Below are 57,671 nucleotides of genomic sequence, written 5' to 3' on the forward strand. Positions count from 1 at the left end.
TGTGGGACCATATTTTCCAAACTTACAAATTCCAGCTGTCCTCGATTTTCTGCGTTCTTTACCAGCATTTTTATCCCCCCACACCATTATACCGCATTCCCTTTCCTTATACGAGAAAAAGACCACCGATAGGTGGCCTTTTTCGACAGGCTGAGACCGCACAAAACAATGTGCGGTCTGTTTTTTAAACGATTCAGCCTTCCGAATTCTCTGTGCGGGGCAGAAAGCGCACTGCTACCAACCAGTGGAACAGAGCGGCAAACACCAGCCTGAAGGCGACACCCAGCACGGTATCCACAATGCGCAGCACCACCGCGCCCTGAATGCCATAGATTCCGGCGCCCAGCATCAGGGCGCCAAAGCAGTTCATGGCCGTTTTGTACCGGTAATCGGTGCAGAAGCCCAGACACAGCCCGCCCAGCAGAGAATGGAGCCCGGCGGGTGTAATGGAGTAAATCAGGAAAAAGGCCAGCGAGCCGGCCACTGCCCCCACGATGCGCTGGAAGAAACGGGGGGCTCCGTTGTCGGAATAGGGATATTCCGACAGCAACGAAGCACAGGCAAAGCCCATCCACATGAACCGCTCCACCCCGAACACCTGCCCGGCGGTGAGCACCAGCGCCACGCCAAGGGCCATGCGCAGCTGCCACAGATGCACGATGTTGGCCAGATCGAACCGACGCACCACATGGTGGAACCGCACGGCTTTGTGCTGATGCCGGTGCTTGCCGAACAGGATGGCGCCACAGATCAGATAGCCAACCAGCGTCAGAAGCGTCCGCCGGGCCAGCGCCTCGCCCACCACCGGATTGCCGGTCAGATACACATAGGCAAAGCTGTACAGCCCACCGTTGCCCAGCTCCGGCCGCTGTGTGGTCATATAAAGCAGAACGAAAAAGGCTACGGCGTGCATCGGGATCAGCAATGGCGCGGGAACCACCGCCGCCGCACTGGGCACCGCCACCAGAATGGCCAGTGCCAGCGCCAGTGTGATCAGAGAGTCGCCGATACAGTATTCAAAATTCACAAATCGGATGCCCAGCATGATGCAGAACAGCGCCACCGCCATGGGAGTGTTGTCGGAGCCGAACAGGCCGGACAACAGGCTGATGAACACGATGGCAAAGGCCACGATCAGCACCGAGCGCACGGCCATCGCCGTCCAGTACCAGGCTTTTTCCCGCCGGGTGGTGCAGGCAGCGATTTTGCGTTTCAGAATCGTCGGGTCCAGCTGCAAAGCGTCATAAAACTTCATGGTCAACGTTCTTTTCTTCCCCTTCCTCAATGTGGGCCGCCAGCCGGCCGGTGTATTCCAGAAACGCCTCGAAATCCGGCCCGGCGCTGCGCCACAGATCATAAAAGGGCTGCAAAATGCTCTCGTAGCTCTGCTTCAGTTCGGCAAGGCCTTTGTCGGTCAGATACAGCCGGTAGCTGCGCTCGTCTTCCGGCTGGCGCTCCTTGCGGATGCACTCCTTCTCCGAAAGGCTTTTCAGGCAGCGGCTCACCGCTTCCTTTTTCATGCCGCTGCTCTGGCTGAGCATCACCGGGGTATTCTGCTCCGGCCGCAGATACAGCAAAGCCAGAAGCTCACATTCGCTGGTGGTCAGCACAGAACGGCGCGGCGGCAGCAGAGCGCGCATGATTTTTTGCAGCTGCTGCTGGCGGCGGGCCATATCGGTCCATTCGAGTTCCATGGAATTCCCCTTTCTCATATAGTTAACGGTGTTAATTATATGGCGCGGATTCCTGTTTGTCAAGAACGGAGACAAAGAAAAAGGGATCCTCCGAAGAAGATCCCTTTGACGAGTTGCGTTTTGCCTGCGGTACGGGCGTAGCTTGCTGCCGGTGTGCGTTCTGCTGCCCCGAACAATCAGCCCTGGTTTCCGTAAACATCATCGGTAAAACGGATGTAGTCCGGCACACCGTTCCAGTAATCCTCCTGACGGATCAGGGCATACTCGGCAACGGCCATCTGGTTTTCATAGGCCTGCCCGTTTTGTGTGAAGTCCTGATAGGTGACCATTTTGTCCTGGAGCTTCACGAGGAAGTAGTCCTGCCAGATGCGGTAAATGGTGACCGGTCGGTCCCCATCCATCAAAAGTTTCTGGTGCCATTGCCCGGTGGCGCTGTTCCAATAATAGGTGACGCTGCTTTCCCCTTTGGTGAAAAAGAACTCCAGATAAGGCTCAGGAGCAGGAAAGCCCGCCTGCACCGAGTCAAATTCCAGCTCCGGCGGCGCAATTTCGTCCAAAAGCAGCGTGCTTTCCCTGCTGGAAGGATCAAACTGGTACAACGCATTTTCGCTGGATTCAATGTAGTAAATGGCATCGTCCCGGTAAAATACATACTGTTCCGCCGTGTCAAAAGAAGCCAGGGGAACAATCGCTTTCTTTGCGGGATCGAGCGTGTATAGCTCCCTGACAAGCGTTCCGTTTTCTCCGATTTTAGAGGAGGAAAGAACCAGTTTGTCCCCGAAAGAATTCACAAGAGAAGCGTTCTGAAGGTTCAGACCGGTCTCAGAAAGATCCATCAAAGTGGTGATTCTGCGGGACGAGAAGTCCGCGCGAACAAGCTCCGGGTGTAAGGATGTGTCCTTATCCACCGAATCCACCAGCAAAACAAGAGCGTCGCCATCCGCGAACACTCCGCTTGCGCTGTTTATCACCCGGTCGAACGAAAGCTCCAGGGCGATTCGGTCGCTCCCGTTCGGATTTAAGCGATAGATGCAGGATTTTGCATCCTGCTCAGAGGCTTTTTGCAGCAAAAGGCTGCCTTTTTTCAAAACATAAACATACTCATCGTCTGCAAAAACCGTGGCACCACCGACCGCGGTGGGAATGTAGCTGGTGTCATCCTCGCTCTGGTGGTCGCTGCCCACGTCACTGGAAAGATAGACGCGGTGCCGGGAAGGAAAATCCGTGTATACAATGTTTTGCGCAGCCGAAAGAACATTCTTGGTGTAAACCAGATCATAAAATCCATCCTCCACCTGTGCTCTGCCCCCGTAGAAGATCCCGTCCGCAGAGGAGACCAGACGATATCTGGTTTGCGTGTTCTGCACTTCTTCGGCTGTGGAAGAGGCAGGAACAGAGACGGTGGAATGTGAATTTACAGCGTCGCTGCTTTCCACCGGCGAACAGGCGGTAAACAATGCGGCAGCTGCGGCCAGAAGGATCATCTTTTTCGCGGTGACATGGTTTTTCATGGCGGTTGCTCCTTCTCTTGCTGTGCTGATCTTATGTTACTATCTTACAATCTTTTTTCACATTCTTCAATGCAGTATGCGCTTTTTGGCTGCTATCTAGCAAAGAAGGGACATATTGCTGCAAAAGGTACAGGAAGAAAAGGGGATTGGGCTTTGAGTTGACGAAAAGCCTCGTTTCTTTTATAATATCTCTATTCGATATATAAGGAGGGCGCTATGGAATTTCTCATTCTGGGGTTGCTGATGCTTTCGCCCATGACCGGCTATGAGCTGCAGCAGTTCATCAAACAGAATCTGGCCCTGATCTGTTCCCACAGCGCAGGCAGTGTGCAGACCGCACTGGCCAAGCTGGAGCGGGAGGGCCGCATCACCGCTGCCGAGAGCTCCGAGGGACGGCGGCGCAAACGGATTTTTTCCATCACCGAAGCGGGCCGTGCTGCCTTCTCAGATTGGGTGGCCCAGCCGATGCAGGCCGACCGGGTGAAAAACATGGAGCTGGCCCGGTTGTTTTTTCTGGGGCTGGCCGACCCGGCCCAGCGGGCGGCCGCCATCCGGGACTATGTCCGCCAGATGGAGGAAGCCGAAGCCACGCTGCGGGCCATCCGCGCCCGGTTCGACGCCATCCGGCAGGGAGAGGTGCCCGGCGGGCGGGACTGGGATTCCATTTTCCGCTTTCAGGGATATACCATCGATTACGGCATTGCCGCCGCCCGCTTCGAGCGGGACTGGTATGCCCGACTGCTTTGTGAATTGGAGGAAAAGGAATGAAAATACTTGTTTTGAATGCAAGCCCCAAGGGCAAAAACTCCGCCACAGTCCATACGGCGCTGTATCTGCAGGCCCTGCACCCGGAGCATGACTTCAGCTTTCTGCCTGTGGGTCAGCGGATCAGGGCTTATGAAAAGGATTTTTCGCCGGTGCGCGCCGCTCTGGAGCAGGCAGAGCTGGTGCTGTTCTGCTATCCGGTTTATACCTTCATTGCGCCCTATCAGCTGCACCGGCTGATCGAGCTGATCAAGGCGGACGGGGTGGACCTGACCGGCAAATTCGCCAGCCAGATCACCACCTCCAAGCACTTTTATGATGTGACCGCCCACCGCTATGTGGAGGAGAACTGCTGCGACCTGGGCATGAAGGTGATCCGCGGGCTTTCGGCGGATATGGAGGATCTTCTCTGCGAGCAGGGCCAGAAAGATGCCCGTAACTTTTTTGATCAGCTCATGTTCTCCTGCCAGCACGGGCCCTTTGTTCTGCCGCCGGTAAAGGCTCCGGCCCGCCGGAAAACGGTTTATCAGCCGGTGCTGCCCGCCGCGGAAAAGGACCGGAAAAAAGATGTGGTCATCGTGACCAACTGCGCTGCGGACGACGAAAATCTGGCAAACATGATTGCGGATTTCCGCGCCGCGCTGCCCTGCGAAAGCCGGGTGGTGAATCTGCGCCAGTTCCCCTTCGACGGCGGGTGCCTTGGCTGTTTTGGCTGCGCCATCACCGGAAAATGCGTGTATAATGATGGTTTCGACGAATTTCTGCGCAGCACCATCCAGACCGCGGACGGGTTTGTGTACGCTTTTACCATTGCGGATCACTACACCCAGTCCAGCTTCAAGTGCTTTGACGACCGGCAGTTCTGCAACGGCCACCGCACCGTGACCCACGGCACGCCCATTGCCTATCTGGTCAGCGGTGATTATCGCTATGAGCCCAACCTGCGCATGATTCTGGAGGGCCGGGCCGAGGTAGGCGGCAACTATCTGTGCGGTGTGGCCACCGACGAGGGCGACGCTGCATGCGAGATCCGGCAGCTGGCGGAGAATCTGACCTTTGCCATGGACAAAAAGCTCACCCGCCCGGCCAACTTCTACGGAGTGGGCGGCATGAAGATTTTCCGGGATCTGATTTATGTGATGCAGGGCCTGATGAAGGCGGACCATAAATTTTATAAGCAGCAGGGCATTTACGACTTCCCCCAAAAGCAGAAAAAACGCATTTTGCAGATGAAGCTGGTGGGGGCGATGCTGGCGGTGCCCTCCATCCAGAAGCAGGCGAAGGGGAAAATGACGGAAGCAATTGTGGGGCCCTATCGCAAGGTGATTGAGCAGGCTCAGGGAGGAAACAGGCAATGACGTTTACAAAAATTGACCGCAACGCATGGCCGCGGGAGGAATATTTCAACCACTATTTCAGTCAGGTGCCCTGTACTTACAGCGGGGTGTTCAAGCTGGACATCACCCGGCTGCGGCAAAGCGGGCAGAAACTCTATCCGGCCATGTTGTATTATCTGTCCACGGTGGTGAACCGTCATCAGGAATTCCGCATGGCGCTGGACGAGGCAGGGGAGCCGGGCTATTACGATGTGGTTCACCCTTGTTACACCATCTTCCATAAGGATACCGAAACCTTTTCCAATTTGTGGACGGCCTATACCCCGGATTTTGATGCCTTCTGCGCCGCGTACGAGCGGGATATGGCGACGTATGGAAACAACCCGGGCATGATGGCCCGGCCGGATACCCCGGCCAACACCTTTCCGGTGTCCATGATTCCCTGGGCCAGCTTTGAGGGGTTTAATCTGAACCTGCAAAATGGCTACGACTACCTGCCGCCCATCTTCACCATGGGGCGCTTTTATGAGGAAAACGGCCGGGTACTGCTGCCGCTGGCGGTGCAGGTGCACCACGCGGTATGCGACGGCTTTCATCTGTGCCGTCTGGTGAACGAGCTGCAGGATCTTTTAAACGGGTGATCGGCTATGGAACGTGTGATCGTGATCGGCTGCCCCGGCGCGGGCAAGAGCACCTTTGCCCGGGCGCTGCATCAGGCGACCGACCTGCCGCTTTTCTATCTGGATCAGATCTGGCACCGGCCGGACAAAAGCACCCTGTCGGAAGAGGAATTTGACGCGATCCTGACGGACGTTGTAAGCCAGCCCCGCTGGATCATCGACGGCAATTACCTGCGCACCATGGAAATGCGGCTGAAACGGTGCGATACGGTGTTCCTGCTGGATTATCCGCTGGAGCTATGTCTGGAAGGGGCGGCGGCCCGCATCGGTGCGGCCCGGGAGGATATGCCCTGGGTCGAAACCGAGTTTGACCCGGAGTTCCGGCAATGGATTGAGGATTTCCCCAGGGATCAGCTGCCCCGGGTGTATGAGCTGCTGGATTCTTTCCGGCAACAGGCGGACTGTATTGTCTTTCGTTCCCGGCAGCAGGCGGATGACTGGCTGCGGGAATGGAAGAAGAAAAGGGAAAACGAAAACAATCCTGCATAAGTTCAGGTGGTGGAGCGATACACTGCCGGAGGAGTCTGCCGGGAATGGTGCGGCGCTGCACCAGAGCAGCAAAGAATTTTCAGGATACAACACAAAGGACCGGCTCGCCCCGTTAAGGGGCGGCCGGTCCTTTGTCGCAAAATGCAGATTGGAGGATGTTATGAAATAAGAGGAAAAATCGAAAAAGAGAATGCCTTACTCCTCGTCGTGGCCATGACCGTGATCATGGCTGTGACAGCCGCCGCAGCAGCCGTTGCAGGAGGGGATGTCGTCGGTGGGCAGGCCGTTGCGGGTGCGGTAGTCGGCAATGGCCGCCTGCACCGCTTCCTCGGCCAGCACCGAACAGTGGATCTTGTGCGGGGGCAGGCCATCCAGCGCCTCGGTGACTGCCTTGTTGGTCAGCTTCAACGCCTCGTCCACCGGTTTGCCCTTGATCATCTCGGTGGCCATGCTGCTGGAAGCAATGGCGCTGCCGCAGCCGAAGGTGTTGAATTTCACGTCGGTGATGATGTCGTTGTCGATCTTCAGGTAGATCTTCATGATGTCGCCACATTTGGCGTTGCCCACCTCGCCCACGCCGTCGGCGTCGTCGATGGTGCCCAGATTACGGGGATTGAGAAAATGGTCCATGACCTTATCACTGTATAACATAGTTCTTGATTCCTTTCTGAAGATCGTTCCAAACGGGGGAGATCGAACGCAGGTAGGCCACCACATCGGTCACGGCCTGAATGATGTGCTCCATCTCCTCGGGGGTATTTTCATGGCTCAGGGTCAGGCGCAGCGAGCCGTGGGCCACCTCGTGGGGCAGACCAATGGCCAGCAGCACATGGCTGGGATCCAGCGAACCGGAGGTGCAGGCGGAACCGGAGGAAGCACCCACACCCTTCTGATCCAGCAGAAGCAGCAGCGATTCGCCCTCGATGCCCTCAAAGCAGAAGCTGGCGCAGCCGGGCAGCCGGTGTTCCCGGTCGCCGGTGAGGGTGGAGTGGGGAATGGCGGAAAGCCCCTCGATCAGCTGATCACGCAGGGCGGAGACCTTCGCGGTGTTGGAATCCATTTCCCGCACCGCATCCTGTAAGGCGGCGGCCATGCCGGCGATGGCGGGCAGATCCTCGGTGCCGGCCCGCTTGCCCCGCTCCTGTGCGCCGCCCTCAATCAGGCTGGTCAGCGCCACACCCTTGCGGGCATACAGAGCGCCCACGCCTTTGGGGCCGTGGAACTTGTGGGCGGAGAGGCTGAGCATGTCGATGTTGTCCGCCTGCACGTCGATGGGCAGATGACCCACCGCCTGCACCGCGTCGGTGTGGAAGAGTACGCCCTGCTCCCGGCAGATGGCGCCGATGGCCCGGATGGGCTGGATGGTGCCGATCTCGTTGTTGGCGTACATCACACTTACCAGAACCGTGTCCGGTCGAATGGCGGCCTTTACGTCCTCGGGGCGGACGATGCCGTTTTCGTAAACGTCCAGATAGGTCACCTCAAAGCCCTGTTTTTCCAGCTTCTTCAGGGTGTGCAGCACCGCGTGATGCTCAAATTTGGTGGAGATGATATGCTTTTTGCCCTTGCGCTGGCCAATGGCTGCTGCGGAGAGCAGAGCCTGATTGTCGGCCTCGCTGCCGCCGCCGGTGAAAATGATTTCCCGGGGCTCGCAGTTCAGAATCTTTGCGATGGTCTGGCGGCTTTCGGCCAGCTGCACCGCGGCCAGCTGGCCGGGAGTGTGCAGGCTGGAGGGGTTTGCGTAATTGTTTTCGATCACGCCGAGCATGACCTCGGCGGCATGGCGGCTCATCTTCGTAGTGGCCGCATTATCGGCATAGATATAGCCCATTTGTATTCCTCCTGAATCAAACTGCCGGATGCCCGGCAGGAAACGCTGTGGCAGGGTGGGAAGTTAATTCCCATCGTTGCAATAGGATAATAACACGCAAAACCCGGAAAGTCAATAGGAAAATAAAAAAATTGCACAGCCGGAAAAGGCTGTGCAGGTGCTCCGCAGAGGTTCAAACAGGGGGCAGCGTGCCGTCCAGCATATCCTGAAGGGTCACGCTTTGCAGAAAGTTTTCCACCAGGTGATCCAGCCGCTGCCACAGGGGCAGGGTGGCACACTGGTTGGCCCGGGGGCAGTCACCATCGGAGCATTCCCGGCAGTTCACCGGGGCAAGCCCGCCCTCTGCGGCCTTCAGAATCTCGCCCACAGTGTATTCCGAGGGAGCATTGGCCAGCCGGTAGCCGCCGGCCTTGCCGCGCCGGCTTTCCAGAAAACCGGCCTTGTTCAACAGCGCTACAATGGCTTCCAGATACTTCATCGAGATGCCCTGCCGTTCGGCCACGCCGCCCAGAGCAACGTATTCTTCCGGCGGGTTTTGCGCCAGATCCATCATAACGCGCAGAGCATAGCGCCCTTTGGTGGAGATCATCATAAACACAACACCTCATCACAGTTCCCGTGCGGCCCGTCCGCAGGCCGCGCACACACTTCAACATGGATATTGTCTGATATTTCCCCACAAAAATCAAGGGGTTACAAACAAAACGGTGATTCGTATGAATTGCGCTGCCGCTACGGATAAAATTTGTGCAAATATCTCAGGAAAACGGCGCATCTGCTGCATGCAAAAGCAAGTTTATGCAGTGAGTGCCATCGAACCGGCGCAGCAGCGCCGGGCAAAAAATTTTTTGCTGCCGTCTTGTACGGGGCACATGGCGGGTGTATACTGTACAGGTAAACCGACCGACCGGTCGGTCGGATTTCGGTCGCTGTGTATTTTTACACGGCATCTTCATTTTACACAATTCCCAAGGAGAATGCAGCTATGTCCAAATATTGCGTGAAAAAGCCGTTCACCGTGGTGGTGGCGGTGATCATGGTGATTGTGCTGGGCGTGATCAGCTTCACCAGCATGACCACGGATCTTCTGCCCGCCATGGAACTGCCCTATGTGATGGTGGTTACCAGCTACCCGGGCGCCAGCCCGGAGCGTGTGGAGGCGGCGGTGACTGCGCCGCTGGAGGCGGGGCTGGGTACTGTGAGCGGTGTGAAAAACGTGACCAGCACTTCCAGCGAGAATGTGAGCATGGTGGCTCTGGAATTTGAGCAGGACACCAATATGGACAGCGCCATGGTGGCTCTGTCCACTGCGCTGGATCAGATCAAGGGCGCTTTGCCGGATACGGCGCAGAACCCCATGCTGATGCAGCTTTCGCCGGACATGCTGCCGGTGATGATCGCCAGTGTGGACATGGAAGGCATGGACATCTACGATCTTACCGAGTTTGTGGATTCGGACGTGATCCCCGGTTTTGAACGGCTGGATGGTGTGGCCAGTGTGAGCGGCACCGGTATGGTGGAGCAGACTCTGCAGGTGACCCTGAGCCAGGAAAAGATCGATGAGGTAAACACCCGGGTGCTGGCCAGCGTGGACGATAAGCTGGCAGATGCCAAGCAGGAGCTGGATGACGCCCGCAGGAAGGTGGAGGACGGCCGGGCCGAGCTGGAAAGCGGCAAGACTGCGCTGGAGGACAAGCAGGCCGAGACCGCCGACCAGCTGGCAGAGGGCAGCGCTCAGCTGGATTCCGCCATCGCCCAGGCGCAGGCTCTGGCCAGCCAGGAGGCGGCGCTTACCGCCAGCAAAACTGCGCTGGAGACGGAGAAAAAGGGATACGAGGACGGCGCGAAGCAGATTGCGGACGGCCTTGCCCAGATGGATGCGGGCCTTGCTCAGATGGACGACGGCATTGCCCGAATCGATGCCGCGGTGGCAGGCATTGACCAGATGCTGGCCATGGGCCTGCCGGAGGATACCGCGCTGAGCGATCTGATGGCCATGCTGCCCACGCAGGAATTGAAGGACGCGGTGCAGGCGCTGATGGATCAGGGCATGACCACGCTGGCGGATCTGACGGCCGGCAGGGAGCAGATGGTTGCCCAGAAGGATCAGCTGACCACTCAGCGGGCCGAGCTGGCCGCCCAGCGGGATGCGCTGGCTGCCCAGCAGACCCAGCTGCAGCAGAAGATGGATGAGCGTCTGCCTCAGATTGAGACCGAGCTGGCCAATCTGGAAACCGAGCTGATGGCGGCCAAAATGATGAAGGAGGCCGCCCAGGAAGGGTTGGAAAAGGCGCAGGAGGCCTATAAACAGCTGGAAAGCGGCAAACTCAGCGCAGCGGCAGGCTTCGGCAGCGGTCAGGCTCAGCTGGCGGCAGCGGAGCAGTCGCTGACTCAGGCTGAGGAGCAGATGGAGCAGGCCCAGGAGCAGTTTGAGGATGCCCGCCAGCAGGCCATGGAGCAGGCGGATCTTTCCACTCTGCTCACCAAGGACATGGTAAGCAGTCTGGTTATGGCGCAGAACTTCTCCATGCCTGCGGGCTATATTAAGGAAGGGGATGACTCCTATATCCTGCGGGTGGGCGACGCCTTCTCGGATCAGGAGAGTGTGGAGAACGCCCTGTTGATGCACATCGACGGTGTGGGCGACATTCGCCTGAAGGATGTGGCGGATATTGCCATGACCGACAACAGCGCCGAGAGCTATGCCCGGGTGAACGGAAACAGTGCAGTGGTGCTGACCATCCAGAAGGGCTCCACCGCCTCCACCAGCGAGGTGTCCAAGGAGGCCAACCGGGCCATTGAACAGCTGCAGGAGAAATATCCCGGCCTGCGCATCACCCCGCTGATGGATCAGGGCGATTACATTCAGATGACGGTGAGCAGCGTGTTGTCCAACCTGGCGTGGGGCGGTGTGCTGGCGGTCATCGTGCTGGCCATCTTCCTGAAGGACTTCAAGCCCACACTGGTGGTGGCACTGAGTATTCCCATCAGCCTGATGTTCGCGGTGGTGCTTATGTATTTCTCCGGCGTCACCCTGAACATGATCTCTCTCAGCGGTCTGGCACTGGGCGTGGGTATGCTGGTGGATAACTCCATCGTGGTGATCGAAAACATCTATCGCATGCGCAGCGAAGGCACTCCGGCCGCAAAGGCAGCGGTGCGGGGCGCCAGGGAGGTGGCGGGCGCCATCGCGGCTTCCACCCTTACCACCATCTGCGTGTTCCTGCCCATCGTGTTTACCGAGGGCATTACCCGCCAGCTGTTTACCGATATGGGCCTGACCATCGCCTATTCGCTGGTGGCCAGCCTGCTGGTGGCCCTTACGCTGGTGCCTGCCCTCAGCAGCACGCTGCTCAAAACCGCCAGCGAAAAGCGCCACCCCTGGTTCGAGAGCATGGTAAACGGCTATGCCCGTGCGCTGCGGTTCTGTCTGCGTCACAAGGCGCTGCCGCTTGGCCTGGCAGCTGTGCTGCTGGGTGTGGCAGTGTGGCAGACCGCCCGCATGGGTATGGAGTTCATGCCCACCATGGGCGGCAATCAGGTAAGCGCCACCCTGACCCTGCCGCAGGGTACCAAACGGCAGGATGCCTGTGAAATGGCCGATCAGGCCATGGAAACCATGCTTCAGGTTCCCGGTGTGGAGACCGTGGGCGCCATGGACGGAGGCAGCACCGCAAGCATGCTGGGAATGGGCGGTTCCAGCTCCAGCACGGTGGAGAGCATGAGCTTCTACCTGCTGCTCAGCGAGGAGGCCGCGAAGGACAGCCAGGCTCTGGCGGACCAGATGGCCAGAGATGTGCAGGAGCAGCTGCCCGGCTGTGAGCTGGCGGTATCCACCTCCAACATGGACATGTCGGTTCTGGGCGGCAGCGGCATGGAGATCGTGATTCAGGGCCGTGATCTGGACACCCTGCAGGCCATCAGTCAGGATATGATGGACCTGCTGGGCCAGGTGGAAGGCTTTACCGAAATCAGCAACGGGCAGGAGGACGGCGCACCTCAGATCCGGGTGACCGTGGACAAGGACAAGGCCATGCAGTACGGCCTGACCGTGGCTCAGATTTACAGTGATCTGTCCGCTGCGCTCACCACCGAGACCACTTCCACCACCCTCACCGTGGGGCAGGATGACTACGATGTGGTGATTGTGGACGAACGGGATGCCCTGACCAGAGAAAATCTGCTGGATTATCCCTTCACCGTACAGGTGCAGGGAGAGAACGGCGAGACCGAGGAGGAGACGCACACTCTGGGCGAATTTGCCACGGTGCAGACCGATGCCAGCCTTTCCTCCATCAGCCGAGACAACCAGCAGCGGTATATGACCGTGACCGCGGCGACCGAAGAGGGCTACAACACCACCCTGCTCAGCCGCCAGGTGGAGCAGCTGCTGGCGGATTATCAGGCCCCGGAGGGCTATACCATCCAGATCAGCGGTGAGGTGGAGACCATCCAGAACGCCATGGTGGATCTGGTGAAGATGATCGCACTGGCGCTGGTATTTATCTATCTGATCATGGTGGCCCAGTTCCAGAGCCTGCTCAGCCCCTTCATTGTTATGTTCACCATTCCGCTGGCCTTCACCGGCGGCCTGCTGGCGCTGTGGATCAGTGGGCAGCAGCTTTCGGTGATCTCGATGCTGGGCTTTTTGATTCTGGCAGGCGTGGTGGTAAACAACGGCATCGTGTTTGTGGACTACGCCAACCAGCTGCGGCTGGCCGGCATGGAAAAGCGGGACGCACTGGTGCTCACCGGCCGTCGGCGCATTCGTCCCATTCTGATGACGGCCCTCACCACCATTCTGGCCATGAGCACCATGGTGTTCTCGCAGGATCTGGGGGCGGAAATGAGCCGCGCCATGGCCATTGTGACCATTGGCGGTCTGGCCTATGCCACCCTGCTTACTCTGTTTGTGGTTCCGGTGCTGTATGATATGCTGTTCCGCAAGGAGCTGAAAAAGGTAGACCTTGGGGAGGATGACGATGAGTGAACAGACGAAGGAAAAGATCTTTCAGGGCGTTTTGAGTCTGGCGCAGCAGGGCGTGCCGCTGTATGAGGTGAAGGTGCAGGCCATCGCCACCGCTGCGGGTCTGGGCAAGGGAACGCTGTATGAATATTTTTCCTCCAAGGAGGAGATACTGGCAGCGACCATGCTCTGGTGCATGGAGCGGGAGCTGGGTGCGCTTGAGGAGCAGCTGGATGCGGGAACATCCTTTGAAAGCAAGCTGGAAAACGCACAAACCTTTGTGGTGAAGATGCTGCTGGAACGGGGCAGCAGCTACCGGGTGATTGCCGCCGCACTCACCGCGCCGCGGGGAAGCAGCGAGCTGCCCCAGCAGGCCCGCCGCCCGCTGGAGCAGTGCAAACAGCGTCTGCTCGGGCTGATTCAGTGCATGATCGATACCGGCCGCGGCGAGGGCAGAATCGGGCCCTCCTGCAGCGACGAATACTGTCATTATGTGATGAAGGCAGCGATGCTCAGTGTCTGTGCGGTCCAGAGCTGCGAGGGAGAAGCGGGTCTGAATCGAAGCGCGGCACATGTGCGGGACATGATCTGCAAGGCGCTGGCCTGACGGCTGTGCAGGACATCGAAAAACGGACGGATTTTCCGCCTGTTTCCGGCGGTCTTGCGTGTAGCAATTTGAAACAAAGGGCGGCAATACGATTGACAACAGGGGAAGAGAGCTCGTATCATGATAAGCGGTTCGTGTCGTTTTGGCACAGTTTTGTTCCGTTTTGTGGAGAATTTAAAGTGAAAGAGGAAAGCGTATGTTAGTCAATGTTGTGATCCTGCTGGTGGGCTTTGCCCTGCTGGTCAAAGGCGCAGATGCCTTTGTGGACGGCTCTTCCGGCATCGCCCGCCTGCTGCGGGTACCCTCGGTGGTGATCGGTCTGACCATTGTGGCCATGGGCACCAGCCTGCCGGAGGCGTCGGTAAGCATCACTGCCGGTCTGGCCGGCAGCAACGGCCTGAGCCTGGGCAACGTAATCGGTTCCAACCTGTTCAACCTGCTGGTGGTGGCCGGCGGCTGTGCGCTGATTCTGGCCTTCGGCATTGAGCGGCAGCTGATCGTGCGGGACTTCCCGGTCTGCGTGGGTGCGTCTGCGCTGCTGGTGCTCTTTTTGCTGGACGGTGTGCTCCAGCGTTGGGAGGGCCTTGTGCTGTTGGCCTGCATGGTGCTGTACATGATCTGGACCGTGCGTGCAGCCATGAACGAGCGCACCGAAGAGGACGCGGAGGACAAGCCCTCGGTGGCCAAATGTATCCTGTTTGTGGTGGTGGGCATTGTGGCCATCATCTGGGGCGGTGACCTGGTGGTGGACAGCGCCAGCGCCATTGCAGCGGCTCTGGGCCTGAGCGAGACCCTGATCGGTTTGACCATTGTGGCGGTGGGCACCAGCCTGCCGGAGCTGGCCACCAGCATCGTGGCCGCCCGCAAGGGCGAAAGCGGCCTGGCCCTGGGCAACGCCATCGGCTCCAGCACCTTCAACATCCTGTTCATTCTGGGCGCGTCCAGCGCGCTGACTCCCATTGAAAGCTCTGCCGAAGTATTTTCCGACGCGGTGGTGCTGCTGGTGGTCACCGCGATCATGTGCCTGTGGTGCTGGCTGAAGGGCCGGATGAGCCGGCTCATGGGCGGCGTGGGTATTCTGGTTTATGTGGGCTACATTGTCTATGTGGTTCTGCGCTGAGAAAGGATAAAATCAGACGAAAAGGCACGGCGGGCCGAAGCAGGGCTGCCGTGTCTTTTTTGTTTCCGGCGGGCCGTGAAACGGGGCAATGCCGGGTACACTTGCCAAATCCGGGGGGATTCCATTATAATAAGCAATAAAATAACAAGTGCAGAACCCAATATACTTGCGGAAATCAAAATGGAAAGGACGGCACAAGGATGATGATCAGCGTTGCGATCGTGGAGGATGAGGCGGCCTATGCAGAGCAGCTGCGGGAGTTTCTGGTGCGCTATTCCCAGGAGAGCGGGCACGAATTTGAAATCAGCATCTTTTCCGATGGGGATGAGATCGTGGAAGGCTACAAGGCCCAGTACGATCTGATTCTTCTGGATGTGGAAATGAAATTTATGGACGGCATGACCGCCGCCGAGGAGATTCGCCGGGTGGATCCGGAGGTGGTGATCATCTTCATCACCAACATGGCGCAGTATGCCATTCGGGGCTACGCGGTGGATGCCATGGACTATGTGCTCAAGCCGGTGAGCTATTTTGCCTTTTCCCAGCGTTTGAGCCGGGCCATCCAGCGGATGAAAAAACGGGCCCGTCGTTATATGACCATCTCTATCAAGGGCGGCGCCCAGAAGCTGGACATTGACAAAATCTATTATGTGGAGAGCCAGGGTCACAACCTGATCTTCCACACCGAGCAGGGTGACCATGTGACCAGCGGTACCATGAAGGATGTGGAGGAAAAGCTGGAATCGCTGAACTTCTTCCGCTGCAACAAGGGCTACCTTGTGAATCTGGAGCATGTGGACGGCGTACAGGGCGGCTGTGCCATTGTGGGCGGCAAGGAGCTGCTGATCAGCCGCGGCCGAAAAAATGATTTCATGGAAGCACTGGCCAATTATGTGGGCGAGGTGATCAAGTGAACATGCCGTTTCCCGACATACCCCGCCTTTATACCGCCATTGCCGAATGGCTGGCCTGTATGGTCTATATTGCCCAGCTGCCCCTGCGCATCCGGGGCTGGAAGCTGGCGGGGGTAAGCGTAGGCATGCTGGTGGTTCAGTGTGTGTTCCTTTTGGTCACCGGTGATGCGCCGCTGTTTTTGTGGATTCCCTGTATGATTGCGGCAATCGGTTTGATGCTGGTATTGTTCTGCGTCTGCTGCAACCTGCCGGTGCTGGATGCCTGTTATCACTGTATGCGTGCGTTTCTGCTGGCGGAATTTGCTGCGGCGCTGGAGTGGCAGCTGTATTTTTATACCCTGTTCCGGCTGGGCTGGTACAGCAAGCTCTGGGATGTGCTGTGCCTGATTGTGATCTACTCTGCGGTGTTCAGTTTTATTTATCTGCTGGAGTATCGCCGCAGGGATTCCAACCGATATTTTAAAGTTACGCTGCGGGAGACAGGCAGCGCGGTTGCGATTGGTCTTGCTGTTTTCCTTATGAGCAATCTGAGCTATGCGTACAGCAACACGCCCTTCAGTAGCGGGTTTGTGACCGATATCTTCAATACCCGCACACTGGTGGATCTGGGTGGTCTGGCCATTTTGTATGCCTATCATGTGCAGCGGGGCGAGCTTCACATGCGCTACGAGCTGGATTCCATCCAGAACGTGCTGCAGAATCAGTATGCCCAGTACCGCCAGTTCCGCGAGAGCATCGATGTGATCAACCGCAAGTATCACGATCTGAAGCATCAGATTGCGGCGCTGCGAGCCGAGAGCGATCCGGATCGTCGGGCCGCCTGGCTGGATGAGATGGAAGAGGACATTAAAACCTACGAAGCGCAGAACAAAACCGGAAACCCGGTGCTGGACACCGTGCTCACCAGCAAAAGCCTTTACTGCCAGAAGCACGGCATCACCCTCACCTGTGTGGCGGACGGTACCCGCCTGGGCTTTATGAGCGTGATGGACATCTGTACCATCTTCGGCAATGCGCTGGACAATGCCATCGAGTGTGAGCTGCGCATCGCCGACAAATCCAAGCGGCTGATTCATGTGACGGTGGCGGTGCAGAAGGGCTTTTTGCTTCTGCGGTTCGAAAATTACTATGAGGGAACGCTGGAGTTTGAGGGTGGCCTGCCCGTAACCACCAAAAAGGACAAGGCATACCATGGCTTCGGCATCAAGAGCATCCGTTATACCGCGGCGAAATACGGCGGCAGTGTAACGGTGAAAGCAAAAGACAACTGGTTCGAGATGAAGGTGCTGTTTCCGCTGCCCAAAAACGGAGCGGAGGACACCGAACAAACCAGTCAATAATGACAGGAAAGCCCGCGCATTTTTCACAGTTCAGTGGAAATGCGCGGGCTGTTTTTGTGGGAAGCAACAAAAAATGAAATGATTTTGTAACTTGCCAAGAGCTCTTGGTGAATCTGCTGAAAATTCGCGGGAATGTTTTGTGCGGAATGAATAAATTGAATTTCCATTCATGCGCAAAAGATGCGATTTGTGAAGATGCTATGAAATATGAAATAAAAATGTGTTAAAATGCAGGCAGAAAAACGGGGGAGACCGGAAACAAGGTCTGTCTTGTAAAACATCTGGCGGTGCGGCGGGCCGCTGCGGGGCAGATAGGGAATGTTCCGTAACCGGCGCATCGGAAAGGAAGGTGGCTGCGCGCACAGTGAAAAGCCTCTTGCGGAGGCGAGTACGCAAGCATTTACATTTTTAAGGAGGAAACGAAATGCTGTCTATCAATATTGAAGACGTCATCAAAGTTCTCAATTCCATGAAGCCTCAGCTGATTGGCTTTGGTGTCGTTCTGGTGCTGGCGATCGTTGCCATGATCGCCTGCATGAAATTGCCGAAGGCAAAGAAATACATGATCCGTTGCCAGGCCGGTCTGGCCATCCTGCTGGCCCTGGTAATTACTGTTAACCTGATCTGCTTTGGCCCCATGAACACCATGATCTCTCTGGCCACCGGCAGCGGCTCCATCAGTGAGGAGACCAGCGCCGAAGCCACCGATCTGGTTGAGGACATTGCGGACGAGGGCATCGTTCTGCTGAAGAACGAGGGCAGCACCCTGCCCCTGACCGCCGGCAACCTGAACGTGTTTGGCTGGGCTTCCACCAATCCCGTTTACGGCGGTACCGGTTCCGGCGCTCTGAACGACGCCTACCACACCGTTACCCTGCTGGAAGGCCTGGAGAACGCCGGCTTCACCCTGAACACCGAGCTGAGCGATTTCTACACCGCTTACCGTGCAGACCGTCCCACCATTGCCATGGGCACTCAGGACTGGACTCTGCCCGAGCCTCCGGCTTCCACCTACACCGATGAGATGATGGCCAACGCCAAGGCCTTCTCCGACACCGCTCTGGTTGTGATCGGCCGTTCCGGCGGTGAGGGCGCTGACCTGCCCACCGATATGGCCGCTGTGATCGACGGCAGCTGGCAGGATGGCACCACCTCCTACGCCGGCAGCTACACCAACAACTCCACCGAGTATGCCGACTTTGAGCAGGGCCAGCACTATCTGGAACTGAGCAAGACCGAGCGCGACATGCTGGATCTGGTTTGCTCCAACTTCGAGAACGTAATCGTGGTTTACAACGGCGCCAACACCATGGAGCTGGGCTTCGTGGATGAGTATGCTCAGATCAAGAGCGTGCTGTGGTGCCCCGGCACCGGTCAGTCCGGCTTCAACGCTCTGGGCAGCATCCTGGCCGGCACCGTGAACCCCTCCGGTAAGACCGCCGACACCTTCGTGTACGATCTGACCGCTACTCCCACCTGGAACAACTTCCACGCATTCAGCTACACCAACGCCGACGAGTTCGCCGCCGCTGGCTTCATGATCAAGTCCACCACTCCTCGTTTCATCAACTACAACGAGAGCATCTACGTGGGCTACCGCTTCTACGAGACTGCCGCCGCTGAGGGCGTGATCGACTACGCCACCACCGTGCAGTATCCCTTCGGCTACGGCCTGAGCTACACCAGCTTCAGCCAGACCATGAGCGACCTGACCGTGGACGGTGAGGGCAACATCAGCCTGGATGTAACCGTGACCAACACCGGCAGCGTGGCCGGCAAGGATGTGGTTGAGGTTTACTACAATCCTCCCTACACCAATGGCGGCATTGAGAAATCCACCGCCAACCTGATCGCTTTCGACAAGACCGAGATGCTGGAGCCCGGCGCTTCCGAGACCATCACCATCACCTTCAAGGCTGAGGATATGGCTTCCTACGACGCCGACGTGAACAAGGCTTATGTGCTGGAGGCTGGCGATTACATCATCAGCATCAACAGCGATTCTCACACTGTGATCGATTCCCGTACTTACAACGTACCCTCTACCATCGTTTACGGTGAGGGCAATGCCCGCAGCACCGATGCGACCGTTGCCACCAACCAGTTCGACTTCGCTGACGGCGGCGTGACCTACCTGTCCCGTGCGGACGGCTTCGCCAACTACGCCGAGGCTACCGCTGCTCCCGCCAGCTACGAGATGAGCGATGAGCTGAAGGCTTCCTTCATCAACAACGGCAACTACGATCCCAACGAGTACAACAATGCCGACGACGTGATGCCCACCACCGGTGCCTCCAATGGCCTGCAGCTGGTTGACATGCGCGGCGTTGACTACGACGACGCTCAGTGGGATACCTTCCTGGATCAGCTGACCATCAATGATATGGACACCCTGATCGCTCTGGGCGGCTACCAGACCGCTGCGGTTCCCAGCATCGGCAAGGTTCAGACCTATGACTGCGACGGCCCCGCTTCCATCAACAACAACTTCACCGGCGTGGGCAGTGTAGGCTTCCCCAGCGCTGTGATGATCGCTTCCACCTGGAACCAGGATCTGGCCAGCGAGTTCGGCCGCAGCATCGGCAAGATGGCTGACGAGATGAACACCACCGGCTGGTACGCTCCTGCCATGAACAATCATCGTTCCGCTTTCGCCGGCCGTAACTTCGAGTACTACTCTGAGGACGGCGTGCTGAGCGGCAAGATGGCTGCCAAGGCCATCCAGGGCGCCGAGGAGTTCGGCGTGTACGCTTACATGAAGCACTTCGCGCTGAACGACCAGGAAGCCAACCGCTGCGATATGCTGTGCACCTGGGCTGACGAGCAGTCCATCCGTGAGATCTACCTGAAGCCCTTCGAGATTTCTGTGAAGGAAGGCGGCTGCGACGCTGTTATGTCCTCCTTCAACTACATCGGCCACAAGTGGGCCGGCGCCTGCGACGAGCTGCTGAACAAGGTTCTGCGCGACGAATGGGGCTTTGTGGGCATGGTTCTGACCGACTACTTCGGCGTATACGGCTACATGGATGCTGATCAGGCGATCCGCAACGGCACCGACTTCTGCCTGGTGAACTACGATACCGCCACCAACCATGTGACCGATACCACCAGCGCCACCGGCGTTCAGGCCATGCGTCAGGCTTCCAAGAACATCCTGTACACCGTGGTGAACAGCCGCGCTTATGCGGAAGAGAACCTGAACATGGGCATGCCCACCTGGCAGATTGTTGCCATCGCTGCCGACGTGGTTCTGGCCGCTGTGCTGATCGTTCTGGAAGTGCGCACCATCAAGGGCTACGGCCGCCGCAAGGCTGCTGTGCAGGTGGAAGGCAAGGAAGAGGCGTAACAACCTCGGCTCCCTGCGCGCAACCGGTAACTGAATCGACCTGAAAATCGGGGCTCCCGTGTGAAGCTCACGCGGGGGCCCCGACCCCTGGGCCGGCTCCCAGAGGAGGGGTTGGAAAAGCCCTTTTGTGGGAACCGGCCAATGGATCAACACGCCCAAGGGGGGCGTAAATAGCAAAGGAGTTATGAGCCCATGAAGTATAAGGAATTGATCGATCAGATGACTCTGGAGGAGAAGTGCAGCCTGCTGTCCGGCCGTGACGTGTGGACCACCCGCCCCATTGAGCGCCTGGGCATCCCCAGCATTTTCCTGTCCGACGGGCCCACCGGTGTTCGGAAGCAGATGGGCGCGGGCGATCACCTGGGCCTGAATGCCAGCGTGCCCGCCACCTGCCTGCCTACCGCTGCCACCATGGCCAACAGCTGGAATCCCGAGCTGAGCCAGCAGGTGGGCCGCCTGGTGGGCGAGGAAGCTGCCAGCCTGGACGTGAACGTGCTGCTGGGCCCCGGCCTGAACATCAAACGCAGCCCGCTGTGCGGCCGTAACTTCGAGTATTTTTCGGAAGATCCCTATCTGTCCGGCAAGATGGCAGCTGCCTTTGTGCGCGGCGTGCAGGAAAACGGCATTTCCGCCTGCCCCAAGCATTTTGCCGCCAACAGCCAGGAGCTGCGCCGCATGGCCAACGACAGCGTGATGGACGAGCGAACCTTCCGCGAGATCTACCTCACCGGCTTTGAAATTGCCGTGAAGGAAGGTCAGCCCAAGACCATCATGAGCGCCTACAACAAGATCAACGGCGTTTATGCCAACGAGAGCAAGCACCTCTTGCAGGATGTTCTGGTGGATGACTGGGGCTATCAGGGTGCAGTGGTCACCGACTGGGGCGGCTCCAACGACCATGTGGAGGGCGTCCGTGTGGGCAGCCATCTGGAAATGCCCGGCACCGGCGGCGACAGCGACCGGGAGCTGGTGGCAGCGGTCAAGGAAGGCCGTCTGAGCATGGATCTGCTGGATCAGCGTGTGGATGAATTCCTGCGTCTGGTGTTCTCCACCATCAACGCGCCTGCCGCCGGCAAGGAGTTCGACAAGGAAGGCCATCATCAGCTGGCTGCCCATGCCGCTGAGGAAACGGTTGTGCTGCTTAAGAACGAGGACGACATCCTGCCTCTGGCCGAGGGCACCAAGGTGGCTGTGATCGGCGAATTCGCCCAGAAGCCCCGTTATCAGGGCGCCGGTTCCAGCCTGGTGAACCCCACCAAGCTGGATACCGCCAATGAACTGCTGGCAGGCATGCCGCTGCAGTCCGTGGGCTATGCGCAGGGCTATCAGCGCAACAACAAGCACGACGACGCCCTGAAGATGGAGGCCGTTGAACTGGCCAAGAAGGCCGACGTGGTTCTGCTGTATGTGGGCCTGCCCGAGATCAGCGAGACTGAGGGCCTGGACCGGGATCACATGCGGATGCCGGAAAATCAGGTGGAGCTGCTGGAAGCTGTTGCCGAGGTGAATCCCAATCTGGTGGTGGTTCTGGCCGCGGGCAGCCCGGTGGAGATGCCCTGGCTGGATCGCTGCAAGGCTCTGGTTCACGGCTATCTGGGCGGCCAGGCCGGTGCAGGTGCCGTACTTCGGGTGATCACCGGTCAGGTGAACCCCAGCGCCAAGCTGGCCGAGAGCTACCCCATGACCTGTGAGGAGAATCCCTCCAGCCCCTACTACCCGGGTCTGGAGCGTACCAGTGAATACCGCGAGGGCCTGTATGTGGGCTACCGCTATTACGAGACCGCCGGCGTGCCGGTGCGTTTCCCCTTCGGCTTCGGCCTTTCCTACACCACCTTCGCTTACAGTGACCTGAAGGTGAGCGAGAAGGAGGTAACCTTCACCCTGACCAATACCGGCAAGCGGGACGGCGCCGAGGTGGCTCAGCTGTATGTGGGCTGCAAGGACGGCAAGGTGTTCCGCCCGGCCAAGGAGCTGAAGGGCTTCGCCAAGGTGTTCCTGAAGGCAGGCGAAAGCAAGACCGTTACCATCGAGCTGGACGACAAGGCCTTCCGTTACTTTGACGTCAAGACCGATTCCTGGCAGGTGGAGGGCGGTGTTTACCAGCTGATGGTGGGCGCCAGCGTGGCCGACATCCGTCTGGAGGGTGAGGTCACCGTGCAGGGTACCGGCGCTGCCTGCCCCTACGATTCCGCTCAGCTGGAATGCTACTACACCGGCAAGATCACGCAGGTGTCCGACGCTCAGTTCGAGGCTCTGCTGGGCCATCCCATTCCCGAATCCGGCTGGGATGCCAGCGGCCTGCTGGGCATGAACGATGCCATCTGCCAGATGTATTACGCCAAGAATCCGCTGGCCCGTCTGGTCTACAAGATCCTGACCAGCCTGAAAGACAAGAGCATCGCCAAGGGTGAGCCGGATCTGAACATCCTGTTCATCTACAACATGCCCTTCCGCGGCATTGCCAAGATGACCGGCGGCGCGGTGACCATGGATATGGCCCGCTGCATGGTGACCATGGTGAACGGCCACTTCTTCAAGGGTCTGGGCGGTCTGATCAAGGCGTTTTTCGCCGGCCGCAAGGCACAGAAGTAAAAGAAAAGCAGAACCAGTGTGTGACGCCTGATAAATCATGAGGGGGATAAGCATAAAATGAATTTCTGGAATAATTTTGCCGCCAAGCATCCGGCGGCTGCCAAGTGGGTTCGCGAGGGCGGCCTGTTCGTGATCGTAAGCAATCTGATCACCGTGTTCAAGTACCTGATGCTGCAGTTCCTGCCCGCGGCGTTTGCGGGTCTGGGCGATGCCAGCTTCGGCTGGCCCGGCATTCCGCTGACCCTGTTTGGCGAAACCTTTGAGTGGAACATTCTGGGCTACGACCAGGCGCACGGCGGCCTTGCCTACTTCTGCGCCTACATGGTTGCCATGGTGATCGGCGAGTGCATCAACTTCCCCATCCAGCGCAACTTCGTGTTCCGTTCTCACGGCAAGCTGGGCCCGCAGATTGCCTGGTATCTGGTGGCCTTCTGCATCATCACCTGCATCGTGAACTCCATCAACTGCATCTGGGTGGCTGTGGCCGGTCTGCTGGTGCCTGATTTCATCTACAACATCGGCACTACCGTTCTGAACGGCGGTATCTCCATGGTGGTGTTCTTCTTTGTGAACAAGATCATCTTCCCCTCTTCGGAAGGTGAAGCCAAAAAGGCTGCCTGATTGTTCATAGCGACCTGTAATGGAAAAGTGACCTGCTCTGCGCTTTGCGCGGGGCAGGTCATTTGCTTGTAGCCGCCTGCTTTCCCGGCAGGCGGCGCGCTGCCCCAGCGGGGCAACAGGGAAGAAAAGCCGGGAATAAATGGGGAGAAACTGCAAAAAATAAGCAGTGCATTTTCGGCTTTTTATTGACATGGAACCGCTGGGATGGTAGAATTTTAAAGTGAATAAAGACGTTCACAAAGCGCTGCGAAAGCAGATTGTGGGCGTCTTTGTTTGTGTGAAAGGCTCGTCTGGCCGCGCAGCTGCAAGCGGCCAGGCTTTGGGGCAATCAGCCAAAGAACAAAGGAGCAAGGGATTTATGTTAACTGCTATCACCGGAATCAACTGGGGCGACGAGGGCAAGGGCCGCATGGTGGACCTGCTCAGTCAGGAATACAACATCGTGGTGCGCTATCAGGGCGGCAACAACGCCGGCCACACCGTGGTGACCCCCGAAGGAAAGTTCGTGCTGAATCTGCTACCCAGCGGCATTCTGCGGCCGGACGTGGTGTGCGTTATGGGCAACGGCATGGTCATCGACCCCGCCCATCTGGAGAAGGAGATCGCCGCGCTGCGTGAAAAGGGTATCCAGATCGATCCCAGCCATCTGAAAATCAGCGACCGGGCCACCATCTGCATGCCTTACCATGTGGCGGAGGACGGCCTGGAAGAGGATCGCCTGTCCAAGAGCGGCAACCAGTTCGGCTCCACCCGCCGGGGCATCGCCTACTCTTATGGCGACAAATACATGAAAAAGACCCTGCGCATGGGCGACCTGCTCAATCTGGATCAGTCCGTGAAGGATCGTCTGGCCACCATCGTGGAGTGGAAGAACCTGACCATGGAAAAAGTTTACGGCCAGAAGCCCATTGATCTGGAAGAGATGTGGGCCTGGTGCCAGAAGTACGCCGAGCTGTTCCAGGACTACATCTGCGACGCGGGCGCCTTCCTGGACAAGGCGGACCGCGAGGGCAAGAAGATCCTGTTCGAGGCTCAGCTGGGTGCGCTGCGTGATATTGATTTCGGCATCTATCCCTTCACCAGCTCTTCCAACGTGATCGGCAGCTACGCACCCATTGGTGCGGGCATTCCCGGCCACAAGCTGCACAAGAGCATCGGTATTATGAAGGCCTACTCCAGCTGCGTGGGCGAGGGCCCCTTCACCGCCGAGCTGGCCATGACCGAAGAGGAAAAGAACGCCCTGCGTGAGGCGGGCCATGAGTTCGGCGCGGCCACCGGCCGTCCCCGCCGCGTGGGCCCCTTCGACGTGGTGGCAAGCCGCTACGGCGTATTCTGCCAGGGTGCGGACGAGCTGGCCCTGACCCTGCTGGATGTTCTGGACTACATGGAAGAGATTCCTGTGGTGGACAAGTATCTGGTAAACGGTGAAGAGGTGGACCGCTTCCCCATGGGCGAGGCGCTGGACAATGCCAAGCCGGTTGTGAAGTTCCTGCCCGGCTGGCACTGCGACATCACCGGCTGCCGCACCTGGGAGAGCCTGCCCCAGGCGGCCAAGGATTATGTGGAGTATCTGGAAAAGGCCGTTGGCTGCAAGATCAAGTATGTTTCCGTGGGCGCTGCCCGCGATGCGTACCTGGTGCGTGAGTAATTGTTTTAAAATGCGCCGGCCCGGTAATCATTACCGGGCCGGTTCATCTGTTTCAAGGGGGTAAAAGTAACACTATGGGAGAGTATCTGGATAAGGGTCTGCACGAGGAATGCGGTGTGTTTGGCGTTTACCGCCAGAGCGACGCGGCGCATCTGACCTATTTTGGCCTGCATGCGCTGCAGCACCGTGGCCAGGAGGGCGCGGGTATTGCAGTGGCGGATGGCAAAACCGTTCGCTGCCGCAAGGGCAAGGGCCTGCTGAGCGATGTGTTCGGCCGCAATGATCTGGACGGGATGACCGGCAAGAATGCCATCGGTCATGTGCGCTACGGCACTGCCGGCGGCGGCGAGGTGGAAAACGTGCAGCCCATCGTATCCCGCCTGGCCAATGGCGGTGCGCTGGCGGTGGCCCACAATGGCCAGATTGCCAACGCTGCCGAGCTGCGCAAGGAACTGGAGGACAAGGGCAGCATCTTCTGGGGCTCGTCGGACAGCGAGATTATTCTGCATCTGCTGCAGGGAACCAAGGGACCGCTCATCGAGAAGATCAAGCAGGCCTGCAACCGGCTGGACGGCGCGTTTGCCTTCCTGATCCTCACCGAAAAGAATCTTTACGCAGTGCGGGACAAGAACGGCCTGCGGCCGCTGTCGCTGGCCAAGCAGGGCGATGGCTGGTGTGTTTCCAGCGAGAGCTGTGCCTTCGACATTGTGGGCGCGCATCTGGTGCGGGACGTGCGCCCCGGCGAGATCGTGAAGATCTCTGCCGCCGGGCTGGAAAGCTGCTTCTACACCGAGGAGACCAGCTGCAACCTGTGTGCCATGGAATACATCTATTTCTCCCGCCCGGATTCCGTGCTGGAGGGGCAGAATGTGCACGGTGTGCGCCGTGAGTGCGGCCGTCTGCTGGCCCAGGAGGATCTGGACAGCTTTTTCAAGGCCGATATCGTGGTGGGCGTGCCGGATTCCTCCCTGTCCGCTGCGGCGGGTTACAGCGAGGCCATCGGCCTGCCCAACGAGATGGGCCTGATCAAGAACCGCTATGTGGGCCGTACCTTCATCCAGCCCACCCAGGCCCAGCGCGATCTGGGTGTGCGGCTCAAGCTGTCTGCCAACGTGCCGGTGGTACGGGGCAAGCGGGTGGTTCTGGTGGACGACTCCATCGTGCGCGGAACCACCTCCAAGCGGATCGTGGCCCTGCTGCGTCAGGCCGGCGCCACCGAGGTGCACCTGCGCATCGCCGCTCCCGCCATCAAGTATCCCTGCTTCTACGGCGTGGATATGTCCACCCGGGCCGAGCTGGCCAGCGCCAGCCTGGAGCCGGATGTTCTGGCCAAGGTGCTGGGGGCGGATTCCCTGCGCTTTTTGAGCGTGGATGACCTGAAGCAGGCCTGCGGCTGCCAGGGCCTGTGCACCGCCTGCTTTGACGGCAGCTATGTGACCCCGCTGTACAGCAACAAGGTCTGAGAAAAATATCACAGGCACAAAGCCTGAACCATTGCAAAACAGGGCTTTTTCCTCTGGAATGAAGGGGGAAAAGCCCTGTTTTTTTATAAAAATGCAGAAAAGACCTGAAAAATTGCACAGAAAACAGAAACGCTGATTGTTCGGTTTGCATGAAAAGTTTTCAAAAACTTGTTTTAAAATTATCATTTATTGCCCAAGGTACTTTGTTGTGGTAAAATCAAACCAGAAAATAAAAGTATTACTTTTGCGGAGGATGGTATGAGCAGATTGGAAATGCCGACCCCTAGCAGGTCGCAATTGGTGATCGAACAGTTGTACAAGGAATTGGAACGCCGTATTGAGGCCAGCCCTCCGGGGCTTTGCCCGGTGGATATCACCCGTGCGTTCCTGGAGCTGTGCCACGCGCAAACCTGCGGCAAATGTGCACCCTGCCGCATCGGCCTGCTGCAGCTGAAGCATCTGATTACGGATGTGCTGAACGGCAAGGCCACCATGGAAACCCTGACCCTGATGGAGAATACGGCCCTTTCCATCATGGAATCCGCCGACTGTGCCATCGGCCATGAGGCAGCCCGCATGGTCTATCAGAGCCTGATCGGCTGCCGCGACGACTACGAGCAGCACATCCGGGTGGGGCGTTGTACCTGTACTTACAGCCAGCCGGTGCCCTGTGTCACCCTGTGCCCGGCCCATGTGGATATTCCCGGCTACATCGCGCTGGTGCGGGAAGGCCGCCATGCGGATGCAATCCGCCTGATCCGGAAAGATAACCCGTTCCCCACCACCTGTGGCTTTATCTGCGAGCACCCCTGCGAAGCCCGCTGCCGCCGCAACATGGTGGACGATGCCATCAACATCCGCGGCCTGAAGCGGGTCGCGGCCGACCGGGCGGGTCATGTGCCCCCGCCGAAGAACGCCCCCTCCACCGGCAAGACCGTGGCGGTTGTGGGCGGCGGCCCCGGCGGTCTGTCCGCTGCCTACTATCTGCAGCTGATGGGCCATCAGGTCACCGTGTTCGAGATGCTGCCCCAGCTGGGCGGCATGCTGCGCTACGGCATTCCCAACTATCGCCTGCCCAAGGACCGGCTGGACGACGACATCCAGGCCATTCTGGAAACCGGAGTACAGGTGGAATACGGCAAGCGGATCGGCCGGGATATCACCATTGAAGAGCTGCGCAAAAACTACGATGCCGTGCTGGTAAGCATCGGCGCCAGCACCGACAAGAAGCTGGGCATGGAGCACGAGGACGCCCCCGGCGTTGTCTCTGCGGTGGAGTTCCTGCGCACCGTGGGCCAGGGCGAGCCCATGGATCTGAACGGTCAGGAAGTGGCCGTTGTGGGCGGCGGCAACGTGTCCATGGATGCTGTGCGCACCGCCGTGCGCCTGGGCGCAAAGAAGGTGAGCATCGTCTACCGCCGCCGTGTGGCGGATATGACCGCCCTGCCTGCCGAGATTGAGGGCGCCATGGCCGAAGGTGTGGAAATCCGCACTCTGCAGGCACCCGCCCGCATCGAAACCGACGAAAACGGCCATGTGAAGGGCCTGTGGACCACTCCTCAGATGATCAGCGCCATCCGCGACGGCCGTGCCAGCGTGAAGGCCAGTGGGGAAGAGGAGCAGTTTATTCCCTGCACCACCCTGATTGTTGCGGTGGGTCAGAGCATCGAGACCAAACACTTCCAGGAAGCCGGCCTGCCGGTGGAACGGGGCAAGATCCTCACCGAAAATTCCGGTGGCTTCTCCGATATTCCCGGCGTATTTGCCGGCGGCGACTGCGCCACCGGCCCCGCCACCGTGATCAAGGCCATTGCGGCGGCCAAGGTTGTGGCGGCCAACATCGACGAATACCTGGGCTACAACCACAAGATTACCTGTGATGTGGAGATTCCCGAGCCCGATCTGGCGGACAAGAGCCCCTGTGGTCGTGTGGAGCTGACCGAGCGTCAGGCCTGCGAGCGCATCCGCGATTTTGAGGGCGTGGAAAACTGCATGACCGACAAGGAAGCCTGCCAGGAGGCCGGGCGCTGCCTGCGATGCGATCACTTCGGCTTCGGCCTGTTCAAAGGAGGAAGAGAAAAGGTATGGTAAACCTGACGATTGACGGGCTGGCCATCCGCGCGCCCAAGGGCACGACCATCATGGAGGCGGCCGCGCAGAATAACATTGCAATCCCCAAGCTGTGCTTTTTGAAGGAAATCAACGAGATCGCAGCCTGCCGCGTATGCGTGGTGGAGCTGGAAGGCAAGGAGCGGCTGATTACCGCCTGCAACAACGTGGTGGAAGAGGGCATGGTCATCTACACCAACAGCCCCAAGGTGCGGCGCGACCGGCGCAACACCGTGCAGCTGATCCTCTCCCAGCATGACTGCAAGTGCGCCACCTGCTTCCGCAACGGCAACTGCGCGCTGCAGAACATTGCCAGCGATCTGAACATTCACGAGCTGCCCTTTGAGGAGCGGCTGGAACGCCAGCCCTGGGATCAGAATTTCCCCCTGATCCGGGATTCTGCCAAGTGCATCAAGTGCATGCGCTGCGTGCAGATCTGCGATAAGGTTCAGAGCCTGAACATCTGGGATCTGGAGGGCACCGGTTCCCGTTCCACCATTAACGTTACCGGCCACCGCACCATCGGCGAAGCGGACTGCTCGCTGTGCGGCCAGTGCATCACCCACTGCCCGGTGGGCGCGCTGCACGAGCGGGATGACACGGAGCAGGTCTGGCAGGCCATCGCCGACCCGAAAAAGGTCGTGGTGGCACAGGTTGCCCCCGCGGTTCGCGCTGCCTGGGGCGAGCAGCTGGGCCTTGCCCGGGAAGAAGCCACCGTGGGTAAGATCATGGACAGCCTCAAGCGGATGGGTGTGGACTATGTGTTCGACACCACCTTCTCCGCCGACCTGACCATCATGGAAGAGGGCACCGAGTTCCTGGGCCGCTTCACCCGCGGCGAAACAAAAGAAAAGCCCATGTTCACCTCCTGCTGCCCGGGCTGGATTCGGTTCATCAAGTCCCAGTATCCCCATCTGGTGCCGCAGCTGTCTACCGCGAAGAGCCCCCAGCAGATGTTCGGCGCAGTGATGAAATCCTACTTTGCACAGGCCATCGGCCGCTCCCCGGAGGACATCTACACCCTGTCCATCATGCCCTGCGTGGCCAAGAAGGGCGAGCGGAACATGGAACTGTTCGACGGCGAGTACGCGGGCCACGATGTGGACGCAGTGCTCACCACCCGTGAGCTGGTGCGCATGATGCGTTCGGCCCACATCCGGCCGGATACGCTGGTCGACCGCCCCTGCGACGATCTGATGCAGGCCGGCAGCGGCGCGGGCGTGATCTTCGGCGCCACCGGCGGCGTAATGGAAGCCGCCCTGCGTACCGCCTACTATGTGGTGATGGGCGAGAACCCGCCCGCAGATGCTTTCAAGCAGGTGCGCAGTCAGGGTCAGGGCACCGGCGTGACCACCGCCGAGTTCCATCTGGGCGACGCCGTGGTGCGCACTGCCGTGGTAAGCGGTCTGGGCAATACCCGCCGCCTGCTGGAGCAGATCGAAAAGGGCGAAGTGGCCTACGACTTTGTGGAAGTCATGGCCTGTCCCGGCGGCTGTGTGGGCGGCGGCGGCCAGCCCATCCACGACGGCGAAGAGCTTGCCTTTGAACGGGGCAAGAACCTCTACGCGCTGGACAGCAGCGCCGCCCTGCGCTTCTCTCACGAGAACCCGGATGTGCAGCGGCTGTATGCCGAGTATCTGGGCGAGCCCATGAGCCATCGGGCCCATCAGCTGCTCCATACCGACCACAATGCCTGGACGATGCCCCGCAAACAACGTTAACAGCCATTCCAACCTCCAATAAAAGCAGCACCCGCCCCCGGAAATTCCGGAGGCGGGTGCTGCTTTTTCGTGTTTTTTTATGGAATGAGGAAGGGCAGAGAACCCGACTTACAGGCCCCGCTCCTTCTTCCAGGCCAGGAATTCCTCGAAGCTGCCGGTGCGGTCCAGGCAGCCCTCCTGACCCAGGGGAATCTCGATGATCCGGTTGGCAATCTCGTCGATGAACTGATGGTCATGGGAGGAGAAGAGCAGATTGCCCTTGAAGGAGGCCAGACCGTTGGACAGCGCCTGAATGCTTTCCAGATCCAGATGGTTGGTGGGCTGGTCCAGTACCAGAACGTTGGAGTGGGCCATCATCATGCGGGAGAGCATGCAGCGTACCTTTTCGCCGCCGCTCAGCACCGACGCGGGCTTGTAAACCTCGTCGCCGGAGAAGAGCATCCGGCCCAGGAAACCGCGCAGGAAGGTCTCGGTGGGGTCCGGGCTGTACTGGCGCAGCCACTCGATCAGGTTGCCCTCAAAGCCGTCGAAGAAGGCGGAGTTGTCCTGCGGGAAGTAGCTCTGGCTGGTGGAAACACCCCACTTGAAGCTGCCGGCGTCCGGCTCCATCTCGCCCATCAGGATCTTGAACAGGGCAGTCATGCCCACCTCATTGTCGCCCACCAGAGCGATCTTGTCGTTCTTGTTCATGGTGAAGGTCACGTTGTCCAGCACCTTCACACCGTCCACGGTCTTGGTCAGGCCCTGCACGAACAGGATGTCCTTGCCGGCCTCCCGCTCCGGGTCGAAGCCCACGAAGGGATACCGGCGGGAGGAAGCGGGCATCTCCTCCAGCTGGATGGAGTCCAGAATCTTTTTGCGGCTGGTGGCCTGCTTGGACTTGGACTTGTTGGCGGAGAAGCGCTGGATGAAGGACTGCAGCTCCTTGATCTTCTCTTCCTTTTTCTTGTTCTGGTTGCGGATCAGCTGCTGCATCAGCTGGCTGGACTCGTACCAGAAGTCGTAGTTGCCGGCGTACATCTGCACCTTGTTGTAGTCGATGTCCACGGTGTGGGTGCACACGGCGTTCAGAAAGTGGCGGTCGTGGCTGACTACGATGATGGTGCCGTAGTAGTCCATCAGGAACTCTTCCAGCCAGTCGATAGATTCAATGTCCAGGCCGTTGGTGGGCTCGTCCAGCAGGATGATGGAGGGCTGGCCGAACAGAGCCTGTGCCAGCAGCACCTTCACCTTCTGGCGGCCGTCCAGCGCGTCCATCTGGGCGTAGTGCAGGTCGGTGGGCAGGCCCAGACCGCTGAGCAGCTGGTTGACCTCGGTCTCGGCATCCCAGCCGCCCATTTCGGCAAATTCCGCCTCCAGCTCACCGGCGCGCTCGCCGTCCGCCTCGGAGAAATCCTCCTTGGCATACAGCTCGTCCTTTTCCTTCATGATGTCGTACAGGCGGCGGTTGCCCATGATGACGGTCTCCATCACCGAGAACTCGTCGTACTTATAGTGGTCCTGCTCCAGCACGCTCATCCGGTCGTCCGGCCCGATGGACACGCTGCCGCTGGTGGGCTCGATCACACCGGAGATGATCTTCAGCAGGGTGGACTTGCCGGCGCCGTTGGCGCCGATGATGCCGTAGCAGTTGCCCGGCACAAAATTCAGGTTCACGTTCTTATACAGGTAGTTGCCCTGAAACTGCAGGCTCACGTCATTTACAGAAAGCATAAAAACCTCGCTCGTTTTATTCTTTTATCAGAAGTGTGGCCGATGCACAGGCGGTTCAGTCCGCCTGCTTTACCAGCTCGATCACACATTCACAGTGTTTGGTGCGGGGGAAAAGATCCACGGGCTGGGCCCGCAGGGGTTTGTAGCCCCGGTCGGCCAGATACCGGCAGTCCCGGGCGGCGGTGGCCGGGTTGCAGCTCACCATCACGATGCGCCGGGGCCCCATGGCAATCACCGCGTTCAGGGTCGCCTCATCGCAGCCCTTGCGGGGCGGATCCAGGCAGACCACATCCGGACGCAGGCCCTCGTTTGCCAGCTTCGCGGCAGCCTTGCCCGCGTCGGCACAGAAGAACCGGGCATTCTGTGCGCCCATGGCCGCGGCGTTGAGCTCGGCGCTCTCCACCGCTTCGGGAATGATCTCCACGCCGATCAGCTCCCTGCAGTCTGCCGCCATGGAAAGGCCGATGGTGCCCATGCCGCAGTAAAGATCCAGCAGGGTGTCGCCGGGCTGCAGCTGGGCGAACTGCCGGGCCACGCCGTACAGCTGCTCGGCAGCAGGGGTGTTCACCTGATAGAAGGACAGCGGCCCCAGCCGTACCGGTACGCCGCACAGGGTATCCTCAATGTATCCGGGCCCGTACAGGGAAATGTTCTCCAGCCCGGTGATCACGTTGGTTTTCTGCCGGTTCACGTTCAGCACGATGCTGCGGATGGCGGGGAACTGTTCGATCAGTGCCGCGCACAGCTCCTGTGCATGGGGCAGCTTGCGGCCGTTGACCACAAGGCAGACCAGAATCTCGCCGCTGTGCCAGCCCTTGCGCAAAAAGATGTGGCGCACAAGGCCGGTGTGCGTTTCCTCCTGATAGGGGGCGATGCCATGGGTCTCCATGAATTCGCACACAAAGGCGGCAATCTGATTCAGTTCCTCCGGCTGCAGCTTGCAGTCGGCACAGGGCACAATACGGTGGGTGCGGCCCGCGTAAAAGCCGGCGATCACATGACCGTTCGCATCCAGCCCCACCGGGAACTGCACCTTGTTGCGGTATCGCTCCTCCAGAGGCGAGGGCAGAATGGGCAACACCGGAGTATCCAGCCCGCCGATGCGCCGGAAGGCATCCTCCACAAAGCTCTGCTTTGCCCGGGCCTCGGTTTCGTAGTCCAGATGGCGGAAGCAGCAGCCTCCGCAGGGCTTGCACACCGGGCAGTCCGGCTCGATGTGGGCGGGGGAAGGCTGCAGCATTTCCTCCACGATGCCAAAGGCATACCGGCCCATGTCCTTTACGATACGGGCGTTCAGCACGTCGCCGGGGGCGGTGGCGGGCACGAACACCGCCTTGCCCTCGTAATGGGCCACACCGCTGCCATCGCTGGAAAGGCTTTCGATGGTCAGAGGGATGATGGAATTCTTGTGAATGGGCACAAAAACGCTCCTTTTTATTGGTTTTCTTCAAGGGTGGTGACCAGGCCGAAGGGAATGAAGAACCGGCCGGATTCATCGGGCTGCAGTTCCAGACCCTGGCCTGCAAACTCCTTGTCCAGAGAGTTCAGGGCCAGCTGGCCTGCTACCCGGGTAATTTCGTCAATGTCATAGTAGGAGGCGGCGATGGCGATTCCCTCGTCCACCAGCGCCTGCGCCAGCTCCGGGTTTTCGGCTACGGCGGCAATGCGCACCGGTGCATCCCCGTCCAGCCAGCCCAGCTGCCCGGCCAGATCATGCAGAAAACGTGAGTCGTCGGCGGTGGTGCACAAAAACAGCTCCGGCTTTTGCTGGCCTGCCAGCCCCTCGGCGGTAAAGGGCAGGGGATCGTCGTTCTCGTCCAGGTATTCCAGCAGGTTGGAATATACCCCGTAATGCTCGCATTCCTGCAGAGCATAGTAGCTCAGCGCCTGATGATAGGGGCCGATGTCGCTCAGATACAGGCTGTATTGCAGCACCAGATCCCCGTTTGCGTCCGGAATGGCACCGCTGCGGAAGCCCATGGCCATCTCTTCGCCCAGCAGCTCGCCGCCCAGTGCCGGGCTGCTGCCCACATACCACAGCTTGTCGTAGTCCTCCATCTCCTGCACCTGAGGGCTGCGGCCCACCACAACCAGCGGAATGCCATGGCTGCGGGCAAGGCGCAGCAGCGCCGGATCCAGAATATCCTCGTCCTCACTTACAATCAAAACCTGCGCGCCCTGTTCGATCAGCTCCCGGGCGGCGGGTTCGTAGTCGGCGGATTCATCGGCCAGCAAAAAACGGACGCCGTTTTCCGAAAAATAATCCTCCAGTGCGTCCAGATCCACATAAGGAAGCTCCTTGGGCGAGTGCAGATAGCCGATGGTGGGCTGGGGGTCAAAATAGCCCACGCTGAACAGATACAGCACGGCGCACAGGCCCAGAGCCGCACAGACGGCAAACAGCTTGGCAAGAATAAGCGCGATTCGTTTCATTGGCAGTTCTCCAGAAAGGGGTCAGGTTTTTTCGATGCTGCTCAGATAGCGGCTGGGGGGCACGCCCTTGGTCTTTTTAAAGACCCGGGAGAAGTAGAACTGATCAAAAAAGCCCACGGACACGGCGATCTCCGCAATGGAGAGCTTGGAATCCCGCAGCAGGTTGCAGGCCTCGCCGATGCGGTAGTTGGTCAGATAGTCGATGGGGCTCTGGCCCACATTGCTCATGAACACCCGGTACAGATGGCTGCGGCTCACGCCCACCGCCTTGGCAATGTCGTCGATGCTGATGTCGTGAGAATAGTTGAACTGGATGTACTTGATGGCTCCGTGCACATACTGGGAGCTGGTGTTGCTCACCCGGGGATCGCATTCGTGGGCCTGCTTCATCAGGCTGGACAAAAACAGATACAGATGCCCCACCATGGCCGCTTCGTGATGGGATTCCGGGCCGCGGCAGTCGTAGATGGAACGCAGGGCCTGCTTCAAGGGTTGCGCTTCCCCGCAGTGATACACCGGCGACTGGTCGGTAAAGGGGGTCTGCTGCACCAGCTTGTTGGCGAAAGCGCCGTTGAACCCCACCCAGTAATATTCCCAGGGGTCGTTGGCGTCGGCGCAGTAGCTCACCAGCTGGTTGGGCTTCACCAGAAACAGATCGCCCGGGCCCAGCGTGAAGCTGCGCCCGTTCACCGTGTACTGGCCGTGGCCGCTCACCACCAGATGGATGAGATAATGATCCCGCACACCGGGCCCCCAGGCGTGGGAAGGCGCGCAGGACTGCAGCCCACAGTTAAAAATGGAAAGCTCCACATTATCTGTATAGTGCTGCTTAAAGGATTGTTTATAGGTTTCTGCCATATCAAAGATACCTCCGCAAGGGGATCAAAAAAGAAAAGGCGGCAAGCCGGGCGGCGCATGGCAAAAGGCAAGGCGCGGCCGGTGGGCCGGCATTGGGCAAGTGTTTTGCCGGCGGGCTTCCGCATCAATACCCAGTATAACAGAAAATTCAACAAAAGTCCATAAAAAATGCCGCACCCCTGAAAAACAGGGGCACGGCATGATAGAATGGTGCAAAAAAGGGGATCAGCCCACCGGCAGAACCTCAACAATCTTAAGCACAACGCTGGCCTCGCTCACAGATTCATTGGCCTCCTGCAGCTGAGCCAGAACCTCGGCGTCCTCCTCCAGCTCCAGCTTGACCACAGCGCCGGAGTGGCGGCCGGCCTTCTCCTCGGCGGTGGGATCGGCGATGTCGTAGCTCATGATGGCGGTCTTTTCCCGCAGCACGTTGGCCTTGGTGGCATTGTCGGCCCAGTTGAAGAAGATGTGGCTGTCGTCGGCCACACCGGGCACGAAGATGGCAATGTTGGGGGTGCCGTCCGCATTCACGGTGGACACATTGCACAGGCCCTTGAACTGGCCAATGGCCTCCAGCAGGGCGGCCTGGTCCAGGTTGGTGTACAGGCCGGTGGTGGCGCTGGCGGTGGCGGCGGCGTCAGCGGAAACGGCAGTTTCGCTGGCAGCCTCGCTGGAAGCAGCCGGAGCGGAAGCGGCTTCACTGGAAGCGGCTTCGCTGGAGGCAGTGCTGGCGGAAGTGGAGGCGGTGGTTGCAGCGGAGCTGCTGCTCTGGCCGCAGGCGCAGAGGTTGAATACCAGAGTCAGGGTGAGCAGTGCAATGGCAAGTTTTTTCATAATGATACAGAAATCTCCTTTTTAATCCGGAAAATGGAATCACAGGCTGTTGGCAGCGTCATAGGCGGTGCGGATGGCGTTGGAAATGTCCGCAGCACGCTCGCCGCAGTCGCCCACGGCAATTACGGGGATGCCGGCGGCCTTCAGGGGCTCGGCGTCAAAGGCCACGGGGCGGGCGCCCACGGCCAGAACCACATAGTCGCAGGGAATGGTCACGGTGTTGCCGTCCTTATCCTCGCACAGAATGTGATCCAGCGCAATCTGGCTGACCTTGTGGTTCACATACTGCTCCACGCCATAGCGGGCGTAGTTCTCCATCAGGGTGGGCAGGATGGTGTTGCTCTCGCCATTGGCGATCTTGTCCATCATCTCCACAACGCTTACCTTGCAGCCCCGCTCGGCCAGATATTCAGCGGTCTCGCAGCCAACCATGCCGCCGCCGATCACGGCAACCTTGCCGTAAACCTGCTGGGCACCGGCCAGCACCTGCCAGGCGTCGCATACGTTGGAATTTTCCTTGCCGGGGATGGCGGGGGCAAAGCTGGAAGCGCCCACGGCCAGAATCACGGCGTCCGGCTTCTCGGCCAGCACGTCCTCGGCGGTGACGGCCTTGCCCATGCGCAGGGTTACACCGGCGCTGGTGACCTGATGCACCAGGTTGGCGGTGGCGCGGCGCATCTCCTCCTTGCGGGGAGGTACGCAGGCAATGTTCAGCTGGCCGCCCAGCTGGGCGCTCTTCTCGAACAGCACCACCTCATGGCCCTTGGCGGCAGCCACACGGGCGGCCTCCATGCCGGCCACGCCGCCGCCGATCACGGCAACCTTCTTTTTGGTCTGGGCGGGGGTGATGGAGCGGGTCAGCTCGTAGCCGTTTTCGGCGTTCAGCACGCAGGACAGGAAGCTGCGGTTCTGGATGTTATCGGTGCAGCCTTTGTTGCAGGAGATGCAGCGGCGGATGTCGCAGCCCTTGCCGGCTTCCAGCTTGACCACCCAGTCAGGGTCGCACAGCAGGGGACGGCCCAGAGCCACGATGTCGGCCTTGCCGCTGTCCAGTGCGCGCTCGGCCATCTCGGGGTCAATGATGCGGCCCACGCAGCTTACGGGCACCTTCACGGCCTGCTTCACCTGGCCGGCAATGTCCACAAAGAAGCCGTAGGGCTGCACGCCCATGGGAGGAATGGTGTCGGCCATGTTACCGGTGTGGTTGGCCTGGGCCACATGCAGCATGTCCACGCCGGCTTCCTCCAGCAGTTTGGCGAAGTCCACGGCCTCGGCCAGAGGGATACCGCCCTTGCCGCGCTCGGGGGTGATGACCGAGAACTTGTAGTCGATGCCCATGCCGGGAACCGCCTGACGCAGGGCCTTCACCAGCATCACCGCAAAGCGGGTGCGGTTCTCGAAGCTGCCGCCGAATTTGTCGGTGCGGCGGTTCATCAGGGGGCTGCACAGACAGCCCACCAGACGGTCGCCGTGTACCTGAACGAAATCAATGCCGGCCTTCTGGGCACGAACGGCGCAGTCGCACATCTTCTGGATAATGTCCATCAGCTGTTCTTCGGTCACGTCGGTCACATAGTGCTCCATGTCGTGGTGCATCTTCTGGCGTACGCCCATCATGTCCTTTTTCTGGAACAGCTCGATCAGGGCGTTCACGTCGTATTCCGGATGGAAGATCTGCACGCCGATCTTGGCGCCGTAGGCGTGTACGCTGTCTGCCAGATCCTTGAAGCCGGCGATCTGGCCGTCGTGGAACAGGCGGGGAGTGGGGGAGAAGGAGGCCACGGGGCTCACGTCGCCCAGCACAATGTAGGAAACGCCGCCCTTGGCCAGGCGGGTGTAGAAAGCCTTGCTCTGTTCGGTGATGCTGCCGTCCCGGCCTTCATAGCCGGTGGTCAGCGGGGGGAACATGATGCGGTTTTTCAGGGTGATGTTGCCAACCTTGATGGGGGTGAGCAGTTCCATGATATAGATCTCCTTTCCGATCTCAAAAAGCAGCGGCGCGGGCGTCTGGCCCGCTTTCTAAGGTCATTATAAGCCCGAAGGTTGTTAAAAATATATCTCATTTCTTGATGTGAATTGCGCAAAACTTGATGAAATAGCGCGTTTTTGATAAAATAAATAAAATGATTGGGAGAAAAACTGGGAGGAATTTCCATGGATGAGAACTATCGGCTGGAACAGTGGACACTGGAGCCGGGAAGGGAAAGAGAGCTGGATGCCCGGGGCTGCGAGCTGGTGGTTCTGATCAACGGAGGCAGCGGCCGGCTGGAGTGGGCCCGGGGCGGTGCCGCCCTGGGGCCGGATACCATCGGCCTGCTTCGCCCGGGAGCCACCGCGAAGGCGCGGGCACAGGAGCAGGGGCTGGAGCTGTGGCAGCTGCGCCTGCAGCCGGAACTGCTGCGGCAGATCTCCTGCCCGGGGTGTGATCTGGAGGCCTGCTTTTCGGTGGTGCCCTTCCAGTGTGCGGTGGTACGGCTGAACACCCAGAACGCCACGCTGCTGCGGCGGCTGTATTCCCTTTTGCGCCAGGAGCTGGCCCAGCCGGATGCGCTGGCAGGCGGGGTATATCGCCGGGGCCTTGTGGAGCTTCTGGTAGCCGGCGTGCTGCGCTGCTGCGTAACAGAGGAGCGCAAAACCGCGCTGGTGGGGCGCAAGCGTCTGGTGGTGGACGAGGTGTTTGCCTACATCAATGCCCATCTGGCCGAGCCGCTGCGCTTAAAGGATCTGGCGGCGCATTTCTATGTGAGCCCGGAGCATCTGGCCCGCCAGTTCAAGCAGCGCACCGGCCAGACGCTGCACCAGTATATTGTAAAGGCCCGACTGGGCCGCTGCCGGGAGCTGCTGTGCAACGGGGTGCCGCTGGCGGCAATCTGGACCCAGTGTGGCTTTTCCGGCTACAGCTCCATGCTGCGCAGCTTCAAGCAGGAATTTGGGGTGACCCCGGCGGAATACTACCGGCAGTGCTGCCAGCGTGCCCGGGAATATCCGGACGAAGCCCTGCCGGAACAGGAGCGGACGATCCCCCGGCGCTGACCCGCCCCTTCTCCGATTGACAGACGTGGATTCGGCGGGTACAATCAAGGAAAAGAAATGGTTGGAAAACCAACAAAAGGAGACGCCATGAACGACATTCAGGTTTTGCAGTCGTCGCAGCTGTTTGAGGGCATTGAGCCGGAGCAGATTCAGATTCTGCTGGGCTGCCTGCACGCGGCGGTGAACACCTACCAGAAGGGGGAGTTTATTCTGCACCGGGGCGAGCCCACCCGCCGGATGGGCATCGTGCTGGAGGGCACCGCCCATATCATCAAGGAAGATTTCTGGGGCAATCGGGTAATTCTGGGCCCCTCCGGGCCGGGGCAGCTGTTTGCCGAGTCCTACGCCTGCCTGGGCAGCGAAAATCTGGCGGTGAGCGTGGTGGCAGCCACCACTGCCCGGGTGATGTTTCTGGACGTGGTGAGCCTGTTTCAGAGCTGTACCACCGCCTGTGACTTTCATACCCGCATGATCCGCAATCTGACCCGGGTGCTGGCGGGGCGCAACCTGATGCTTACCCAGAAGGTGGAGCACATGGCCCAGAAAACCACCCGGGAAAAGCTGCTGTCCTACCTGTCCGGCGAGGCACAGCGGGCGGGCAGCGCCAGTTTTTCCATCCCCTACGACCGACAGGAGCTGGCGGATTACCTCTCGGTGGACCGCAGCGCCATGTGCACCGAGCTGAGCAAGCTGCAGCGGCAGGGAGTTCTGCGCTGCCAGAAAAAGCAGTTTGAGCTGCTGGAGCTGCCCCGGGAATTCTGATTGCAGTCAAGGGAGAAACGCAAATGAAAACAAACGGATGCAACCCCTATCTGCCCAGCTGGGAATATGTGCCGGACGGCGAACCCCGTGTGTTCGGCGGCCGGGTATATCTATACGGTTCCCACGACCGCTTTGGCGGGCCGCTGTTCTGCATGAACGATTATGTGTGCTGGTCCGCCCCGGAAGAGGATCTGACCGACTGGCGTTTTGAGGGTGTTATTTACCGCAAGGAACAGGACCCCATGAACCCCGGCGGGCGGCGCTGCCTGTATGCGCCGGACGTGGTGCAGGGGCCGGATGGGCGCTATTACCTGTATTATGCCTTTGATTTTATGGGCCGTATCGGAGTGGCAGTGTGTGATGAGCCGGCGGACCGGTTTGAGTTTTACGGCCATGTGGCCTTTCCGGACGGCCACCTCTGGGGCGAGCGGGCCGGGGAACCCTTCCCCTTTGACCCGGGCGTTCTGGTGGACGACGACGGCCGGGTGTATCTGTATTCCGGCTTTGCCACCCGCATCCCCGCCCCGGTCACCGGGTTCCGGCAGCTGGAAAATCCCGGCGGCGTGGCGGTGGAGCTGGAGCCGGACATGCGCACCATCCGGCAGGGCCCCCATCTGCTGTTTCCGCGAAAGGGGCGGCCCGGCGCTTTTGAAAACCACGCTTTTTTTGAGGCCAGTTCCATCCGCAAGGTGGATGGCCGTTACTGCTTTGTGTATTCCTCCGAGCACAATCACGAGTTGTGCTGCGCCATGGCGGACCACCCCTTCGGCCCCTTTGTTTTTGGCGGCACGCTGGTGGACATCGGCGATGTGTTTCTGCCCGGCCGCCCGAAGGAAGCGGATGCCGTCAATTACCTGGGCAATACCCATGGCAGCATTGCCTGCATCCGGGGGCAGTGGTATGTGTTCTATCACCGGCAGACCAACCGGCATTCCTATTCCCGGCAGGCCTGCGCCGAGCCGCTGCGGCGCAGCCCGGACGGTGGCTTTCTGCAGGCGCCGGTCAGCAGCACCGGCCTGCGGGGCAAACCGCTGCCGGATCTGGGCCGGGTGCCGGCCCGAATTGCCTGTTATCTGCGCAGCGGGCAGGGCACAGCCCGGTACGACATCCGCCTGCCCCGGCTCCGGCTGGCGGAGCATCCTTACTTCACCCAGGCGGGCGGCGATCGCCAGCAACAGCCGGCGCAGTATATTGCCAATCTACGCAGCGGCAGCGCGGCGGGCTTCTCTTCCTTTGCATTCACCGGCCAGCCCCGGCGCATCGGTCTGCGGCTGCGGGGTAGTGGTCGGGGTGTGATGCTGGTTTCCCACCGGGAAAACGGGGACGAGCCTCTGGCGGTGATTCCGGTTCCCGCCGACAAATCCCTTCTGCGCCCGGCTGTCATTCATCCTCGCCCGGGGGTGCGGCCGCTCTACTTTGTGTTCCGTGGCTGCGGCGCGGTGGATTTCACCGGCTTTGCCCTGGGGCGGCCTGTTTGCGGAGTGCAGGAAACGAAATAAGCCCGCGGGGAACGGTTTGATTGGAATATTCTTCCGCTGTTTCTGTGTGCCGCATGGGTGTGGCGTGCAAAATGCGGGAGGTTATCTGGCAAAACAAGATCAAAACGGCTGAAAGGAGACAAGTACCATGAAATTCTTTCTGGACACTGCCAATGTGGACGAGATCCGCAAGGCAAACGAAATGGGTGTGATCGCCGGTGTGACCACCAATCCCAGCCTGATTGCCAAGGAGGGCCGGGACTATGCCGAGACACTGAAGGAGATCGCCTCCATTGTGGACGGCCCCATCTCCGGCGAGGTGAAGGCCACCACCGAGGATGCCGAGGGTATGATCGCCGAAGGGCGGGCCATTGCGGCCATGCACCCCAACATGGTGGTGAAGATCCCCATGACCCCGGAGGGCTTGAAGGCCATCAAAACCCTGAGCGCTGAGGGCATCAAAACCAACTGCACCCTGATTTTCACTGCCAATCAGGCGCTGCTGGCCGCCCGGGCGGGGGCCACCTATGTGTCGCCTTTCCTGGGGCGGCTGGATGATATCAGCCAGCCCGGCATTGATCTGATTCGCATGATCTGCCAGATGTTCGACAATTATCCGGACATCAACTGCCAGATCATCGCCGCCAGCGTACGCAATCCCATCCATGTGACCGACTGCGCGCTGGCCGGGGCGGACATTGCCACCGTGCCCTACAAGGTGATTTTGCAGATGACGAAGCATCCTCTCACCGATCAGGGCATTGAGAAATTCAAGAAGGATTATCTGGCGGTGTTTGGTCAGTAACTTCTTCTGAAAAATACCGCGCGTGTGCCGGTGCCGGCATGCACGCGGCATTTTTCTGCCCAATCAAAAGGCGCAGCGGCACTTTTTTACAAAATTTCCATTGCATTGCGAACCGCATCCGGTATAATAGGGCACGAACCACACGAAAAACAAGGGGTAAAGGAGAAAGCATGAACAAACGAATGAAAAAGAGCCTGTGGGCGCTGGTGGGCACGATGCTGTGCGGTTGCCTGTTGCTGGCACCGGGCGCCCGGGCGGCAGAGACCACTGCGCTGGAGGATGCGTTGGAGCAGACAGCCCGGCTGCATCAGCTGGCAGAGGAATACGCCGCCGGTCAGCAGACGGAGACGGAGCCGCTGACGCTTACCATCAACTACATCCGCGCTCAGCGCTATGCCGACACCACCTGGGATATGATTCTGGGGGAGCCCAGTGAAGAGTTTGCCGGCTTTGTGGAGCAGCAGGCCCCGGAGCTGGCGCAGCTGCAAACGCTGGAAAATGTGGAGATCCCCGCCACTGGCGAACCGGTGGATTTTGTGCATCTGGTGGCGGGCATCGGGGCCACCTGGAAGCGGCTGCCGGTGGTCTGCACCTGGGGCGGCGACTGCATCCAGCTGGCCGGCAGCGTCCAGGGCTCCGGCATGGATGAGGAAAGCTGTATCCAGCAGCTGAAGCCCTATTTTGCCTGTGAGGACGAGAATGCCAGCCTGCTGCCCAAAAGCGACTGGCTGGCAGATCTGGATGGTGTGAACATCGGCAGCACGTTGACGCAGGACAGCGATCTGGCCGAGTCGATCCGGGAATATTACCGTTCCATCAGTACCGGGGAGCGGGCCCGCCGGTTTGTGCTGGCTCAGTTTGGCGAGGTCGACACCGGCGATCAGCAGGCTTTCCGTCAGCAGGTGAAGGATAAATTCTTCTCGGATTCCGGCGTACAGCTGCTTTTGCTCAGCCAGAAGCAGATGACGCTGGATGAGGAGCGGAACTTTGTGGTGGTGGATTCCCTGAACGCGCCGCTGAATGCGGTGTGCAGTCTCACCGCCGATACGCTGGCGGAAATGCTGGATGGAGCAAAGGTAACCGGCGCGGCAGAGGAGACGCCGCAGGAAACAGGGGAGACGCAGAGCCCGGCACAGACAAGTCAGCCGGGCGAAGCTCAGCCCACCGCACCGGTACTGGGGCAGAGCTCGCTGGCCCGAACCATGGAAAAGTACTCCTGGCTGCCCTGGGCGTTGGGCGGGGTGGTGCTGTTCTGCGTGCTGGTGCTGGCGGTATTGTCACGCAAAAGCCGCTGACCTGCTCTTTTCGCGGATCTTTCGCAGTGTGCTCATATTCTGTTCAAATTCGACTGGTATAGTATAGACACGGTTACAGATCCACCGCCGTTCGGTGATAAAGTTACCGCAACCGGCGGCAGTATTTGCTACCATATACATAGGAAAAACGCCCCGGCGATTTTCCACAAAGACCAATGAAAAAGGAGAGCACCATGATGATCCAATCGTTCTTACAGCAGGCCCTGGTTCGGCTCGGCCCCTCGGTACAGGTGCTGGCCTGGCTGGAACAACTGCCTTTTGTCCCCCGCTGGCTGCGTCCGGTGCGGGTTCGCGCCCGCCGCTGAGCGGAGCCGCTGTGATAAACAATGAAAAAACTCCGCCCCCATTTCCTGCAACAGGCGCTGGGGGCGGAGTTTTGTTTTACGGTTGTACCCGGCTGCGGGCAGGCAGCCATTTCCAGAACTGCCACCATTCAGGGCGCACCGGCCGATTCGGATCCGGTTCCACCTCGATTACATATTTTTCATAGGCATTCACCACGGTGGTGTCGCCCTTGCGGCAGCAGCGGGGAAGGTTTGCGTTATAGCTCATGTGCACATGCCCGTGCACAAAGTAACTGGGGGAGTACTCCTCCAGCAGCTGGTTGAAGCAGTCGAAGCCCCGGTGGGGCAGATCCTCCCCATCGTTCAGGCTCCGGGCCGGGGCGTGGGTCACCAGAATGTCGAAGCCATTGTGGCTTTTCAGCTTGCGGCGCAGCCGACGGATGCGGCTTGCCATCTGCTTTTCGGTGTACTGGAAGGGCCCTTCCTTGTAGCGCAGCGAACCGCCCAGCCCCAGAATGCGAATTCCACGGTATTCAAAAATATCGTCCTCGATGCAGATGCAGCCCTCCGGCGGATCGTGCAGATAGCGGGTGTCGTGGTTGCCGTGCACATACAGCAGCGGAGCCGAGGTAAAGGTGGCCAGCAGGGTCAGATAGTGAGGATTCAGATCCCCGCAGGAGATGATCAGGTCATAGCCGCGGATCTTGTCCGGGCTGAAAAAATCCCACAGGGCCTTGGATTCTTCGTCTGCCAGCAGCAAAATTCTCATGTTTGACTTCTCTCCTCGCCGGATCCCGGTGTTACAGGATCTTGGTGGTTGTTTCGTCCTTATGCACACCGATCAGCGAAACCAGAGGTTTGGCCTCGTCGATCAGCTCGTCAAAGCGGGGGATGCGGCCGATCACATTGCTGGCCAGCCAGTCCATGGTGATGACCTGTTCCGCGGTGAGGCGGCTGTGGTCGGCGGGCATCACAACCCGGCCGTCCTGGGCATACAATACGCCTGCGAAGGGGTCAAAGTCCCGGCTGCACACTGCCTGACGCAGCAGATTTACCAGCCGCTGGGTCTCCACGGGCAGCGTGCGGGAGCACAGCACGTCGATCACACCGGCATCCATGCCCCACCAGTAGTTCAGGGCCCGTTCACCGCTGCTTCCGGCAGACCAGCCGCCGTTCATGATGGACTGCACAATGCGCACGTAGAATTCACCCCAGTTCCAGAAGGGCATGGCGTAATTGCAGAAATGGTCTCCCTCCAGCCGGTAAAGGCCGAATTTCCAGGGGGGCTGCTGGGGCGCACGGTTGTCCAGATCCGAAATCAGGGTCACGCCGTTCTTGGCAAAGCGGGCGGGAATATCTGCGCCCTTCTCCGAGGTCCACTCCAGATACACCTGAGCCCGGGGATTGGTCATCTGCGCGCCCAGTGCGAAGGCGTTGATGGCAGCGATCATGCCATAGGTGGGATAGGTGGCCACATAGCCGATCTTGTTGTCGTCCGCCAGAGCACCGGCAATGGCGCCCAGCAGGAACTTTGCCTCATGAATACGCCCGTAGTAGGTGCGGATGGACGGGTGAGACATGTTCAGCGAGCAGTTGATGATCTTCACTTCCGGGTGAGCCAGCGAAGCCTTCAGGCTGGCGCCGATCAGCTTGGGTGTGGTGGTGAAAATCACGTCGCAGCCATCGGCCACGGCCTTTTCCAGAATCTCGTCGCCGTTCACATCCGGCTGCACATTGTCGTAGCACAGGGTGGTCACCCGGCCGCCGAAGTGTTCCTCCAGCTCGCCGCGGCCAAAATCGTGGGCATAGGTCCAGGCGGAGGTATCGGCGCTTTTTTCGTACACAAAGCCCACCTTCAGGCTGGGCGCCTGGAAGGCGATGGGGTTGTGCAGCCGGGAGAACAGGCCGGTGTTCTGGGGGAATGCCGGCTCCATGGAAAGCTCCACTGCATCCGGCCGGGTGAGCACCAGCACCTCGCTCCAGGCGCGCTCCACCGCCTGCTGCAGCTCGGGCATGCTCATGCCGCACAGCTGCCGGTAGGGATAAACGCCCATCACGGCCAGCAGACCGTCGGCGGGGGTGATGGGCAGCCGGTCGCCGCCCCGCTGCACGAACACCGAGCGGAACCGGTAGTACATCGAGGTGAGCATGCTCTTGTCGTCATCGCTCCAGCGCTCGCCGGGGGCCTTGCCCACGGCTGCCACGAACTTGGCAAAGCGGCCTTCTTCGGTGAACCAGAGCAGGTTGATCTGGGTCAGCTTGTAGAAGTCCAGAAATTCGTAATAGATGTTCACTTCCTTGGAGCCGTTGCGCTTGGGGATATAGCGGGTCACATTGCCGGGAATGCTGCCCGCGCCGAAATATTTCATTACCGAGACGCGCTTGTTGCCCTCCACCACATAAAAGCGGTTCAGAAATTCCACCGCTTCAATGGGGTCGCGGATTCCCTCCTCCATCTGGGATTCACACAGGGCGCTCCACTTCACCGCAAATTCGGTGCGGTCGCCCAGAAGAGGCATGAAATTGCGGGCGAAGGCGGTTTTGCGGCCCTCGGTCTTGGTGCCCACAATGGCGTCCAGAGGGATGTTCACCACACCCAGAGGCTGGGTGCTGTCCAGCTCGGTGTTTTCCAGAATGTCATCCAGCACCTGCAGATAGGGATACTGCCCCTTGGAAACACAGGCGCGGAAGCTGCGCTGACCCATTTTTTGGGCCTTTTTGTAATCTTCACTTGCCAAAATAAACCCCTCCTTTAACAATAGGAAGCACAGTTGCAGGGCCGCCGCGGCGGCCCCTTTTTATGGTAAAGGATGTTTTCACAAATTACAATACCCGGCTTTCCTCTTTTTCCGGCTGAACCGTCATGGGCGGGAAGCGCAGCCGGGTCAGGCACAGAGCGAACAGCAGCGAGCTGATGATCCAGGTGATGGGATAGGCCCAGTAGACCATGTGGATGTCCGGAATCAGGCGCACCGCAATGGTAATGTAGCAGATGCGCAGCACGCACCAGATGCTCAGCATGATGGTCATGGGGATAATGGGCCGACCCATTCCCCGCAGAATGCCCGCGCAGCAGTGGGAGAAGGCCAGCAGGCAGTAAAACAGCGCCACGGTGTGGGCGTCCGCCACGCCGTAGGCCACCACCTGAGGCTCATTGTTGAAGGCGCCGATCAGCTGGGGCGAGAAGGTGAAGATGAACAGGCCGATGCACTCGGCCAGCAGCGGGCTGCAGATCAAACCGAAGCGCATGCCCTGCCGCACCCGATCATAACGGCCCGCGCCGATGTTCTGGCTCACGAAGGTGGAAAGGGCCAGCGCAAAGCAGGTCACCGGCAGGAAGGCGAAGCCCTCCACCCGGCTGTAAGCGGCGCAGCCCGCCATGGCGGCGGAGCCGAAGGCGTTGATGTTGGATTGCACGATCACATTTGCCAGCGAGATCACCGAGTTCTGCACGCCGGAGGGAATGCCCAGGGTAAGCACCTGCCGCAGCATGTCCGCCCGGAAACCCACCTCTTTCCAGATGATGCGGTAAGGCGCCTGCACCACGGTCAGCTTGCGGAAGGCAAGGAAGGCGCAGAGGGTCTGGCTGATGATGGTGGCCAGTGCGGCGCTTTCTACCCCGCGGCCCATTCCGGCCACAAATACCAGGTCCAGCACCACATTGGTGAGGGAGGCGATGATCAGGTATTTCATGGGGCTGCGGCTGTTGCCCACCGATTGCAGAATGCTGGCGCCCATGTTGTACATGACCACCGACAGCGAGCCCATGAAATAAACCCGGAAATACAGAATCGACTGGGGCAGCACATCCGACGGGGTACCCATCCAGCGCAGAATCTGGGGCGTGAAGATGATGCCCAGAATCGAAAGCAGCACGCCGGCGCACAAACCCAGCGCCACGGTGGTGTGCACCGCCTGCTTCAGGGTTTTGTGATCCTGCGCACCGTAAAGCCGGGCCACCAGCACGCCCGCACCCAGCGACACGCCATTGATGAAGCCGATCATCAGCATGATCAGGCTGGAGGAGGAGCCCACCGCCGCCAGCGCCTGTTCACCGATGAAGTTGCCCACGATCAGCGAGTCCACCGCGTTGTAAAGCTGCTGAAACAGGTTACTGAAGAAGATTGGCACCGCGAACAGCAGCATCTTTTTGGGAACGCTGCCCACGGTAAGAAGGTTCTGGTCGTTTGTCATTTCATAGCCACTTCGCTTTCACATCGCGCACAAAAAGCGGCCCGCGGGTGCAGAAAGCGCACCCGAAAGGACCGCGGGAAAGGCGTGACAATAAATTTTCTATTCTATCATACCACCGGAGCGGGGATTGGCGCAAGATGCTGCCGTGCTATTTGAGCAAAGTGGCAAAGCGCCGTTGCGGCCATGGCCGGCGGCTGGTATAATAGCAGGGAATCGCCGGGATCTTTTTCGCCCGGTTTTTGCAAGGAGGAACCAGAATGTATTCATCCAAACAGATGATTGTGATGCGCCGGGATCTGAAGATGCGCAAGGGCAAAATTGCCGCCCAGGCGGGCCATGCCTGCGTTACCGCCACCCTGATGGCGCTGCAGAAGGAGGGCCGTCTGGGGCAGATTCAGGTGACCGACGGCTGGGTGGGCCTGGCTGAGAGCAAACAGGAGGCTACCCCCCTGAGCGAGTGGTTCGACAGGGGAGTGGCCAAGATCTGTGTGTATGTGGATTCCGAGGAGGAGCTGCTGCAGCTGCACCGGAAAGCGCAGGACGCCGGGGTGATCAGCGCCCTGATTCAGGATGCGGGCATGACCGAATTCCACGGCGAGCCCACCTACACCTGCCTGGCACTGGAGCCGCTGGCGGCGGAAAAGGCCGACGAGTTCACCGGCGGCCTGCCGCTGTACTGAACGGCCCGGCTCAGAATTTCAGGGCCGCGATGCGGTCGAAGGCCTCGGCCAGCTTTTCCTCGCTGGTGGTGCAGGCGATGCGCACATAACCCTCGCCGGCAGCGCCGAAGGCCACGCCGGGCACCATGGCCACATGGGCTTCCTTCACGCACTTCTGGCAGAAGGCGATGGAGTCCAGCCCGGTTTCCCTGATGTTCATGAACAGGTAGAAGGTGCCCTGGGGCTTGCGCACCGAGAGCTTCGGAATGGCGTTGATGCGTTCGGCGGTGTAGAACACCCGGCGGCGGTATTCGCCGGTGTATCGATCGCCGATCTCGCCGCGCAGCCGCAGCGCATGGATGGCTGCCCGCTGGGACACCGAGGGGGCGGAGTAGACCATGTTCTCGTTGATGCGCTTGATGGTATCGATCACCGCAGGCTCGGCGATGATCGAGCCCACGCGCCAGCCGGTCATGATATAGTTCTTGGAAAAGCTGTTCAGGGTGATGCTGCGCTGCGCCATGCCGGGCAGACCGCGGAAGGGCCGGAAGGGCACATCAAACATGTAATCGGTGTAAATTTCGTCCAGAATCACCACCAGATCGAATTCCTCGGCCACCTGTGCCAGCGTCTGATAGGTCTGCATGTCGTAGGCCGCGCCGGTGGGGTTGCAGGGGTTGTTCACGATCATGGCCTTGGTGCGGGGGGTAATGGCTGCCCGCAGCCGCTGGGCGTTGATGGCGAAGCCCTCCTCCTCCAGGCAGGGAACCTCCACGGCAACGCCGCCGGTCAGCTCCACCTGCTCTTTATAGGGGGAGAAGTAGGGAGCAAAGAGAATCACCTCATCGCCCGGATCCAGAATGCTCATGAGCGCCAGCTCCATGCCGAAGCAGCTGGAGGCGGAAATGAACACCTGCTCCCGTGAAAGCTCCATGTTGTGGGTGGTTTTATAATAAGTACGGATCTCGTTGATCAGCTCCGGGTCGCCCTGAGGCGAGGTGTAGTGGGTGTGACCGGCCAGGGCATCCTCCATGGCGGCACGGATGATCCGTTCATCGGTGGTGAAATCGGTGTCGCCGATGCTCAGGTCGATCAGGTCGCTGTAAGCGCCCTTCTCGGCGGCGGCGCTGGCCATTACGCTGTCCTGCGCGGTCTGGAACCGGCGGGCAATATAATTTCTCATGGAAAAACTCTCCTTTTTTCAAAAAACATCTTTTTCTATCATAGCATATCAGCGCGTAAAAGTGCAGTGTGCTTTTGCACAAATCATTGCATGAAATTCTGCATGCTGCGAATAAATAAACACAAAAGCCGGGTGCTGCTTGCAGCGGACGGCGAAAAGGGCGTACAATAGCAAAAAGCGGAGCAATATTCGTAAACGGGAGGAATGAAGATGGAACCCAAGGATATGGGAGCAATGGATTCGACCTGGCTGCAGGCCATCCATCCCCGGGGCAGTGCCGCAGGCGAGGGCTGCGTAAAGGGGGCGTTTCAGTACAATGGAGGCCACGGGCTGACCACTTTTTTTGTGTATGTGGAGCTGGCCGAACCTCTTCGCCAGCAGCTGGCCGGCCAGGGGTTGGATCCGGTGGATACGGTGGCCTTCTGCCAACAGGCCGAGGGCGGCTGGGTGGCTGCCTTCAGCGACGAAGCCATGACAAAACGGCTGGATTTTTCTCTGGAAGAGGGCCAGATGCAGGCGCTGCTGGAGAAAAACGGCCTGCATCTTGTGCATGTATAATTATTCCAAATGATGGAAAATCCCATGGAAAAAGCAGGGAAAAGCGGCCGTTAAAATTTTGCTAAAAACTGAAAAAAGCCGTTGACAAACGGCAAAAAAACAGGTTATACTTTTCCCGTCATGCGATATGAGTTTTCATACAGAGTATCCATGCAAATATTTCTTCTGACCACCCAATCGTGGGTTAAAGGCCATACGGACAGCCGGGTCAACTGCCGATGGGCGGTGCGATACCGCCATTATTGATTGAGTTAAAAGCTCAATTTTATAAGTTGGTTACTTTACAACCAGTGCGTATTCTGCGTACATCAACTTGTAAAACGGTCAATAAGAGTAGTAAAAGTAAGTATTTGCTATATAGACTCTGTGTGAAAGCAAGCCGGGCTGTGCCCTGAGCGGCGCTGTTTTGCCGTACCTCACTGTATCCATCCGGAACTGTGTGCCGGTCTTTTTTCAGGGGGTTCCGCGCTTAATCACCAAAATAGGATTCGTTTACAGGCAATGTGTATGCAAAAGTACACATTGCCTGTTTTTTTGTTGCCGCCGGGCCAAAAAAGGGCGATGTCAATTTCAGGAGGAGACCGATGGGAGAAAAGCTGAAACTTTATGGGTTCAACAACCTGACCAAAGCGCTGAGCTTCAACATCTACGACGTGTGCTATGCAAAAACCGCCCGGGAACAGAAGGATTACATTGCCTACATCGATGAGCAGTATAACTCCGAGCGGCTTACCAACATCCTCACCACTCTCACCGACATGATCGGCGCCAAGGTGCTGAACATCGCCCGGCAGGACTACGACCCCCAGGGCGCGTCGGTGACCATCCTCATTGCCGAGGGCAGCATGTTGCCGGCAGGCGAGACCCAGCTGGCCCATCTGGATAAAAGCCATGTGACGGTGCACACCTACCCGGAGTACCATCCGGAGACCTGCCTGGCCACCTTCCGGGTGGACATCGACGTGGCCACCTGCGGCGAGATTACCCCGCTGTCCACGCTGGATTACCTGATCCGCTCCTTCGATTCGGACATCATCACCATGGACTACCGGGTGCGCGGTTTTACCCGGGACATGAACGGCCGCAAGCTGTTTCTGGATCACAAGGTCAACAGCATTCAGGACTACATCGAGCCCGAGCTGCTGCGCCGGTACGACGCGGTGGACATCAACGTTTACGACGCGAACATCTTCCACACCAAGATGATGCTCAAGGAAGTGGATCTGCAGAACTATCTGTTCAAAACCGATGTGTATGAGCTCCCGCCCAAAACCCGGCTGGAGATCATGAACAACCTGCGCCGCGAGATGATCGAGATCTTCAGCGGGCGCAATATCTACTGAGAAACAAAGAGGCAGGGGGAGAGAGAATGGAACATCTGGATCAGCAAAGGGCTCCCATCTACGAGGCACTGGAACGCTTCGGCAAGATGCGGGTGGTGCCCTTTGACGTGCCCGGGCACAAGCGCGGGCGAGGAAACCCGGAGCTGGTGGATCTGCTGGGCCAGCAGTGTGTGAGCATGGACGTGAACTCCATGAAGCCGCTGGACAATCTGTGCCACCCGATCTCGGTAATCCGGGACGCGGAGATTCTGGCCGCGCAGGCCTTTGGGGCGGCTCACGCCTTTCTGATGGTGGGCGGCACCACCAGCGCGGTGCAGAGCATGATTCTGTCGGTGGCAAAGCGGGGCGAAAAGATCATCCTGCCCCGCAACGTGCACCGCAGCGTGATGGGCGCCATGGTGCTGTGCGGCGCCATTCCGGTGTATGTGAACCCGGAATGCGACCACCGACTGGGTATCCCGCTGGGCATGAGTGTTTTCGCGGTGGAAAAGGCCATCCGGGAAAATCCGGACGCCAAGGCCGTGCTGGTGAACAACCCCACCTACTACGGCATCTGTTCCGATCTGCGCAGCATCGTGAAGCTGGCGCATGACAACGGTATGCTCTGCCTGGCCGACGAGGCCCACGGCACCCACTTCTATTTTGGCGAAAACCTGCCGGTTTCCGCCATGGCGGCGGGGGCGGATATGGCCGCCGTTTCCATGCACAAATCCGGCGGCAGCCTGACCCAGAGCTCGCTGCTGCTCACCGGCCCGGCCATGCCGGAGGGCCATGTGCGCCAGATCATCAACCTGACCCAGACCACCAGCGGCTCCTATCTGCTGCTGTCCAGCCTGGACATCTCCCGGCGGAATCTGGCGCTGCGGGGAAAACAGGAATTCCAGCGGGTGAGCGAGCTGGCGGAATACGCCCGCAGGGAGATCAACGCCATCGGCGGTTACTACGCCTTCTCCAAGGAGCTGTGCAACGGCGACAGCATCTTTGATTTTGATACCACCAAGCTGTCGGTGAACACGCTGGATGTGGGTCTGGCCGGCATCGAGGTCTATGACCTGCTACGGGACGAATACGACATCCAGATCGAATTCGGCGATCTGGGCAACATTCTGGCCTATCTGTCCATCGGTGACCGCCCCCGTGAGGTGGAGCGGCTGGTGAGCGCGCTGGCCGAGGTGCGCCGCCGGTTCGGCGGCAGCAAGGCGGGCCTGATGCAGCAGGAATACATCGACCCCATTGTGGCCGCTTCCCCGCAGGAAGCCTTCTATGCGGAGAAGGAGTCGCTGCCCATTGAGGACACCGCGGGCCGCATCTGCAGCGAATTCGTGATGTGCTATCCTCCGGGAATTCCCATTCTGGCTCCCGGCGAGCGCATCACAAAGGAGATTCTGGACTACATTCAGTATGCGAAGGCCAAGGGCTGCTCCATGACCGGCCCTGAGGATGCGGACATCCTGCGCCTGAACGTGCTCAAATAAGAAGGAGGAAGCGATGGATTTTTGGTTTTCCGAAGCGCAGACCCCGAACGTGAAGCTGTCCATCAAGGTGGACAAGCAGCTGTTCAGCGGCAAGAGCGAGTTCCAGCGCATCGATGTGTTTGAAGCGCCGGAGTTCGGCCGCTTTCTGACGCTGGACGGTTATATGATGCTCACCGAAAAGGATGAGTTCATCTACCACGAGATGATCACCCATGTGCCCATGGCGGTGCATCCGAAAGTGCGGGACGTGCTGGTCATCGGCGCGGGCGACGGCGGCGTGATCCGCGAGCTGACCCGCTACCCGGAGATTGAGCACATCGACATGGTGGAGATCGACCCGCTGGTGGTGGAGGTGTGCAAGAAGTATCTGCCCCAGACCTCCTGCCGGCTGAACGATCCCCGCCTGACCATCCACTATGAGGACGGTGTGCGGTTCATCCGCTCCTGCAAGGATCAGTATGACCTGATCATTGTAGATTCCACCGACCCCTTCGGCCCCGGCGAGGGTCTGTTCACCCGGGAGTTTTACGGCAGCTGCTACAACGCCCTGCGGGAGGACGGCATCATGGTCAACCAGCATGAGAGCCCCTTCTACACCGAGGACGCGGTGGCCTGCCAGCGGGCCCACAAGCGGATTGTGGAGTCCTTCCCCATCAGCCGGGTATACCAGGCGCACATCCCCACCTATCCCTCCGGGCACTGGCTGTTCGGCTTTGCCTCCAAAAAGTATCACCCGCTGCGGGATCTGGACGAAACCCGCTGGAACATGCGCGGGCTGACCTGCCGCTATTACACCACCACACTGCACAAGGGCGCGTTTTACCTGCCCGCATACGTAGAGGAGCTTTTAAGAGATGTTGAGCAAGAATGTTGAGGTTTTCATGGGGTGCGACAAGGGCCCCCGTTTCGCGTCCACCATGCTGTTCGGCGCACCCTTTGATTCCACCACCTCCTACCGGCCGGGTACCCGGTTCGGAAGCGCGGCCATCCGCCACGAGTCCTATGGTATCGAAAGCTACAGCCCCTATCAGGACAAGGATCTGGAGGATGCCAATGTGATCGATCTGGGCGACCTGGAGCTGTGCTTCGGCGACGTGAACAAGGCGCTGGATCGCATCGAGGAGCGCACCCGCCACGTTCTGCACGCCAGCAAGCGGCCCTTCATGCTGGGCGGCGAGCATCTGGTAACGCTGGGCGCCTTCCGTGCGGTGGCCGATATGTACCCGGATGTGCACATCATCCACTTTGACGCCCATGCCGATTTGCGGGACGATTATCTGGGGGCCAAGCTCTCCCATGCCTGCGTGCTGCGCCGCTGCTGGGAGCTGGTGGGCGACGGCCGCATTCACCAGTTCGGCATCCGCTCCGGCGACCGGGAGGAGTTTGCCTGGGGCCGTACCCATGTGAGCACCCGTCGGTTTGATTTCGAGGGCCTGGAAGAGACCCTGAACCAGCTGGAGGGCAAACCGGTCTACTTCACTGTGGATCTGGATGTAATGGATCCCTCCATCTTCCCCGGCACCGGCACCCCCGAGCCCGGCGGCGTAACCTTTGACGCACTGCGTCAGGCCGTGACGCTGGTGTGCAGCCGGGCCAAGGTGGTGGGCTGCGACGTGAACGAGCTGAGCCCCCACTACGACCAGAGCGGCGTGTCCACCATCGTGGCCTGCAAGATCGTGCGGGAGATGCTGCTGGCTCTGCAGCCCTGAGTGGGAAAACGAAGCGCAAAACACTTTTGTATCAATCGAAAAATCAAACGAAGAAAGAGGATGAAATCATGAGCAAGGTATTGATCATCGGCTGCGGCGGCGTTGCCGGCGTTGCCATCCACAAGTGCTGCCAGAACAGCGAAGTATTCGCCGAGATCTGCATCGCCAGCCGCACCAAGTCCAAGTGCGACGACCTGAAGGCCAAGCTGGAGGGCACCACCTCCACCAAGATCACCACCGCTCAGGTGGACGCGGACGACGTGAACCAGCTGATCGCCCTGATCAAGGAGGTTCAGCCCGATCTGGTGATGAACATCGCCCTGCCTTATCAGGATCTGACCATCATGGATGCCTGCCTGGCCTGCGGCGTGAACTACATGGATACCGCCAACTACGAGCCCGAGAATCTGGACGATCCCGAGTGGAAGGCTGCCTACGAGAAGCGCTGCAAGGAAGAGGGCTTCTCCGCCTACTTCGACTACTCCTGGCAGTGGGCCTACAAGGAGAAGTTCGAGAAGGCCGGCCTCACCGCCCTGCTGGGCTCCGGCTTTGACCCGGGTGTGACCCAGGCCTACTGCGCATGGGCCCAGAAGCACCTGTTCGACACCATCGACACCATCGATATTCTGGACTGCAACGGCGGCGACCATGGCTATCCCTTCGCCACCAACTTCAACCCGGAGATCAATCTGCGCGAGGTGTCCGCCCCCGGCTCCTACTGGGAGAACGGCCACTGGGTGGAGATTCCCGCCATGAGCATCAAGCGGGAGTACAACTTTGATCAGGTGGGCCAGAAGGACATGTACCTGCTGCACCACGAGGAGATCGAGTCTCTGGCCAAGAATATCCCGAACGTGAAGCGCATCCGCTTCTTCATGACCTTCGGCCAGAGCTACCTGACCCACATGAAGTGTCTGGAGAACGTGGGCATGCTGTCCACCACGCCCATTGAGTTTGAGGGCCACGAGATCGTGCCCATTCAGTTCCTGAAGGCCCTGCTGCCCGATCCCGCCACCCTGGGCCCCCGCACCAAGGGCAAGACCAACATCGGCTGCATCTTCACCGGCAAGAAGGACGGTCAGGACAAGACTGCCTATATCTATAATGTGTGCGACCACGAGGAGTGCTACAAGGAGGTTGGCTCTCAGGCCATCTCCTACACCACCGGCGTGCCCGCCATGATCGGCGCCATGATGCTGCTCACCGGCAAGTGGAACAAGCCCGGCGTATACACCGTGGAGGAGTTCGATCCGGACCCGTACATGGACGCCCTGAACAAGTGGGGTCTGCCCTGGCAGGTCAACGATAACCCGGAGCTGGTGGACTGATGAGCAACGCCATTTCCACACCCTATTTTCTGGTGGATGAAACCCGCCTGGTGCAGAATCTGGAAATTCTGCGCCAGGTGGCCGACCAGGCGGGCTGCAAGATTCTGCTGGCCCAGAAGGCATTTTCCATGTTTTCCTGCTATCCGCTGCTGCGCCGCTATCTGGTGGGCAGCACCGCCAGCGGTCTGTACGAGGCCCGGCTGGGCAGGGAGCATTTCGGCGGCGAGACCCATGTGTTTTCTCCGGCCTACAAGCCGGAAGAATTTGAAGAGCTGCTGAGCTACGCCGACCATTTTGTGTTCAATTCGCCCCGCCAGCTGCAAAAGTTCGGCCCGGTGGCCAAGGCGGCGGGCAAGGCGGTGGGCCTGCGGGTGAACCCGGAGTGCTCCACTCAGGAGGGCCACGCCATCTATGACCCCTGCGCCCCCGGCTCCCGGTTGGGCACCACGCTGGCCAACTTCGACGAGAGCCTGCTGCCCCTGCTGGACGGCCTGCACTTCCACACCCTGTGCGAGCAGAACTCGGACGATCTGGAAACCACCGTGGCTGCCTTTGAGGAGAAGTTCGGTAAGTATCTGCACGGATTGAAATGGATCAATCTGGGCGGCGGCCACCACATCACCCGCAAGGACTACGACCGCCAGCGTCTGGTGCGCATTGTGAAGCACCTGAAGGAAACCTATCAGGTGGAGGTCTATCTGGAGCCGGGCGAAGCCGTGGTGCTGAACGCCGGTTTTCTGGTGACCAGTGTGCTGGAGACCCTGCACAACGGCATGGACATTGCCATTCTGGACACCTCCGCCGCCTGCCACATGCCGGACGTGCTGGAGATGCCCTACCGCCCGCCGCTGCAGAATTCCGGCGAGAGCGGGGAAAAGGCCTACACCTACCGGCTGGGCGGCCCCACCTGTCTGGCGGGGGACGTGATCGGGGATTACTCCTTCGACGCACC

46 protein-coding genes (1 of these 46 running past the window's edge) are annotated in these 57,671 nt (G+C 59.4%); 30 read left to right on the forward strand and 16 right to left on the reverse strand.

Going from position 1 to position 57,671, the window contains the following annotated elements:
• Positions 1-193 precede the first annotated feature (193 nt).
• The 3 genes from EDD77_RS13300 to EDD77_RS13310 all read right to left on the reverse strand — a co-directional run bounded on the left by EDD77_RS13300 (position 194) and on the right by EDD77_RS13310 (position 3,205).
• A complete protein-coding gene (locus EDD77_RS13300; RefSeq protein ID WP_058965259.1) occupies positions 194-1,255 on the reverse strand; it encodes an FUSC family protein in 1,062 nt (353 codons plus the stop codon).
• A complete protein-coding gene (locus EDD77_RS13305; RefSeq protein ID WP_058965258.1) occupies positions 1,242-1,694 on the reverse strand; it encodes a MarR family winged helix-turn-helix transcriptional regulator in 453 nt (150 codons plus the stop codon). Before EDD77_RS13305 ends, EDD77_RS13300 begins: the two co-directional genes overlap by 14 nt.
• Before the next feature lie 176 nt (positions 1,695-1,870).
• Positions 1,871-3,205, reverse strand: coding sequence for a hypothetical protein (locus EDD77_RS13310; RefSeq protein WP_058965257.1), 1,335 nt, complete (start codon positions 3,203-3,205; stop codon positions 1,871-1,873).
• A 216-nt stretch (positions 3,206-3,421) separates the two neighbouring features.
• On the opposite strand from EDD77_RS13310, the gene EDD77_RS13315 reads away from it, so the two are divergent.
• From EDD77_RS13315 to EDD77_RS13330, 4 genes are read left to right on the forward strand one after another with little or no spacing between them, the layout of a single operon-like run.
• Complete coding sequence (locus EDD77_RS13315; RefSeq protein ID WP_058965256.1) at positions 3,422-3,973, forward strand: PadR family transcriptional regulator; 552 nt, start codon at positions 3,422-3,424, stop codon at positions 3,971-3,973.
• Positions 3,970-5,328, forward strand: coding sequence for an NAD(P)H-dependent oxidoreductase (locus EDD77_RS13320; RefSeq protein ID WP_058965255.1), 1,359 nt, complete (start codon positions 3,970-3,972; stop codon positions 5,326-5,328). The genes EDD77_RS13315 and EDD77_RS13320 overlap by 4 nt, the downstream gene beginning before the upstream one ends.
• On the forward strand, positions 5,325-5,948 hold the full coding sequence (gene catA / locus EDD77_RS13325) for a type A chloramphenicol O-acetyltransferase (protein ID WP_058965254.1): 624 nt from the start codon (positions 5,325-5,327) through the stop codon (positions 5,946-5,948). The genes EDD77_RS13320 and catA overlap by 4 nt, the downstream gene beginning before the upstream one ends.
• 6 nt (positions 5,949-5,954) lie before the next feature.
• Positions 5,955-6,476 carry a P-loop NTPase family protein gene (locus EDD77_RS13330; protein ID WP_058965253.1) on the forward strand — a complete coding sequence of 174 codons (522 nt, stop codon included), beginning with the start codon at positions 5,955-5,957 and terminating at the stop codon, positions 6,474-6,476.
• Between the two features lie 195 nt (positions 6,477-6,671).
• Here the strand turns inward: EDD77_RS13330 and nifU are convergent, their stop codons facing one another.
• From nifU to EDD77_RS13345, 3 genes are all read right to left on the reverse strand, one after another.
• The gene (gene nifU / locus EDD77_RS13335) at positions 6,672-7,127 is read right to left on the reverse strand and encodes a Fe-S cluster assembly scaffold protein NifU (RefSeq protein ID WP_058965252.1); all 456 of its coding nucleotides are present in this window, start codon (positions 7,125-7,127) and stop codon (positions 6,672-6,674) included.
• Positions 7,114-8,307 carry a cysteine desulfurase family protein gene (locus EDD77_RS13340; protein WP_058965251.1) on the reverse strand — a complete coding sequence of 398 codons (1,194 nt, stop codon included), beginning with the start codon at positions 8,305-8,307 and terminating at the stop codon, positions 7,114-7,116. The genes nifU and EDD77_RS13340 overlap by 14 nt, the downstream gene beginning before the upstream one ends.
• 172 nt (positions 8,308-8,479) lie before the next feature.
• Positions 8,480-8,899 carry an RrF2 family transcriptional regulator gene (locus tag EDD77_RS13345; protein WP_058965250.1) on the reverse strand — a complete coding sequence of 140 codons (420 nt, stop codon included), beginning with the start codon at positions 8,897-8,899 and terminating at the stop codon, positions 8,480-8,482.
• A 393-nt stretch (positions 8,900-9,292) separates the two neighbouring features.
• Here EDD77_RS13345 and EDD77_RS13350 point away from each other — a divergent pair, with 393 nt between their 5' ends.
• The 12 genes from EDD77_RS13350 (at position 9,293) to EDD77_RS13405 (ending at position 30,754) form a co-directional block, all read left to right on the forward strand.
• Positions 9,293-13,297, forward strand: a complete 4,005-nt coding sequence (locus EDD77_RS13350; RefSeq protein WP_058965249.1) for an efflux RND transporter permease subunit — start codon at positions 9,293-9,295, stop codon at positions 13,295-13,297.
• The gene (locus EDD77_RS13355) at positions 13,290-13,880 is read left to right on the forward strand and encodes a TetR/AcrR family transcriptional regulator (protein ID WP_058965248.1); all 591 of its coding nucleotides are present in this window, start codon (positions 13,290-13,292) and stop codon (positions 13,878-13,880) included. The genes EDD77_RS13350 and EDD77_RS13355 overlap by 8 nt, the downstream gene beginning before the upstream one ends.
• Positions 13,881-14,076: 196 nt before the next feature.
• Positions 14,077-15,000 carry a calcium/sodium antiporter gene (locus EDD77_RS13360; RefSeq protein WP_058965247.1) on the forward strand — a complete coding sequence of 308 codons (924 nt, stop codon included), beginning with the start codon at positions 14,077-14,079 and terminating at the stop codon, positions 14,998-15,000.
• 200 nt (positions 15,001-15,200) lie between these two features.
• A complete protein-coding gene (locus tag EDD77_RS13365; protein ID WP_317408226.1) occupies positions 15,201-15,914 on the forward strand; it encodes a LytR/AlgR family response regulator transcription factor in 714 nt (237 codons plus the stop codon).
• Positions 15,915-15,916: 2 nt separating this feature from the next.
• Positions 15,917-17,254, forward strand: a complete 1,338-nt coding sequence (locus EDD77_RS13370) for an ATP-binding protein (RefSeq protein ID WP_058965246.1) — start codon at positions 15,917-15,919, stop codon at positions 17,252-17,254.
• 424 nt (positions 17,255-17,678) lie between these two features.
• Positions 17,679-20,600 (forward strand): glycoside hydrolase family 3 C-terminal domain-containing protein, encoded by a 2,922-nt coding sequence (locus EDD77_RS13375; protein ID WP_058965245.1) that lies wholly within the window; start codon positions 17,679-17,681, stop codon positions 20,598-20,600.
• A gap of 192 nt (positions 20,601-20,792) precedes the next feature.
• Entirely contained in the window at positions 20,793-23,192 is a 2,400-nt protein-coding gene (locus tag EDD77_RS13380) for a beta-glucosidase family protein (RefSeq protein WP_058965244.1), read from the forward strand.
• A gap of 57 nt (positions 23,193-23,249) precedes the next feature.
• A complete protein-coding gene (locus EDD77_RS13385) occupies positions 23,250-23,813 on the forward strand; it encodes a GtrA family protein (RefSeq protein ID WP_058965243.1) in 564 nt (187 codons plus the stop codon).
• A 358-nt stretch (positions 23,814-24,171) separates the two neighbouring features.
• Positions 24,172-25,461 (forward strand): adenylosuccinate synthase, encoded by a 1,290-nt coding sequence (locus EDD77_RS13390; RefSeq protein WP_058965242.1) that lies wholly within the window; start codon positions 24,172-24,174, stop codon positions 25,459-25,461.
• A 74-nt stretch (positions 25,462-25,535) separates the two neighbouring features.
• Positions 25,536-26,924, forward strand: coding sequence for an amidophosphoribosyltransferase (gene purF / locus EDD77_RS13395; RefSeq protein ID WP_058965241.1), 1,389 nt, complete (start codon positions 25,536-25,538; stop codon positions 26,922-26,924).
• A gap of 258 nt (positions 26,925-27,182) precedes the next feature.
• Positions 27,183-29,015: an NAD(P)-binding protein gene (locus EDD77_RS13400; RefSeq protein WP_132587415.1), complete on the forward strand. Its 1,833-nt coding sequence runs from the start codon at positions 27,183-27,185 to the stop codon at positions 29,013-29,015.
• Positions 29,009-30,754, forward strand: a complete 1,746-nt coding sequence (locus tag EDD77_RS13405; protein WP_058965239.1) for a [FeFe] hydrogenase, group A — start codon at positions 29,009-29,011, stop codon at positions 30,752-30,754. The genes EDD77_RS13400 and EDD77_RS13405 overlap by 7 nt, the downstream gene beginning before the upstream one ends.
• 108 nt (positions 30,755-30,862) lie before the next feature.
• Here EDD77_RS13405 and EDD77_RS13410 read toward each other — a convergent pair whose 3' ends face one another.
• The 6 genes from EDD77_RS13410 to bilR form a co-directional block, all read right to left on the reverse strand.
• Positions 30,863-32,467 carry an ABC-F family ATP-binding cassette domain-containing protein gene (locus tag EDD77_RS13410; RefSeq protein ID WP_058965238.1) on the reverse strand — a complete coding sequence of 535 codons (1,605 nt, stop codon included), beginning with the start codon at positions 32,465-32,467 and terminating at the stop codon, positions 30,863-30,865.
• A gap of 55 nt (positions 32,468-32,522) precedes the next feature.
• The gene (gene rlmD / locus EDD77_RS13415; protein ID WP_058965237.1) at positions 32,523-33,887 is read right to left on the reverse strand and encodes a 23S rRNA (uracil(1939)-C(5))-methyltransferase RlmD; all 1,365 of its coding nucleotides are present in this window, start codon (positions 33,885-33,887) and stop codon (positions 32,523-32,525) included.
• A 14-nt stretch (positions 33,888-33,901) separates the two neighbouring features.
• Positions 33,902-34,900: a sugar ABC transporter substrate-binding protein gene (locus tag EDD77_RS13420; RefSeq protein ID WP_058965236.1), complete on the reverse strand. Its 999-nt coding sequence runs from the start codon at positions 34,898-34,900 to the stop codon at positions 33,902-33,904.
• Between the two features lie 21 nt (positions 34,901-34,921).
• Positions 34,922-35,758 carry an AraC family transcriptional regulator gene (locus EDD77_RS13425; protein WP_058965235.1) on the reverse strand — a complete coding sequence of 279 codons (837 nt, stop codon included), beginning with the start codon at positions 35,756-35,758 and terminating at the stop codon, positions 34,922-34,924.
• A 225-nt stretch (positions 35,759-35,983) separates the two neighbouring features.
• Complete coding sequence (locus EDD77_RS13430; protein WP_077138559.1) at positions 35,984-36,592, reverse strand: hypothetical protein; 609 nt, start codon at positions 36,590-36,592, stop codon at positions 35,984-35,986.
• A gap of 39 nt (positions 36,593-36,631) precedes the next feature.
• On the reverse strand, positions 36,632-38,554 hold the full coding sequence (bilR, locus tag EDD77_RS13435) for a bilirubin reductase, long form (RefSeq protein ID WP_058965234.1): 1,923 nt from the start codon (positions 38,552-38,554) through the stop codon (positions 36,632-36,634).
• Between the two features lie 192 nt (positions 38,555-38,746).
• On the opposite strand from bilR, the gene EDD77_RS13440 reads away from it, so the two are divergent.
• From EDD77_RS13440 to EDD77_RS18705, 6 genes are all read left to right on the forward strand, one after another.
• On the forward strand, positions 38,747-39,625 hold the full coding sequence (locus EDD77_RS13440) for a helix-turn-helix domain-containing protein (RefSeq protein WP_058965233.1): 879 nt from the start codon (positions 38,747-38,749) through the stop codon (positions 39,623-39,625).
• A gap of 87 nt (positions 39,626-39,712) precedes the next feature.
• Complete coding sequence (locus EDD77_RS13445; RefSeq protein WP_058965232.1) at positions 39,713-40,387, forward strand: Crp/Fnr family transcriptional regulator; 675 nt, start codon at positions 39,713-39,715, stop codon at positions 40,385-40,387.
• Between the two features lie 23 nt (positions 40,388-40,410).
• Positions 40,411-41,886, forward strand: coding sequence for a family 43 glycosylhydrolase (locus EDD77_RS13450; RefSeq protein WP_058965231.1), 1,476 nt, complete (start codon positions 40,411-40,413; stop codon positions 41,884-41,886).
• Positions 41,887-42,013: 127 nt separating this feature from the next.
• Positions 42,014-42,670, forward strand: a complete 657-nt coding sequence (fsa, locus tag EDD77_RS13455; RefSeq protein ID WP_058965230.1) for a fructose-6-phosphate aldolase — start codon at positions 42,014-42,016, stop codon at positions 42,668-42,670.
• A gap of 170 nt (positions 42,671-42,840) precedes the next feature.
• Positions 42,841-43,965 (forward strand): hypothetical protein, encoded by a 1,125-nt coding sequence (locus EDD77_RS13460; protein ID WP_058965229.1) that lies wholly within the window; start codon positions 42,841-42,843, stop codon positions 43,963-43,965.
• Positions 43,966-44,159: 194 nt separating this feature from the next.
• Positions 44,160-44,291, forward strand: coding sequence for a hypothetical protein (locus EDD77_RS18705; RefSeq protein ID WP_276870350.1), 132 nt, complete (start codon positions 44,160-44,162; stop codon positions 44,289-44,291).
• A gap of 76 nt (positions 44,292-44,367) precedes the next feature.
• Here EDD77_RS18705 and EDD77_RS13465 read toward each other — a convergent pair whose 3' ends face one another.
• From EDD77_RS13465 to EDD77_RS13475, 3 genes are all read right to left on the reverse strand, one after another.
• Positions 44,368-45,039 carry a metallophosphoesterase family protein gene (locus tag EDD77_RS13465; RefSeq protein ID WP_058965228.1) on the reverse strand — a complete coding sequence of 224 codons (672 nt, stop codon included), beginning with the start codon at positions 45,037-45,039 and terminating at the stop codon, positions 44,368-44,370.
• Positions 45,040-45,070: 31 nt separating this feature from the next.
• Positions 45,071-47,008, reverse strand: coding sequence for a BMP family ABC transporter substrate-binding protein (locus EDD77_RS13470; protein WP_058965227.1), 1,938 nt, complete (start codon positions 47,006-47,008; stop codon positions 45,071-45,073).
• 85 nt (positions 47,009-47,093) lie between these two features.
• Positions 47,094-48,464 (reverse strand): MATE family efflux transporter, encoded by a 1,371-nt coding sequence (locus EDD77_RS13475; RefSeq protein WP_058965226.1) that lies wholly within the window; start codon positions 48,462-48,464, stop codon positions 47,094-47,096.
• A gap of 257 nt (positions 48,465-48,721) precedes the next feature.
• On the opposite strand from EDD77_RS13475, the gene pth2 reads away from it, so the two are divergent.
• A complete protein-coding gene (pth2, locus tag EDD77_RS13480) occupies positions 48,722-49,144 on the forward strand; it encodes an aminoacyl-tRNA hydrolase (protein ID WP_187120502.1) in 423 nt (140 codons plus the stop codon).
• 10 nt (positions 49,145-49,154) lie between these two features.
• On the opposite strand, the gene EDD77_RS13485 is transcribed toward pth2, so the two are convergent.
• Positions 49,155-50,306, reverse strand: a complete 1,152-nt coding sequence (locus tag EDD77_RS13485) for an aminotransferase class I/II-fold pyridoxal phosphate-dependent enzyme (protein WP_058965224.1) — start codon at positions 50,304-50,306, stop codon at positions 49,155-49,157.
• Positions 50,307-50,516: 210 nt separating this feature from the next.
• Here EDD77_RS13485 and EDD77_RS13490 point away from each other — a divergent pair, with 210 nt between their 5' ends.
• From EDD77_RS13490 to nspC, 7 genes are all read left to right on the forward strand, one after another.
• The gene (locus EDD77_RS13490) at positions 50,517-50,864 is read left to right on the forward strand and encodes a hypothetical protein (RefSeq protein WP_132587416.1); all 348 of its coding nucleotides are present in this window, start codon (positions 50,517-50,519) and stop codon (positions 50,862-50,864) included.
• Positions 50,865-51,448: 584 nt separating this feature from the next.
• Positions 51,449-52,207, forward strand: coding sequence for an adenosylmethionine decarboxylase (gene speD / locus EDD77_RS13495; protein WP_058965222.1), 759 nt, complete (start codon positions 51,449-51,451; stop codon positions 52,205-52,207).
• Between the two features lie 26 nt (positions 52,208-52,233).
• Entirely contained in the window at positions 52,234-53,682 is a 1,449-nt protein-coding gene (locus tag EDD77_RS13500; protein WP_058965221.1) for an aminotransferase class I/II-fold pyridoxal phosphate-dependent enzyme, read from the forward strand.
• Positions 53,683-53,695: 13 nt separating this feature from the next.
• Positions 53,696-54,556, forward strand: a complete 861-nt coding sequence (gene speE / locus EDD77_RS13505; RefSeq protein ID WP_058965220.1) for a polyamine aminopropyltransferase — start codon at positions 53,696-53,698, stop codon at positions 54,554-54,556.
• Positions 54,537-55,391, forward strand: a complete 855-nt coding sequence (gene speB / locus EDD77_RS13510) for an agmatinase (protein WP_058965219.1) — start codon at positions 54,537-54,539, stop codon at positions 55,389-55,391. The genes speE and speB overlap by 20 nt, the downstream gene beginning before the upstream one ends.
• Positions 55,392-55,459: 68 nt before the next feature.
• Positions 55,460-56,719: a saccharopine dehydrogenase family protein gene (locus EDD77_RS13515; protein ID WP_058965218.1), complete on the forward strand. Its 1,260-nt coding sequence runs from the start codon at positions 55,460-55,462 to the stop codon at positions 56,717-56,719.
• Positions 56,719-57,671: the 5' portion of a carboxynorspermidine decarboxylase gene (nspC, locus tag EDD77_RS13520; protein ID WP_058965217.1), read on the forward strand. 172 nt of this gene lie beyond the right edge of the window; the window shows 953 of its 1,125 coding nt (coding positions 1-953); the start codon lies at positions 56,719-56,721; the stop codon falls past the right edge of the window. The genes EDD77_RS13515 and nspC overlap by 1 nt, the downstream gene beginning before the upstream one ends.

This window comes from Allofournierella massiliensis (assembly GCF_004345265.1).
GTDB lineage: Bacteria > Bacillota > Clostridia > Oscillospirales > Ruminococcaceae > Allofournierella > Allofournierella massiliensis.

What these genes read in the sequence shown, in the direction of transcription:
- EDD77_RS13300 (WP_058965259.1), bottom strand. Translation starts at nt 1,255, where the DNA reads ATGAAGTTTTATGACGCTTTGCAGCTGGACCCGACGATTCTGAAACGC.
- EDD77_RS13305 (WP_058965258.1), bottom strand. Translation starts at nt 1,694, where the DNA reads ATGGAACTCGAATGGACCGATATGGCCCGCCGCCAGCAGCAGCTGCAA.
- EDD77_RS13310 (WP_058965257.1), bottom strand. Translation starts at nt 3,205, where the DNA reads ATGAAAAACCATGTCACCGCGAAAAAGATGATCCTTCTGGCCGCAGCT.
- EDD77_RS13315 (WP_058965256.1), top strand. Translation starts at nt 3,422, where the DNA reads ATGGAATTTCTCATTCTGGGGTTGCTGATGCTTTCGCCCATGACCGGC.
- EDD77_RS13320 (WP_058965255.1), top strand. Translation starts at nt 3,970, where the DNA reads ATGAAAATACTTGTTTTGAATGCAAGCCCCAAGGGCAAAAACTCCGCC.
- catA (WP_058965254.1), top strand. Translation starts at nt 5,325, where the DNA reads ATGACGTTTACAAAAATTGACCGCAACGCATGGCCGCGGGAGGAATAT.
- EDD77_RS13330 (WP_058965253.1), top strand. Translation starts at nt 5,955, where the DNA reads ATGGAACGTGTGATCGTGATCGGCTGCCCCGGCGCGGGCAAGAGCACC.
- nifU (WP_058965252.1), bottom strand. Translation starts at nt 7,127, where the DNA reads ATGTTATACAGTGATAAGGTCATGGACCATTTTCTCAATCCCCGTAAT.
- EDD77_RS13340 (WP_058965251.1), bottom strand. Translation starts at nt 8,307, where the DNA reads ATGGGCTATATCTATGCCGATAATGCGGCCACTACGAAGATGAGCCGC.
- EDD77_RS13345 (WP_058965250.1), bottom strand. Translation starts at nt 8,899, where the DNA reads ATGATGATCTCCACCAAAGGGCGCTATGCTCTGCGCGTTATGATGGAT.
- EDD77_RS13350 (WP_058965249.1), top strand. Translation starts at nt 9,293, where the DNA reads ATGTCCAAATATTGCGTGAAAAAGCCGTTCACCGTGGTGGTGGCGGTG.
- EDD77_RS13355 (WP_058965248.1), top strand. Translation starts at nt 13,290, where the DNA reads ATGAGTGAACAGACGAAGGAAAAGATCTTTCAGGGCGTTTTGAGTCTG.
- EDD77_RS13360 (WP_058965247.1), top strand. Translation starts at nt 14,077, where the DNA reads ATGTTAGTCAATGTTGTGATCCTGCTGGTGGGCTTTGCCCTGCTGGTC.
- EDD77_RS13365 (WP_317408226.1), top strand. Translation starts at nt 15,201, where the DNA reads ATGATGATCAGCGTTGCGATCGTGGAGGATGAGGCGGCCTATGCAGAG.
- EDD77_RS13370 (WP_058965246.1), top strand. Translation starts at nt 15,917, where the DNA reads ATGCCGTTTCCCGACATACCCCGCCTTTATACCGCCATTGCCGAATGG.
- EDD77_RS13375 (WP_058965245.1), top strand. Translation starts at nt 17,679, where the DNA reads ATGCTGTCTATCAATATTGAAGACGTCATCAAAGTTCTCAATTCCATG.
- EDD77_RS13380 (WP_058965244.1), top strand. Translation starts at nt 20,793, where the DNA reads ATGAAGTATAAGGAATTGATCGATCAGATGACTCTGGAGGAGAAGTGC.
- EDD77_RS13385 (WP_058965243.1), top strand. Translation starts at nt 23,250, where the DNA reads ATGAATTTCTGGAATAATTTTGCCGCCAAGCATCCGGCGGCTGCCAAG.
- EDD77_RS13390 (WP_058965242.1), top strand. Translation starts at nt 24,172, where the DNA reads ATGTTAACTGCTATCACCGGAATCAACTGGGGCGACGAGGGCAAGGGC.
- purF (WP_058965241.1), top strand. Translation starts at nt 25,536, where the DNA reads ATGGGAGAGTATCTGGATAAGGGTCTGCACGAGGAATGCGGTGTGTTT.
- EDD77_RS13400 (WP_132587415.1), top strand. Translation starts at nt 27,183, where the DNA reads ATGAGCAGATTGGAAATGCCGACCCCTAGCAGGTCGCAATTGGTGATC.
- EDD77_RS13405 (WP_058965239.1), top strand. Translation starts at nt 29,009, where the DNA reads ATGGTAAACCTGACGATTGACGGGCTGGCCATCCGCGCGCCCAAGGGC.
- EDD77_RS13410 (WP_058965238.1), bottom strand. Translation starts at nt 32,467, where the DNA reads ATGCTTTCTGTAAATGACGTGAGCCTGCAGTTTCAGGGCAACTACCTG.
- EDD77_RS13420 (WP_058965236.1), bottom strand. Translation starts at nt 34,900, where the DNA reads ATGAAACGAATCGCGCTTATTCTTGCCAAGCTGTTTGCCGTCTGTGCG.
- EDD77_RS13425 (WP_058965235.1), bottom strand. Translation starts at nt 35,758, where the DNA reads ATGGCAGAAACCTATAAACAATCCTTTAAGCAGCACTATACAGATAAT.
- EDD77_RS13430 (WP_077138559.1), bottom strand. Translation starts at nt 36,592, where the DNA reads ATGAAAAAACTTGCCATTGCACTGCTCACCCTGACTCTGGTATTCAAC.
- bilR (WP_058965234.1), bottom strand. Translation starts at nt 38,554, where the DNA reads ATGGAACTGCTCACCCCCATCAAGGTTGGCAACATCACCCTGAAAAAC.
- EDD77_RS13440 (WP_058965233.1), top strand. Translation starts at nt 38,747, where the DNA reads ATGGATGAGAACTATCGGCTGGAACAGTGGACACTGGAGCCGGGAAGG.
- EDD77_RS13445 (WP_058965232.1), top strand. Translation starts at nt 39,713, where the DNA reads ATGAACGACATTCAGGTTTTGCAGTCGTCGCAGCTGTTTGAGGGCATT.
- EDD77_RS13450 (WP_058965231.1), top strand. Translation starts at nt 40,411, where the DNA reads ATGAAAACAAACGGATGCAACCCCTATCTGCCCAGCTGGGAATATGTG.
- fsa (WP_058965230.1), top strand. Translation starts at nt 42,014, where the DNA reads ATGAAATTCTTTCTGGACACTGCCAATGTGGACGAGATCCGCAAGGCA.
- EDD77_RS13460 (WP_058965229.1), top strand. Translation starts at nt 42,841, where the DNA reads ATGAACAAACGAATGAAAAAGAGCCTGTGGGCGCTGGTGGGCACGATG.
- EDD77_RS18705 (WP_276870350.1), top strand. Translation starts at nt 44,160, where the DNA reads ATGATGATCCAATCGTTCTTACAGCAGGCCCTGGTTCGGCTCGGCCCC.
- EDD77_RS13465 (WP_058965228.1), bottom strand. Translation starts at nt 45,039, where the DNA reads ATGAGAATTTTGCTGCTGGCAGACGAAGAATCCAAGGCCCTGTGGGAT.
- EDD77_RS13475 (WP_058965226.1), bottom strand. Translation starts at nt 48,464, where the DNA reads ATGACAAACGACCAGAACCTTCTTACCGTGGGCAGCGTTCCCAAAAAG.
- pth2 (WP_187120502.1), top strand. Translation starts at nt 48,722, where the DNA reads ATGTATTCATCCAAACAGATGATTGTGATGCGCCGGGATCTGAAGATG.
- EDD77_RS13485 (WP_058965224.1), bottom strand. Translation starts at nt 50,306, where the DNA reads ATGAGAAATTATATTGCCCGCCGGTTCCAGACCGCGCAGGACAGCGTA.
- EDD77_RS13490 (WP_132587416.1), top strand. Translation starts at nt 50,517, where the DNA reads ATGGAACCCAAGGATATGGGAGCAATGGATTCGACCTGGCTGCAGGCC.
- speD (WP_058965222.1), top strand. Translation starts at nt 51,449, where the DNA reads ATGGGAGAAAAGCTGAAACTTTATGGGTTCAACAACCTGACCAAAGCG.
- EDD77_RS13500 (WP_058965221.1), top strand. Translation starts at nt 52,234, where the DNA reads ATGGAACATCTGGATCAGCAAAGGGCTCCCATCTACGAGGCACTGGAA.
- speE (WP_058965220.1), top strand. Translation starts at nt 53,696, where the DNA reads ATGGATTTTTGGTTTTCCGAAGCGCAGACCCCGAACGTGAAGCTGTCC.
- speB (WP_058965219.1), top strand. Translation starts at nt 54,537, where the DNA reads ATGTTGAGCAAGAATGTTGAGGTTTTCATGGGGTGCGACAAGGGCCCC.
- EDD77_RS13515 (WP_058965218.1), top strand. Translation starts at nt 55,460, where the DNA reads ATGAGCAAGGTATTGATCATCGGCTGCGGCGGCGTTGCCGGCGTTGCC.